54 protein-coding genes, 1 tRNA gene and 1 pseudogene (1 of these 56 only partly in view) are annotated in these 55,103 nt (G+C 71.5%); 31 read left to right on the top strand and 25 right to left on the bottom strand.

Annotated features, from left to right (window positions below; genetic code table 11):
- Positions 1–35: 35 nt before the first annotated feature.
- A complete protein-coding gene (locus ACZ4YL_RS16405; RefSeq protein WP_468117073.1) occupies positions 36–677 on the bottom strand; it encodes an SIMPL domain-containing protein in 642 nt (213 codons plus the stop codon).
- Between the two features lie 434 nt (positions 678–1,111).
- On the opposite strand from ACZ4YL_RS16405, the gene ACZ4YL_RS16400 reads away from it, so the two are divergent.
- Positions 1,112–1,315: a cold-shock protein gene (locus ACZ4YL_RS16400; protein WP_030010141.1), complete on the top strand. Its 204-nt coding sequence runs from the start codon at positions 1,112–1,114 to the stop codon at positions 1,313–1,315.
- A 101-nt stretch (positions 1,316–1,416) separates the two neighbouring features.
- Positions 1,417–3,099, top strand: coding sequence for a DEAD/DEAH box helicase (locus ACZ4YL_RS16395; protein ID WP_468117071.1), 1,683 nt, complete (start codon positions 1,417–1,419; stop codon positions 3,097–3,099).
- Positions 3,100–3,178: 79 nt separating this feature from the next.
- Here ACZ4YL_RS16395 and ACZ4YL_RS16390 read toward each other — a convergent pair whose 3' ends face one another.
- From ACZ4YL_RS16390 to ACZ4YL_RS16370, 5 genes are read right to left on the bottom strand one after another with little or no spacing between them, the layout of a single operon-like run.
- Positions 3,179–4,111, bottom strand: coding sequence for a tyrosine-protein phosphatase (locus ACZ4YL_RS16390; RefSeq protein ID WP_468117070.1), 933 nt, complete (start codon positions 4,109–4,111; stop codon positions 3,179–3,181).
- A gap of 30 nt (positions 4,112–4,141) precedes the next feature.
- Positions 4,142–5,236, bottom strand: a complete 1,095-nt coding sequence (locus ACZ4YL_RS16385) for an NAD(P)H-dependent flavin oxidoreductase (RefSeq protein ID WP_468117068.1) — start codon at positions 5,234–5,236, stop codon at positions 4,142–4,144.
- Between the two features lie 22 nt (positions 5,237–5,258).
- Positions 5,259–6,017 carry a CoA-transferase subunit beta gene (locus ACZ4YL_RS16380; protein ID WP_468117066.1) on the bottom strand — a complete coding sequence of 253 codons (759 nt, stop codon included), beginning with the start codon at positions 6,015–6,017 and terminating at the stop codon, positions 5,259–5,261.
- Positions 6,014–6,865, bottom strand: a complete 852-nt coding sequence (locus tag ACZ4YL_RS16375; RefSeq protein ID WP_468117064.1) for a CoA transferase subunit A — start codon at positions 6,863–6,865, stop codon at positions 6,014–6,016. The genes ACZ4YL_RS16380 and ACZ4YL_RS16375 overlap by 4 nt, the downstream gene beginning before the upstream one ends.
- Positions 6,862–7,611, bottom strand: a complete 750-nt coding sequence (locus ACZ4YL_RS16370) for an enoyl-CoA hydratase family protein (RefSeq protein ID WP_468117063.1) — start codon at positions 7,609–7,611, stop codon at positions 6,862–6,864. The genes ACZ4YL_RS16375 and ACZ4YL_RS16370 overlap by 4 nt, the downstream gene beginning before the upstream one ends.
- 56 nt (positions 7,612–7,667) lie before the next feature.
- On the opposite strand from ACZ4YL_RS16370, the gene ACZ4YL_RS16365 reads away from it, so the two are divergent.
- From ACZ4YL_RS16365 to ACZ4YL_RS16355, 3 genes are all read left to right on the top strand, one after another.
- A complete protein-coding gene (locus tag ACZ4YL_RS16365) occupies positions 7,668–8,432 on the top strand; it encodes an SDR family oxidoreductase (RefSeq protein WP_468117061.1) in 765 nt (254 codons plus the stop codon).
- A 1-nt stretch (position 8,433) separates the two neighbouring features.
- Positions 8,434–9,345 carry an SDR family oxidoreductase gene (locus tag ACZ4YL_RS16360; protein WP_468117060.1) on the top strand — a complete coding sequence of 304 codons (912 nt, stop codon included), beginning with the start codon at positions 8,434–8,436 and terminating at the stop codon, positions 9,343–9,345.
- An 84-nt stretch (positions 9,346–9,429) separates the two neighbouring features.
- Entirely contained in the window at positions 9,430–9,873 is a 444-nt protein-coding gene (locus ACZ4YL_RS16355; RefSeq protein WP_468117059.1) for a VOC family protein, read from the top strand.
- 11 nt (positions 9,874–9,884) lie between these two features.
- On the opposite strand, the gene ACZ4YL_RS16350 is transcribed toward ACZ4YL_RS16355, so the two are convergent.
- Positions 9,885–10,175 (bottom strand): TetR-like C-terminal domain-containing protein, encoded by a 291-nt coding sequence (locus ACZ4YL_RS16350; protein ID WP_468117057.1) that lies wholly within the window; start codon positions 10,173–10,175, stop codon positions 9,885–9,887.
- Positions 10,176–10,413: 238 nt separating this feature from the next.
- On the opposite strand from ACZ4YL_RS16350, the gene ACZ4YL_RS16345 reads away from it, so the two are divergent.
- From ACZ4YL_RS16345 to ACZ4YL_RS16320, 6 genes and pseudogenes are all read left to right on the top strand, one after another.
- Positions 10,414–11,196: a 2-keto-4-pentenoate hydratase gene (locus ACZ4YL_RS16345; RefSeq protein ID WP_468117055.1), complete on the top strand. Its 783-nt coding sequence runs from the start codon at positions 10,414–10,416 to the stop codon at positions 11,194–11,196.
- A gap of 26 nt (positions 11,197–11,222) precedes the next feature.
- Positions 11,223–11,789 (top strand): annotated as a pseudogene (locus tag ACZ4YL_RS16340) (acetaldehyde dehydrogenase (acetylating)); the annotation flags it as partial.
- A 35-nt stretch (positions 11,790–11,824) separates the two neighbouring features.
- A complete protein-coding gene (locus tag ACZ4YL_RS16335) occupies positions 11,825–12,064 on the top strand; it encodes a hypothetical protein (protein ID WP_468117053.1) in 240 nt (79 codons plus the stop codon).
- Positions 12,057–13,007, top strand: a complete 951-nt coding sequence (locus tag ACZ4YL_RS16330; RefSeq protein ID WP_468117052.1) for a 2Fe-2S iron-sulfur cluster-binding protein — start codon at positions 12,057–12,059, stop codon at positions 13,005–13,007. The genes ACZ4YL_RS16335 and ACZ4YL_RS16330 overlap by 8 nt, the downstream gene beginning before the upstream one ends.
- Positions 12,997–13,101, top strand: coding sequence for a hypothetical protein (locus ACZ4YL_RS16325; RefSeq protein ID WP_468117050.1), 105 nt, complete (start codon positions 12,997–12,999; stop codon positions 13,099–13,101). Before ACZ4YL_RS16330 ends, ACZ4YL_RS16325 begins: the two co-directional genes overlap by 11 nt.
- 93 nt (positions 13,102–13,194) lie before the next feature.
- Complete coding sequence (locus ACZ4YL_RS16320; protein WP_468117049.1) at positions 13,195–14,466, top strand: Gfo/Idh/MocA family protein; 1,272 nt, start codon at positions 13,195–13,197, stop codon at positions 14,464–14,466.
- A gap of 74 nt (positions 14,467–14,540) precedes the next feature.
- Here the strand turns inward: ACZ4YL_RS16320 and ACZ4YL_RS16315 are convergent, their stop codons facing one another.
- Complete coding sequence (locus ACZ4YL_RS16315; protein WP_468117048.1) at positions 14,541–15,116, bottom strand: IclR family transcriptional regulator; 576 nt, start codon at positions 15,114–15,116, stop codon at positions 14,541–14,543.
- Between ACZ4YL_RS16315 and ACZ4YL_RS16310 the strand changes: the two genes are divergently transcribed.
- The 6 genes from ACZ4YL_RS16310 to ACZ4YL_RS16285 all read left to right on the top strand — a co-directional run bounded on the left by ACZ4YL_RS16310 (position 15,022) and on the right by ACZ4YL_RS16285 (position 19,635).
- A complete protein-coding gene (locus ACZ4YL_RS16310; RefSeq protein WP_468117046.1) occupies positions 15,022–15,567 on the top strand; it encodes an acyl-CoA dehydrogenase family protein in 546 nt (181 codons plus the stop codon). The two genes, ACZ4YL_RS16315 and ACZ4YL_RS16310, sit on opposite strands and share 95 nt — an antisense overlap.
- Entirely contained in the window at positions 15,567–16,427 is an 861-nt protein-coding gene (gene hsaD / locus ACZ4YL_RS16305) for a 4,5:9,10-diseco-3-hydroxy-5,9,17-trioxoandrosta-1(10),2-diene-4-oate hydrolase (protein WP_468117045.1), read from the top strand. Before ACZ4YL_RS16310 ends, hsaD begins: the two co-directional genes overlap by 1 nt.
- 67 nt (positions 16,428–16,494) lie before the next feature.
- Positions 16,495–17,409 carry a VOC family protein gene (locus ACZ4YL_RS16300; protein WP_468117043.1) on the top strand — a complete coding sequence of 305 codons (915 nt, stop codon included), beginning with the start codon at positions 16,495–16,497 and terminating at the stop codon, positions 17,407–17,409.
- On the top strand, positions 17,397–17,948 hold the full coding sequence (locus tag ACZ4YL_RS16295) for a flavin reductase family protein (protein ID WP_468117042.1): 552 nt from the start codon (positions 17,397–17,399) through the stop codon (positions 17,946–17,948). The genes ACZ4YL_RS16300 and ACZ4YL_RS16295 overlap by 13 nt, the downstream gene beginning before the upstream one ends.
- The gene (locus tag ACZ4YL_RS16290; protein ID WP_468117040.1) at positions 17,945–19,006 is read left to right on the top strand and encodes an FAD-dependent oxidoreductase; all 1,062 of its coding nucleotides are present in this window, start codon (positions 17,945–17,947) and stop codon (positions 19,004–19,006) included. Before ACZ4YL_RS16295 ends, ACZ4YL_RS16290 begins: the two co-directional genes overlap by 4 nt.
- Positions 19,003–19,635 (top strand): FAD-binding protein, encoded by a 633-nt coding sequence (locus tag ACZ4YL_RS16285; RefSeq protein ID WP_468117039.1) that lies wholly within the window; start codon positions 19,003–19,005, stop codon positions 19,633–19,635. Before ACZ4YL_RS16290 ends, ACZ4YL_RS16285 begins: the two co-directional genes overlap by 4 nt.
- Before the next feature lie 56 nt (positions 19,636–19,691).
- Here ACZ4YL_RS16285 and ACZ4YL_RS16280 read toward each other — a convergent pair whose 3' ends face one another.
- The gene (locus ACZ4YL_RS16280; protein WP_468117037.1) at positions 19,692–20,381 is read right to left on the bottom strand and encodes an HAD family acid phosphatase; all 690 of its coding nucleotides are present in this window, start codon (positions 20,379–20,381) and stop codon (positions 19,692–19,694) included.
- Positions 20,382–20,492: 111 nt separating this feature from the next.
- The gene (locus ACZ4YL_RS16275; RefSeq protein ID WP_468117036.1) at positions 20,493–21,389 is read right to left on the bottom strand and encodes a hypothetical protein; all 897 of its coding nucleotides are present in this window, start codon (positions 21,387–21,389) and stop codon (positions 20,493–20,495) included.
- A gap of 176 nt (positions 21,390–21,565) precedes the next feature.
- Between ACZ4YL_RS16275 and ACZ4YL_RS16270 the strand changes: the two genes are divergently transcribed.
- Both ACZ4YL_RS16270 and ACZ4YL_RS16265 read left to right on the top strand, forming a co-directional pair.
- The gene (locus tag ACZ4YL_RS16270) at positions 21,566–22,318 is read left to right on the top strand and encodes a serine protease (protein WP_468117279.1); all 753 of its coding nucleotides are present in this window, start codon (positions 21,566–21,568) and stop codon (positions 22,316–22,318) included.
- 154 nt (positions 22,319–22,472) lie between these two features.
- Positions 22,473–23,129 carry a response regulator gene (locus ACZ4YL_RS16265; RefSeq protein WP_468117034.1) on the top strand — a complete coding sequence of 219 codons (657 nt, stop codon included), beginning with the start codon at positions 22,473–22,475 and terminating at the stop codon, positions 23,127–23,129.
- Between the two features lie 605 nt (positions 23,130–23,734).
- Here the strand turns inward: ACZ4YL_RS16265 and ACZ4YL_RS16260 are convergent.
- Positions 23,735–24,073 carry a winged helix-turn-helix domain-containing protein gene (locus tag ACZ4YL_RS16260; protein WP_468117033.1) on the bottom strand — a complete coding sequence of 113 codons (339 nt, stop codon included), beginning with the start codon at positions 24,071–24,073 and terminating at the stop codon, positions 23,735–23,737.
- Positions 24,070–24,489, bottom strand: a complete 420-nt coding sequence (locus tag ACZ4YL_RS16255; protein ID WP_468117031.1) for a hypothetical protein — start codon at positions 24,487–24,489, stop codon at positions 24,070–24,072. The genes ACZ4YL_RS16260 and ACZ4YL_RS16255 overlap by 4 nt, the downstream gene beginning before the upstream one ends.
- 146 nt (positions 24,490–24,635) lie before the next feature.
- On the opposite strand from ACZ4YL_RS16255, the gene ACZ4YL_RS16250 reads away from it, so the two are divergent.
- The 5 genes from ACZ4YL_RS16250 (at position 24,636) to ACZ4YL_RS16230 (ending at position 32,341) form a co-directional block, all read left to right on the top strand.
- On the top strand, positions 24,636–24,992 hold the full coding sequence (locus ACZ4YL_RS16250; protein WP_468117030.1) for a chorismate mutase: 357 nt from the start codon (positions 24,636–24,638) through the stop codon (positions 24,990–24,992).
- Between the two features lie 41 nt (positions 24,993–25,033).
- Positions 25,034–27,571: an aminopeptidase N gene (pepN, locus tag ACZ4YL_RS16245; RefSeq protein ID WP_468117029.1), complete on the top strand. Its 2,538-nt coding sequence runs from the start codon at positions 25,034–25,036 to the stop codon at positions 27,569–27,571.
- Between the two features lie 385 nt (positions 27,572–27,956).
- The gene (locus ACZ4YL_RS16240) at positions 27,957–29,357 is read left to right on the top strand and encodes a pyridoxal phosphate-dependent decarboxylase family protein (RefSeq protein ID WP_468117028.1); all 1,401 of its coding nucleotides are present in this window, start codon (positions 27,957–27,959) and stop codon (positions 29,355–29,357) included.
- Entirely contained in the window at positions 29,354–30,763 is a 1,410-nt protein-coding gene (locus tag ACZ4YL_RS16235; protein ID WP_468117027.1) for a lysine N(6)-hydroxylase/L-ornithine N(5)-oxygenase family protein, read from the top strand. Before ACZ4YL_RS16240 ends, ACZ4YL_RS16235 begins: the two co-directional genes overlap by 4 nt.
- A gap of 108 nt (positions 30,764–30,871) precedes the next feature.
- Positions 30,872–32,341 carry a peptidase M16 family protein gene (locus tag ACZ4YL_RS16230; RefSeq protein ID WP_468117025.1) on the top strand — a complete coding sequence of 490 codons (1,470 nt, stop codon included), beginning with the start codon at positions 30,872–30,874 and terminating at the stop codon, positions 32,339–32,341.
- A 68-nt stretch (positions 32,342–32,409) separates the two neighbouring features.
- Here ACZ4YL_RS16230 and ACZ4YL_RS16225 read toward each other — a convergent pair whose 3' ends face one another.
- On the bottom strand, positions 32,410–34,218 hold the full coding sequence (locus tag ACZ4YL_RS16225; protein WP_468117277.1) for a bifunctional metallophosphatase/5'-nucleotidase: 1,809 nt from the start codon (positions 34,216–34,218) through the stop codon (positions 32,410–32,412).
- Positions 34,219–34,345: 127 nt separating this feature from the next.
- Here ACZ4YL_RS16225 and ACZ4YL_RS16220 point away from each other — a divergent pair, with 127 nt between their 5' ends.
- From ACZ4YL_RS16220 to ACZ4YL_RS16205, 4 genes are all read left to right on the top strand, one after another.
- Positions 34,346–35,047 (top strand): SIMPL domain-containing protein, encoded by a 702-nt coding sequence (locus tag ACZ4YL_RS16220; RefSeq protein ID WP_468117023.1) that lies wholly within the window; start codon positions 34,346–34,348, stop codon positions 35,045–35,047.
- A 146-nt stretch (positions 35,048–35,193) separates the two neighbouring features.
- A complete protein-coding gene (gene pyk / locus ACZ4YL_RS16215) occupies positions 35,194–36,621 on the top strand; it encodes a pyruvate kinase (RefSeq protein WP_468117022.1) in 1,428 nt (475 codons plus the stop codon).
- A gap of 143 nt (positions 36,622–36,764) precedes the next feature.
- Positions 36,765–37,220 carry a MarR family transcriptional regulator gene (locus ACZ4YL_RS16210; protein WP_468117020.1) on the top strand — a complete coding sequence of 152 codons (456 nt, stop codon included), beginning with the start codon at positions 36,765–36,767 and terminating at the stop codon, positions 37,218–37,220.
- A gap of 46 nt (positions 37,221–37,266) precedes the next feature.
- Positions 37,267–37,806 carry a hypothetical protein gene (locus tag ACZ4YL_RS16205; RefSeq protein ID WP_468117019.1) on the top strand — a complete coding sequence of 180 codons (540 nt, stop codon included), beginning with the start codon at positions 37,267–37,269 and terminating at the stop codon, positions 37,804–37,806.
- A gap of 2 nt (positions 37,807–37,808) precedes the next feature.
- Here ACZ4YL_RS16205 and ACZ4YL_RS16200 read toward each other — a convergent pair whose 3' ends face one another.
- A complete protein-coding gene (locus ACZ4YL_RS16200) occupies positions 37,809–38,519 on the bottom strand; it encodes a helix-turn-helix domain-containing protein (RefSeq protein WP_468117017.1) in 711 nt (236 codons plus the stop codon).
- A 166-nt stretch (positions 38,520–38,685) separates the two neighbouring features.
- Positions 38,686–38,758: transfer RNA gene (locus ACZ4YL_RS16195), tRNA-Leu, on the bottom strand.
- A 99-nt stretch (positions 38,759–38,857) separates the two neighbouring features.
- Between ACZ4YL_RS16195 and ACZ4YL_RS16190 the strand changes: the two genes are divergently transcribed.
- A complete protein-coding gene (locus ACZ4YL_RS16190) occupies positions 38,858–39,511 on the top strand; it encodes an ANTAR domain-containing response regulator (protein ID WP_468117016.1) in 654 nt (217 codons plus the stop codon).
- Between the two features lie 65 nt (positions 39,512–39,576).
- Here ACZ4YL_RS16190 and ACZ4YL_RS16185 read toward each other — a convergent pair whose 3' ends face one another.
- From ACZ4YL_RS16185 to ACZ4YL_RS16150, 8 genes are all read right to left on the bottom strand, one after another.
- On the bottom strand, positions 39,577–40,293 hold the full coding sequence (locus ACZ4YL_RS16185) for an ABC transporter ATP-binding protein (RefSeq protein ID WP_301371782.1): 717 nt from the start codon (positions 40,291–40,293) through the stop codon (positions 39,577–39,579).
- A complete protein-coding gene (locus ACZ4YL_RS16180) occupies positions 40,290–41,336 on the bottom strand; it encodes an ABC transporter ATP-binding protein (protein WP_468117275.1) in 1,047 nt (348 codons plus the stop codon). The genes ACZ4YL_RS16185 and ACZ4YL_RS16180 overlap by 4 nt, the downstream gene beginning before the upstream one ends.
- 5 nt (positions 41,337–41,341) lie before the next feature.
- Positions 41,342–43,066: a branched-chain amino acid ABC transporter permease gene (locus ACZ4YL_RS16175; protein ID WP_468117014.1), complete on the bottom strand. Its 1,725-nt coding sequence runs from the start codon at positions 43,064–43,066 to the stop codon at positions 41,342–41,344.
- A 5-nt stretch (positions 43,067–43,071) separates the two neighbouring features.
- Complete coding sequence (locus ACZ4YL_RS16170; protein ID WP_030008505.1) at positions 43,072–44,004, bottom strand: branched-chain amino acid ABC transporter permease; 933 nt, start codon at positions 44,002–44,004, stop codon at positions 43,072–43,074.
- A gap of 108 nt (positions 44,005–44,112) precedes the next feature.
- Positions 44,113–45,345 carry a branched-chain amino acid ABC transporter substrate-binding protein gene (locus ACZ4YL_RS16165; RefSeq protein WP_030008506.1) on the bottom strand — a complete coding sequence of 411 codons (1,233 nt, stop codon included), beginning with the start codon at positions 45,343–45,345 and terminating at the stop codon, positions 44,113–44,115.
- 542 nt (positions 45,346–45,887) lie between these two features.
- Positions 45,888–46,298: a hypothetical protein gene (locus ACZ4YL_RS16160; RefSeq protein ID WP_468117012.1), complete on the bottom strand. Its 411-nt coding sequence runs from the start codon at positions 46,296–46,298 to the stop codon at positions 45,888–45,890.
- 206 nt (positions 46,299–46,504) lie between these two features.
- Positions 46,505–46,978 carry a PaaI family thioesterase gene (locus ACZ4YL_RS16155; protein WP_468117010.1) on the bottom strand — a complete coding sequence of 158 codons (474 nt, stop codon included), beginning with the start codon at positions 46,976–46,978 and terminating at the stop codon, positions 46,505–46,507.
- A 54-nt stretch (positions 46,979–47,032) separates the two neighbouring features.
- Positions 47,033–49,318, bottom strand: coding sequence for an FdhF/YdeP family oxidoreductase (locus ACZ4YL_RS16150; protein ID WP_468117008.1), 2,286 nt, complete (start codon positions 49,316–49,318; stop codon positions 47,033–47,035).
- Positions 49,319–49,582: 264 nt separating this feature from the next.
- Between ACZ4YL_RS16150 and polA the strand changes: the two genes are divergently transcribed.
- The gene (gene polA, locus ACZ4YL_RS16145; protein ID WP_468117273.1) at positions 49,583–52,237 is read left to right on the top strand and encodes a DNA polymerase I; all 2,655 of its coding nucleotides are present in this window, start codon (positions 49,583–49,585) and stop codon (positions 52,235–52,237) included.
- A 36-nt stretch (positions 52,238–52,273) separates the two neighbouring features.
- On the opposite strand, the gene ACZ4YL_RS16140 is transcribed toward polA, so the two are convergent.
- On the bottom strand, positions 52,274–53,134 hold the full coding sequence (locus ACZ4YL_RS16140; protein ID WP_468117006.1) for a DUF4184 family protein: 861 nt from the start codon (positions 53,132–53,134) through the stop codon (positions 52,274–52,276).
- A 184-nt stretch (positions 53,135–53,318) separates the two neighbouring features.
- Here ACZ4YL_RS16140 and ACZ4YL_RS16135 point away from each other — a divergent pair, with 184 nt between their 5' ends.
- The gene (locus ACZ4YL_RS16135; RefSeq protein ID WP_468117004.1) at positions 53,319–54,593 is read left to right on the top strand and encodes a lytic transglycosylase domain-containing protein; all 1,275 of its coding nucleotides are present in this window, start codon (positions 53,319–53,321) and stop codon (positions 54,591–54,593) included.
- Between the two features lie 13 nt (positions 54,594–54,606).
- Here ACZ4YL_RS16135 and ACZ4YL_RS16130 read toward each other — a convergent pair whose 3' ends face one another.
- On the bottom strand, positions 54,607–55,103 hold the 3' portion of the coding sequence (locus tag ACZ4YL_RS16130) for a hypothetical protein (protein WP_468117002.1). It continues 490 nt past the right edge of the window; the window shows 497 of its 987 coding nt (coding positions 491–987); its start codon lies off the right edge, out of view — the gene reads right to left on this strand; the stop codon is at positions 54,607–54,609.

The following is a 55,103-nucleotide window of genomic DNA, read 5'->3' as shown; positions in this document are numbered from 1 at the left end:
CGAGCGGCTGTAGGCGCCCGGCTCGGCCCCGCCGGTCACTCCGGGAGCAGCGCGAAGCCGAGGAGGACGGCCGCCTCGACGCGTACCGAGCCCGGGGTGAGGGCGCCGTCGTCCTCGGGGTCCCCGCCTGTGCGGCGGCCGTGGCTGTGGCCGCCCACCGACTCCGGGTCGACGTCCTCGATGTGGATGACCGGCCCCAGCCGCACTCCGCACGCCTCCGCGTACACCTCGGCCTTGCGCCGGGCGGCCGCCACCGCCCGGCGCCGGGCCTCGTCCCGCATCGCGGGCTTGTCCTCCACCTCGAACCGCACGGCGTCGACGCGGTTCGCGCCGGCCGTCACCGCTTCCTCGATCAAAAGCTCCAGCCCGGCCAGCTCCTCCGTCCGCACGGTGTACGTGGCCTCGCAGCCGTAGCCGTGGAAGGTCCGGTCCGCGCCGTAGCCCTTGTACTGCGAGGAGAGCTGCACCCGTGAGCCGGACACGTCCGAGTCCGGTATGCCGTGCTCACGCAGGACGTCCCGCAGCCGGGTGACCGCCGCGCCCGCCTCGGCGAAGGCCGCCTTCGGGGTCGGGGCGAGGAGATCGACCGCCAGGTCCACGTGGGCGAGCCGGGGTTCGGCGGACACGCTGCCCGCGCCGAGCACACTGAGCCCCCAGGGCTCCTTGATCGCTGCCATTCCATGATCAAACCAGCTGGGGTGGGCGGCCGCCAGGGGCTTCCGCCGCCGGTACGGCCCGTACGGCCCGTACCGGCCGGCCCGGTCCGACCCGTAGGGATGAATCTTTTCGCCGTCGGCGGAGCCGGGCCGCCCGGGTCGGGTCGGGTGTCCGGAAGGCCCGGGACCGCCCACGACCCAAGGGGGACGGGGGCTCCGGCCCCCGGACCACCCCCACGGGCCGGCCGGCACACCGCAGGCCGGCGGGGCGGGGGGTGCAGGTCACACCCCTCGCCCCGGGACTCCCCGCAGCGAGGTGTGCTAGCTTAGAGCTCGTTGCAGTTGTGGTACCCATGAACTTTATGTGCGCCTGACGGGAATGCTCCGCAGGCGCTTTTATTGTTTTGCCGGAATCTCCGGATGGGGCCCTTTGCCGCCTATTCAGGAGATTTAAAATGGCACTTGGCACCGTGAAGTGGTTCAACTCGGAAAAGGGCTTCGGCTTCATCGAGCAGGACGGTGGCGGCCCGGACGTCTTCGCCCACTACTCGAACATCGCCACCCAGGGCTTCCGTGAGCTCCAGGAGGGCCAGCGCGTGTCCTTCGACGTCACCCAGGGCCAGAAGGGCCCCCAGGCGGAGAACATCATCCCCGCCTAAGTTCTTCAGCATGCCGGGGTCCGCACCGCGAGGTGCGGGCCCCGGCTTGTCTGCTGTTTCGACCTTTGTTTTACCTGCCGGTTTCAGGAGGGCTTTCTCGCATGACCAGCTCCAGCTCCGCACGACCCAGCCGCCGCCCCACCCGGGGTCGAGGTGCGGCCCAGGGGCGTCCGAAGTCTGGCGCGGGACGGCAGAAGTCCGCGCCCGTTGCCCGGCCCCAGGAATTCACCATGCCCGAGCCGATCGCCCCGGCGCTGCCGCCGGTCGAGTCGTTCGGGGACATGGACATGCCCGAGGCGCTGCTGAAGACCCTCGCCGCCCAGGGCGTCACCGAGCCGTTCCCGATCCAGGCCGCGACGCTGCCGAACTCCCTCGCCGGCCGTGACCTGCTCGGCCGCGGCCGTACCGGCTCCGGCAAGACGCTGGCCTTCGGCCTGGCGCTGCTGGCCCGTACCGCCGGCCGCCGCGCGCAGCCGAAGGCGCCGCTCGCGCTGGTCCTCGTACCGACCCGTGAGCTCGCGCAGCAGGTCACCGACGCCCTGGCCCCGTACGCCACGGCCGTCAACCTGCGCATCGCGACCGTCGTCGGCGGCATGTCGATCAACCGGCAGTCGGGCGCCCTGCGCCGCGGCGCCGAGGTGCTCGTCGCCACCCCCGGCCGCCTCAAGGACCTCATCGACCGTGGTGACGCCGACCTCTCGCAGGTCTCGATCACCGTCCTCGACGAGGCCGACCAGATGACCGACATGGGCTTCATGCCGCAGGTCACGGCGCTGCTCAAGCAGGTCGAGGCCGGCGGCCAGCGGATGCTGTTCTCGGCGACGCTGGACAAGAACATCGACAAGCTCGTCAAGATGTTCCTGACCGACCCGGTCGGCCACTCCGTCGACCCGTCGGCCGGTGCGGTCACCACCATGGAGCACCACGTCCTGTACGTCATGGACGAGACCGACAAGAAGGCCGTGGCGACGCGTATAGCCGCTCGCGACGGCCGGGTGATCATGTTCGTCGACACCAAGCGCGGGGTCGACCGCATGGTCAAGAAGCTGCTGGCGGACGGCGTGCGCGCCTCCGGCCTGCACGGCGGCCGTTCCCAGCCGCAGCGCAACCGCACCCTCGACTGGTTCAAGACGGGCGAGGTCACCGCGCTGGTCGCCACCAACGTCGCGGCCCGCGGCATCCACATCGACGACCTCGACCTGGTCGTCAACGTGGACCCGCCCACCGACCACAAGGACTACCTGCACCGCGGCGGCCGTACCGCCCGTGCCGGCGAGTCCGGCAGCGTGGTCACCCTGGTCCTCCCCGACCAGAAGCGGGACATGACCCGTCTGATGTCGGACGCCGGGATCTCCCCGCGCACCGCGCAGATCAAGTCCTCCGACGAGGAACTGGCCCGGCTGACCGGCGCCAAGCAGCCCTCGGGCATCCCGGTCGTGCTGGAGGTTCCGCAGCCGACCGCGCCCAAGCAGCGTTCCGGCTCCGGCGCGGGCTCCGGCTCGCGCCGCCGCTCGGGCGGCGGGCCGCGCACCGGTGCCGCCACGGGCGGTGCTCCGGCGGCCGGCGGTCGTAGCCGCCGTTCCGGTGGGGGCGCCTCCGGGCAGGCCCCGGCGGCCTCCGGTTCGGGCCAGGCCCGGCGCGGCGGCCAGGGCGGCGGCGCGGTGGCCGGTGGCTCCGGCGAGCGCGGCCGGCGCGGGACCGGCGGCGCAGGTGGCGGCGCGGCCGCGGCTTCCGCGCGCAGCCGGGTCGGCTCCGGGGGCCAGGGCCGCCGCCGGGCGGTCTGACCCCTCACCGCACACACACGACGACGCCGGGCAGCGCGGGAAGCGCTGCCCGGCGTCGTGCTGTCCGCAGCACCTGCCGCTAGCGGACCATCTTGGCCTGCAGCTTCGCCAGGGTCCGCAGATCCAGGCCGAGGCCCTGGGTCAGGTAGCCGTAGAAGCTGCCGTAGTCGGCCTCCAGCTGCGCCGTCGCCGAGTCCAGATAGTCCTGGCGGACCTCCTGGAGCGGGATCAGCAGGTCCGGGTTCTGCATCCGGCCCGACTGCTTGAGGCCCGCCCGCACCCGGGCGTCGTAGGCGGCGCGGAAGGTGTTCGACGCCAGGTAGTCGCGCTCCGCGGTGTCCTCGGGGACGGCGAGGGCGCGCAGCAGGACGTAACTCATCCAGCCGGTCCGGTCCTTGCCGGACGTGCAGTGGTACAGGACCGGGCCCTGCCGGCCGTCGGCGATCTCCCGCAGGGTCGCCGCGAACTGCGCCCGGTTCTCGGGGCTGCTCACGAAGGTGCGGTAGATGTCGCGCATGTAGGCCTCGGCGCGGCCGCCGCCGAGCATCTGCTCCTGGACGACGGGATCGCCGCTGCCGATCGCGCCGACGAGGGTTCCGTAGAGGCCGAGGTCACTGACGGCGCGCGAGGTGGGGGAGAGCCCGGCGGGCAGCCGGTCGGCGCCGTCGTACTGGAGCTCCATCGGAATGCGGAAATCGACGACCTTCGTGAGGCCGAGACCGGAGACGGTGGTGACGTCGGCGTCGGTCAGCTTGCTCAGTGCGTCGGAGCGGTAGACCAGCCCCTGGCGGACCTGGCCGCCGGTCCAGGTGCGGTAGCCGCCGATGTCCCGGAGGTTGACGGCGCCCTGGAGGGGGATCTGGCGAATCGTTTCGGCTTGCTGCTGCTGCTGGTGCCGGGCGCTGACCCCGGCTCCGGGCGCCGCTTCCGCGTACGCGGAAGCGGGCAGGGTCCCGACGGCGAGAGCGGCGGCGGCCGCCGCGGTCGCCAGGCGGATGCGGGCACGGCTCATAGGGGCGACTCCTGTGACGGAGAAGGGGGATCACCCTGGTGGTGGCAGGGTGCGGAGCGAGTGCAGTGCTTCGAGTGATTCCAGTGCCTGTTGTGCTTCGGCCATGACGCGGGAGACGAGCTCCGCACAGGACGGAAGATCGTCGATCACTCCTGCGACCTGGCCCGATGCCATGACGCCGAGGTCCGTACGGCCCTCGACCATGGACGCCTTGAGGAGCATCGGGGTGTTCGCGGCGAGCAGGACCTGGCTCCAGGACAGGTCCTTGCCGTGTTTCATCGCGAGGCCGTCGCGGACCATCTGCGGCCAGCTCAGCCCGGACAGCTTCCGGAAGCCGGCCGCGTGCCGGACCGCCCGGACCAGCGCCCGGGCGCGGCCCGCCCGCTCCAGGGAGTCGACCAGCTCCGTACGGAGCATGCGGTGCGGCAGCCCGTCGACGGCCGTGGTGACGGTGACGTCCTTGACCGTGGCCTTCAGGTACTCGGCCTTCACGGCGTCCGGGACGGTCGAGTCCGAGGTCAGCAGGAACCGGGTGCCCATGGCGATGCCCGCGGCCCCGTACGACAGCGCAGCGACCAGCCCGCGCCCGTCGCTGAAGCCGCCCGCCGCGATCACCGGGATGTCCACGGCGTCCACGACCTGCGGCAGCAGCACCGTCGTGGCCACGTCCCCCGTGTGACCGCCGCCCTCGCCCCCCTGCACGATCACCGCGTCGGCGCCCCACGCGGCCACCTTCTCGGCGTGCCGCCGGGCCCCGATCGACGGGATGACGACCACGCCCGCGTCCTTGAGCCGCCCGATCAGCTCCTTGGACGGCGCCAGCGCGAACGAGGCGACCCGCACCCCCTCGTCGATGATCAGCTGGGCGCGCTCGGCCGCGTCCCCGGCGTCCGCCCGCAGATTGACCCCGAAGGGGGTCCCGTCCGGCGTGCGGGACTTGACCTCGCGGACCGCCGAACGCAGCTGGTCCAGCGTCATCGTGGCCGAGGCCAGGATGCCCAGCGCCCCCGCGTTCGCCGCGCCCGACACCAGTCGGGGGCCGGCGACCCAGCCCATGCCCGTCTGCACGAGGGGGTGCTCGACCCCGACCAGCTTCGTGAGTGCCGTCTCCATCGCCATCGCCATCGCCATCGTCCTCGCCATCGCGTCAGACCCGCACTTCCCGGTCGCGCAGCCCCTTGGGGTCGATCACGTCGCGGATCAGCCGCAGCTCCTCGGCGGTCGGCTCGCGGGTGTACGGGACCTCGCCGGTGATCGCCGGCTCGAAGCCGCTCGCCGCCAGGACGTCCTCGACGGTGACGCCGGGGTGCAGGAAGGCCAGGCGCATCGAGTGACCGGGTCCGGCGAAGTCGAAGACGCCGAGATCGCTGACCACCCGGGGGAGCCGGTGGAAGCGGGTCACCCCGGCCGCCTCCGCACGGTCGTAGCCGACCCCGCTGACCATGTCGACGCGCTCGACGAACACCCGCTTCGAGTGCTTGGGCACCCAGTAACTCACCGGGTTGTTCAGGGTGTTCACGGGGGCGCCGCGCACCCCGAGGAGCTGGCGGGCCGGCCGCTCCCAGTCGCCGATGCACGAGATGTTCTGATTGCCGAACCGGTCGATCTGGCTGGCGCCCATCATCACGTGCCGCCGGCCGCCGGTGACCATCGTCAGGTGACGCCGGTACGGGAGCCAGCCCTCGGCCGTGCCGTCGAGCCCGACGAGCATCGCCTCGCCGTCGGTCAGCAGCAGGTCGGGGGAGAAGGTCCGCTTCGCGAGACGGGCCCCGAAGGAGGGGACCAGACCCATCGGGCTGGCGAGCACCTCGCCGTTGTCGCGCCAGGCCTCGGCGCAGGCGATCACGCAGTACTCGGCACGGGAGACGGCGCGGGGGGCGGTGGTGGTGGCGTCGGTGGTCGTCACTGCTGCTCCTCGTGCCAGGTCCGGACGGCCAGCTGGTAGTCGTGCTCGCCCGCCCCGGACAGGAAGCGGTCGGCGAACTCGTTCCAGGGGGTTGCCGCGTACAGCTTCTGGAAGGCCTCGTCGCGGTCGTAGTCGGGGACGCAGGAGGTGAAGTGCGCGCCGTTCGGTGTCTCCACGACCCCGGTCACGGAGTGCCGGCTGACGAGGAGGGACTGCGGGGGGCCGGACTTGGTGAGCTCGGCGGTCTCGACGAGCTGCTCGCAGGAGACGTAGGCGGCGTCGGCGGCCTCGCAGAAGAGGTCGTCGAAGTACGGGTCCGGGCCCAGGTACTGGGCGTTGCCGAGGCGGTCGGCGCGGTTGAGGTGGACCAGGGCGGCGTCCATGCGCAGGGCGGGGACGGCGACGAGCTCCTCGCCGTCGTCGTAGGGGGAGGTGACCGTACGCAGCTCCGGGTTGACCCGCATCACGTCGGAGCCGAGGCCCGCACGGACGGGGAGGAAGGGGAGCCGGTTGGCGGCGGCGTGCAGGCCCCACATGAACATGGCCTCGTCGAGCTCGGTGAGGGTGAACGCGGCGCGCTCGCGGGCGGCCCGGAAGTGCGGCTCCAGCGGGATGGAGTCGAGGGTGGCGAAGGGGGCGACCAGTCTGCGGATCCGGCCGGCGGCGGCCAGCAGGCCGACGTCGGGGCCGCCGTAGGAGATCACGGTGAGATCGGTGATCTCGGACCGGAGCAGTGCGCGCACCAGGGCCATGGGCTTGCGCCGGGATCCCCAGCCGCCGATGCCGACGGTCATCCCGCTGTGCAGCTGCCCGACCACCTCGTCGGGGGTCATGGACTTGTCGGTCATGCGCGCTCTCCCTTCCCGAAGGTGTCGCGGACCCGGTCGGCCACCCCGCTGAGGTTGGCCTCGAAGGTGAAGCCCTGCTCGAAGCGGTAGCTGCGGCGCACGTCCACGGGGTCGATCCCGTTGATGGCCGCCTTGGCGAGCCGGATCAGGTAGCCGTCCTTCTTCGCGATCTCGGCGGCCAGCTCCAGGGCGGCGGCGCGCAGCTGCGCGCGCGGGACCACCTTCCAGACCGAGCCGTGGGCGTGCAGTTCGGCGGCGGTCGCGGTGCGCGAGGTGTAGTACAGCGCGCGCATCAGGTGCTGCGGGACCAGCCGCGCCAGGTGGGTGGCGGCGCCGAGCGCGCCCCGGTCCAGCTCGGGCAGCCCGAAGGTGGCGTCCTCGGAGGCGACGATCGCGTCGGCGTTGCCGACGAGCCCGATGCCGCCGCCCAGGCAGAACCCGTTCACGGCCGCGACGACCGGCACCTCGCACTCGTACACGGCGGCGAAGGCCTCGTAGCAGCCCCGGTTGGCGCCGACCAGGGCGGCGTGGCCGGTGTCGCGCTGCATCTCCTTGATGTCGACGCCGGCATTGAAGCCGCGGCCCTCGGCGGCGAGGACGACGCACCGGATCTCGGGGTCGCGGCCGGCCGCCCGCAGGGCGTCGGCGAGGTCGTACCAGCCCTGCACCGGGAGTGCGTTGACGGGTGGGAAGTCGACTGTGACGAGTGCGATGCCCTTGTCGGGGCTTGAGGTGGAGACACCCATGAGCGGATCAGCTACCTTTCCACCAAACATTTGTTAGGTGAGGAAGGTAGCAGCCTATGGAGCTCGACGGGAGGGTCGTCGTCGTCACCGGAGGGACCCGGGGCGTCGGCGCCGGGATCGCCCGGTCGTTCCTCGCGGCTGGCGCGGACGTGGTCGTCTGCGCCCGGCGGCCACCGGACCAGGAGGTGACGGCGGACGGCCGGACGGCCGCCTTCACACCGGTCGACCTGCGCGATCCCGCCGCCGTGCACACGTTCTTCGGCGCGGTCGCGGGCCGGTACGGGCGACTCGACTGCCTGGTCAACAACGCGGGCGGCACCCCGTACCGGCTGCTGGGCGAGGGCGAGGCGCAGCGCCATGCGCGCGTCGTCGAGCTCAACCTGCTCGCGCCGATGACCGCCTCGCTCGCGGCGTACCCCTGGCTGCGCGAAGCGCGGGGCTCGGTGGTCATGATCGGCAGCGTCAGCGGGACCCGCCCCTCGCCGGGGACGGCCGCCTACGGCGCCGCCAAGGCGGGGCTGGAGAACCTGGCCCGGTCCATGGCCGTCGAATGGGCCCCCGACGTACGGGTCAACTCACTGCTCCTCGGCATGGTGCGGACCGAACTGGCCCACCTGCACTACGGCGACGAGGCCGGCATCGCGTCGGTCGGCGCCACCGTCCCGCTGGGGCGGCTGGCGGAACCCTCGGACGTGGGGGAGGCGGCGGTGTTCCTGGCCTCGGACCGGGCGGCGTACGTGAGCGGGGCGAGCCTGCTGGTGCACGGGGGCGGGGAGCGCCCGGCGTTCCTGGATGCGGCAACTGTCAACAAGGAGAGCTGAGATGGCGGGACTGTGTGAAGGCCGGGTCGTGATCGTGACGGGCGCGGGGCGGGGGCTGGGGCGTGCCCATGCGCTGGCCTTCGCGGCGGAGGGGGCGAAGGTCGTCGTGAACGACCTCGGGGTCGGGCTCGACGGACTGCCGGGGCCGGACGGCCCGGCGGCCCAGGTGGTCGCCGAGATCGAGGCGCTGGGCGGTGAGGCGCTCGCGCACGGCGGCGACATCGCCACGTCCAAGGGCGCGGCCTCACTGGTGACGGCGGCCGTGGACACCTTCGGGCGCCTGGACACCCTCGTCAACAACGCGGGCTTCCTGCGGGACCGGATGCTGGTCAACCTGGACGAGGACGACTGGGACGCGGTCATGCGGGTCCACCTGAAGGGCCACTTCCTGCCGCTGCGGTCGGCGGCCGCGTGGTGGCGGGCGGAGGCGAAGGCGGGCCGGCCCGTGGCCGCCCGCGTGGTCAACACCTCCTCCGGGGCCGGACTGCTGGGCTCGGTCGGCCAGGGCAACTACAGCGCGGCCAAGGCCGGGATCCTCGGCCTGACGATGGTCGCGGCGGAGGAGATGGGCCGCTACGGGGTCCAGGTCAACGCGATCGCCCCGGCGGCGCGGACCCGGATGACGGAGCGGACCTTCGCCGAGACCATGGCCGCCCCCGAGGCGGGCGGCTTCGACGCGATGGCCCCGGAGAACGTCTCCCCGCTGGTGGTGTGGCTGGGGGCGGACGCCTCGGCGGGGGTCACGGGCCGGGTCTTCGAGACGGAGGGCGGCCGGATCACGGTGATGGAGGGCTGGCGGCCGGGCCCCACGGCGGACCGGGGCGCACGCTGGACCCCGGCGGAGGCGGGGGCGGCCACCGTGGAACTCCTCGCGGCGGCGCAGGCTCCGCTACCGGTGTACGGCGCGCGGTAGCCGCCCCCGGTCCGGTCCCGGCGACGGGGGCGGAGGCTAAGGTTCCTGGTCCTGGACAAGAAGCCGAAGGGACACGAACCGACGATGGCCGTCACGCCGACCCCGCAGAAGATCACCACGTTTCTGATGTTCGAGGGGCGGGCCGAGGAAGCCATGGGCTTCTACGTCTCGCTGTTCGACGACGCCGAGGTGCTCGCCGTCAGCCGCTACGGCCCCGACGAGACCGGACCCGGGGCCGGGCCCGCGGGAACCGTGCGCCACGCGACCTTCTCCCTGGCCGGACAGCAGTTCATGTGCATCGACAGCCCGGCCCAGCACGCGTTCGGCTTCACGCCCGCGGTGTCGCTGTACGTCCAGTGCGAGGACGACGCCGAGATCGACCGCCTCTACCGCGCGCTCGCCGAGCAGGGCCAGGAGCTGATGCCCCTGGGCTCGTACGGATTCAGCCACCGGTTCGGCTGGGTGAACGACCGCTTCGGCGTCTCCTGGCAGCTGAACGTCGCAGCCCCGCCCAGCACGGGCGGGTGACGGGGCAGGGCTCAGGATCCGGCGCCGCCCGGCCCGGTCTGCTCCAGGCCGAGCATCTCCAGGGCCGAGTCCATCTCCGGCTGGAACAGCACGCGGGGGTTGGCCTCGGGGCCGAACTGGCGGTAGACCTCCAGCGCGACGGGGCCGTACATGCGGCCCCACACGCGCAGCGAGGCCAGCAGCGCCTGCGGCGGCAGGTGGGGGAAGCACTCGCGGGCGAGGGCCGCGAGGGAGGGGACGAAGTCGCTCCACTGCGCCTCGGCCCGCTTGAGCTGCTCGGGAGCGGTGGGAGGGTGGTCCACGACCAGGCCGAAGTCGCGGAGAGGAGGCCGTATCCGCCGCCGCTGATGTGGCCGCCGGCGCCGACGGAGTGCTACTGCCGCGCCCGCTGCACCAGAGCCATGGAGTTAACGGAGCATGGCGGCTCCCGCCCGGAGCGCCGACGGGCTTTCCCGCTCAGCGGGAACACGGCCTCCCGCCCGCGCCCGCACCCCGCCTACCGTCTGCGGCACCACACACCACCGCAGCCGGAAGGACCCCATGCTGAACGACCAGTACCGGCGCGAGGCCGCCGAGATCCTGCACGCGGCACAGCATCGGAGGGCCCCGGTAAGGCCGCTGACCGAGCGGTACGAAGCCATCGACGCGCAGGACGCCTACGAGATCCAGCTCCTGGGCATCCGCCGCCGCTGCGCCGAGGGCGCCGTCGTCACCGGGCACAAGGTCGGGCTGTCGTCCCCCGTGATGCAGGCCATGATGGGCGTTGACGAGCCCGACTACGGACACCTCCTCGACACCATGGAACTACGCGAGGACACCCCCGTCCCCGTCGCCGCGTACTGCGCGCCCCGTATCGAGGTCGAGGTCGGCTTCGTCCTCGGCGCCGACCTGCCCGGCGAGGGCTGCACCGAGGCCGACGTCCTGGCCGCCACCGAACGGGTCGTCCCCGCCGTGGAACTGATCGACAGTCGCATCGCCGACTGGCGGATCTCCCTCGCGGACACCATCGCCGACAACGCCTCCTCCGCCGGCTACGTCGTCGGCGAGGGCCGCGACCCGCGCGAGCTGGACCTGGGGTCCGTCGAAGCGCGCCTCGCGAGCGGCGGCGAGACCCTCGCCACCGGCCGCAGCGACGCCGTCCTCGGCGATCCCGCCACCGCCGTCGCCTGGCTGGCCCGGACCGTCGCCCGCTTCGGCGTCCCGCTGCGCAAGGGCCACCTCGTCCTGCCCGGTTCCTGCACCCGCGCCGTGGACGTGACCGCCGGGCGCACCTACACCGCCGACTTCACCGGACTCGGCCCGGTGTCCCTCACCTTCTCCTGAGTGACCGACGCCCCAGGGGGCACAGCATGAAGAAAGCGACCGCCGCCATCGTCGGCTCCGGCAACATCGGCACCGACCTGCTCCACAAGCTCCTGCGCTCCCCGTACATCGAGCCCCGCTGGATGATCGGCGTCGACCCCGGCAGCGAGGGCCTCGCCCGGGCCCGCCGCGCCGGACTCGACGCCTCCCACCGGGGCGTCGACCACCTGCTCGGCCGGGCCGAACTGCCCGACCTGGTCTTCGAGGCCACCTCGGCGCACGTGCACCGCGCCCACGCCCCGCGCTACGCCGAACTCGGCATCAAGGCCGTCGACCTGACCCCGGCCGCCGTCGGCCCCGCCGTCGTACCGCCCGCAAACCTCACGGCCCACCTCGACCGGGCCAACGTCAACATGATCACCTGCGGCGGGCAGGCCACCATCCCCATGGTGTACGCCGTCTCCCGCGTGGTCCCCGTCGCCTACGCCGAGATCGTCGCCTCGGTGGCCTCCGTCTCGGCCGGCCCCGGCACCCGCGCCAACATCGACGAGTTCACCCGCACCACCGCCCGCGGCATCGAGGAGATCGGCGGCGCCGACCGCGGCAAGGCGCTGCGCGCAGGCGAACGCCGCCTCGTCGGCGGCCCCTGATGGGCGCCGGATCGCCCGTCACCTGCCAGGAGTGCGGGAACCGGGTGCTCTGCGAGAAGTTCAGCCCCGCCCACACCCAGATCCAGTGGACCGGCGATGCCGCCGTACGCTGCCCGCGCATCGCCGCCCGGGTCGCGGCCGGGGAACTCGGCGCCCGCGTCCGCTCCTGCCAGGAGCTGCGGGCGAGCATCGAGGAGGCCGTCCGGGAGGGCGCCCTGGAGGTGCCCGCCGATGCCTGACAGCCGGCTCCGGGAACAGGACACAGCGGCCCGCGCGCTGCGGGTCCGCGTCAGGGAACGCGTCCAGGAGACCCCCGAGGCGGTCTCCCTCGTCCTGGACGCGGAACTCCCGTACGCACCGGGCCAGTTCCTCACCGTCCGGATCCCGGGCGGTGCGGCCCGCTGCTACTCGCTGGCGAGCTCCCCGCGCACCGGGGAGCCGATGCGGATCACCGCCAAGCGGGTGCCCGGCGGGCTCGGCTCCGGCTGGCTCTGCGAGGAGGTGGCGGCGGGGGACGAGCTGGAGGTCCTGCCGCCCGCGGGTACCTTCACCCCGGGCCCCGGCGGCCTCGACCGCGACCTCCTGCTGGCGGCGGGCGGCAGCGGGATCACCCCGGTGCTCTCCCTCGCCAAGTCGGCGCTGGCCGCGGGCCGGGGCCGGGTCGCCCTGGTGTACGCCAACCGGGACGCCGAGTCGGTGATCTTCCGGGACGAGCTGTGGGGGCTTGCCGAGGCGTACCCGGGGCGGCTGGCCGTCGTGCACTGGCTGGAGAGCCTCCAGGGGCTGCCGACCGCCGCGCTGCTCGGGCCGCTGATGGCCCCGTACGCCGGCCGCGAGGCCTACCTGTGCGGGCCCGGCCCGTTCATGGACGCCGCCGAGGCGGCGCTGCGCCGGGCCGGGGCCGCGCCCCGCGCGATCCACCGCGAGCGGTACTTCTCGCTGGGCACGGACGTCTTCGCGGCCGCCCCGCCGCCTGTCGAGCCGTCGGCCGGGGCGCAGGCCCGGGCCACCGCCGAGGTGGAACTCGACGGGACCCGGCACACCGTGCCCTGGCCCGAGGGGACACCGCTGCTCGACGCGCTGCTCGCTGCCGGGATCCCCGCTCCGTACTCCTGCCGGGAGGGGCGCCTGCAGCGCCTGCTGCTGCCGGGTCGTCGAGGGCGAGGTGGAGATGACCCGTAACGAGGTCCTCGACGAGACGGACCTGGCCGAGGGCTACGTCCTGGCCTGCCAGGCCCTCCCGCTCGGCCCCACCGTGCGGATCACGTACGGGTGAAGGGGGGTGTCCGGCAGTACGCGCGGCCGCTAGCTTCTCCGGGGAAAGCGCTTGCTGCGCACGGCAATCGGTTCGGGAAGCGGGGCTGGGCCCATGTCCGACACCATCACGCTCGCCGTCGTCGGGGCGGGGGACCGGGGGAGCGGCCACGCCGGATGGGCCCTGGCCCATCCGGACCGGGCCCGGGTGGTCGCGGTCGCCGAACCGCGCGCGCCCCGGCGGGAGCGGCTCGCCGCCGCCCACCGCATCGACCCCCACCACGTGCTCGGCGACTGGCGGGAGCTGGCCGCCCTCGGCCGGATCGCGGACGCGGTGCTCGTCTGCACCCTGGACCGCGACCACCTGGAGCCGGTCCTCGCGTTCGCCGCGCTCGGCTACCACATCATGCTGGAGAAGCCGATGGCCCTCACGGAGGACGAGTGCCGGCGCATCGTCGACGCCGTCGAGCGGGCCGGCGTCATCCTCTCCGTCGGGCACGTCCTGCGCTACACGCCCTACACGCGGACCCTCAAGGACGTCGTCGACTCCGGCCGCATCGGCGACATCGTGAGCGTCCAGCACCTGGAGCCGGTCGGCTTCTGGCACCAGGCCCACTCGTTCGTACGGGGCAACTGGCGGCGCGCCGACGAGGCGACGACCATGCTGATGGCCAAGTCCTGCCACGACCTGGACTGGCTCCAGTACGTGCTGGGGCGCCCGCCCGTACGGGTCTCCAGCTTCGGCCGCCTCTCGCACTTCCGGCCCGAGAACAGGCCGCCGGGTGCGGCGGACCGCTGCCTGGACTGCGCGGTCGAGCCGGACTGCCCGTACTCCGCCGTACGCGAGTACGGCGACAGGCTGGCCGACGGCCGCCACCGCTGGCCGCTGAGCGTGCTGATCGACGAGTTCACCCCGCGGGCCCTGGAGGCCGCGCTGCGGGAGGGGCCGTACGGGCGGTGCGTGTACGCCTGCGACAACGACGTCGTCGACCACCAGGTGGTGGCCATGGAGTTCGACTCGGGGGCGACGGCCACCTTCACCATGACCGCCTTCACCGAGCAGGCGGACCGCCACACCCGGATCTTCGGAACCCGCGGCGAACTGCGGGGCGACGGCCGCACCATCACGGTCTACGACTTCCTGACCCGCACCGAGGAGCAGGTGGCCATCGGCGCGGGCGGGCCGATGGACGCCGCGGGCGGCCACGGCGGCGGCGACCCCGGCCTCATGGACGCCTTCGTCGCCGCCATCGCCACCGGCGACCCCGGCCTGGTCAGGTCCGGCCCGCGGGAGTCGCTCACCAGCCACCTGACGGTCCTGGCCGCCGAACGGGCCCGCTGCTCCGGCACGGTGGAGCCGGTGGGGCCGCCCGTCCAGGACCCGTAAACGAAGCGGGCCCGGCCCCCTGGCGAGGGGTCGGGACCGGGTCTTCGTTTCTTGCGGTGGGATATGACTACCCGCTACATCCACTCGCTGAACCGCAACCAGCCCATCATGTTGTCCATTTCCTGCTCCGAGACCGCCGGCCGCGGGTCCTGAGGCCGCGCGACCGCAGCCCGGCCGGCCCGTCCCGGCCCGTACAGCTCGCGCCACACGGCCCGCGCGCAGGCCAGAACGGCCGGTCCCAGCCGGGCCAGTTCGCGCTCTCCCCGGCACGAGGACACCGAGACCGCGGCCACGGCCCGGCCCGCGCCGCGCAGGGGCGCCGCCACGCAGCAGATGCCGCGGAAGCTCTCCTCCCGGTCGTGGGACACCCCGCGCTCGCGGACGGCCGCCAGCTCCGCGCGCTGGGCGAGCGGCCTGATCAGCGTCCGGGCCGTGCGCGGCCGCAGCCCCTGCGCGAGGACGTGATCCACCGCCCCCGGGTCGCCGAAGGCGAGGATCGCCTTGCCGGCGGCCGTGCTGTAGGCGGGCATCCGGCCGCCGACCCGGGAGGGCACGGTGGTGGCCTCCGAGCCACCGATCCGCTCCAGGCAGACCACCTCGGCCCCGTCCAGCACCGACAGGTGCACCAGTTGCCCGGTCTCGACCCCCATCGTCGGGATCGCCGAGGGCGCCTACGAGGGCTACGTCGAAGCGACCCGGAACCGGCTGCGCGTCTCCTACGGCCAGCAGGTCGCCGAGGACCCCTTCGCCCAGGTCCGCATCGCCCGCGCCGCGAGCGACATCGACGCCTCCTGGCTCCAGCTCCGGCGCAACATCGACGAGCTCTACGCGCTGGCCGAACGCGGCGCCGAACTCCCGACGGCCCTGCGCACCCGGGTCCGCCGCGACCAGGTCCTCGCCACCGAACGCTGCGTCGCGGCCGTCGACCTCCTCATGGAGAACGCCGGCGGCAGCGCCATGCGGACCGGCCCCGACCGCGTCCAGCGGGCCTGGCGCGACGTACACACCGGCCGCGGCCACGCCGCCAACGACCCCGAGCGGGCCCTGGTCCTTTTCGGCCAGGGTGCGCTCGGCCTCGACATCCAGGACACGATGTTGTGATGATCACTTACGAGAGCACCTCGCGCACGGTCAAGGCCGGAAACCTCAACCTCCACTTCCACGAGGCGGGTCCGGAGCACACCGGCGCCCCCGTCCTCATCCTGCTCCACGGCGGCGGACCCGGCGCCTCCGCCTGGTCCAACTTCGGCCCCAACCTGCCCTTCTTCGCCGAGCGGTTCCGCACCCTGCTCATCGACCAGCCCTGCTACGGCCGCTCCGACAAGCCCGAACCCGACCGCGACTACTTCAGCTTCAGCGCCGCCGCGACCGCCGCCCTCATGGACGAACTCGGCATCGCGAAAGCCCACTTCATCGGCAACTCCCTCGGCGGCGGCACCGCCGTCCGGATGTCCCTGAACCACCCGGACAAGGTGGACAAGCTGCTGCTCATGGGCCCCGGCGGAATTTCGGTCAATCTCTTCTCGGCCGACCCCACCGAAGGCATCCGGCGCCTCTTCGAGTTCGCCGCGGCCGCCGACCCCACCCGCGAGCAGATGCGCGCCTTCCTCACGACGCTCGTCCACGACCCCTCGCTCGTCACCGACGAACTCGTCGAGGAGCGCTACACCCAGGCCATGGACCCGGACGCCCGGATCGGCAACGCCCGCATGGGCGCCTCCTTCGCCAACCCCGCCTGGCAGCAGGACACCCTGCTCTGGCGCGAGGCCCACCGCATCAGCCACCCCACCCTGCTCACCTGGGGCCGCGAGGACCGGGTCAACCCCCTCGACGGCGCGCTGCTCGCCCTCAAGGCCATCCCCGACGCCCGCCTGCACGTCTTCCCGCGCTGCGGCCACTGGGCGCAGACCGAGGCCTTCGACGACTTCAACCGCCTCGCCGCGGACTTCTTCGCACACTGAACCCCGCCCCGCCTCCGGAGAGCTCTCCCCAGAGCTCTCCGGAGCTCCTCCAGAACTGAGGACACCCATGGCACCGGCCATCCGGGCACTCGGCTACCTCCGCATCGAGACCGCCGACCTCCCCGCCTGGCGCACGTACGTCCTGGACATCCTCGGCATGACCGTGGCCGAGGGCAGCACGGACACCTGCCTGAACGTCCGGATCGACGACCGCATCCACCGCTTCCAGTTCGTCTCCGGCCGCCAGGACCGGCTGCTCGCCGCCGGCTTCGAGGTCGCCGGCGCCCAGGCCCTGCGGGAGGCGGCCGCCGTCCTGGAAGCCGCCGGACACCCCGTCAAGCCCGGCGACGCCGCCACCCTCGCCGACCGGCGCGTCCAGGGCCTGATCCACTGCGAGGATCCCGGCGGCAACCCGCTGGAGATCTACTGGGGCCAGGCCCAGGACCACAGCCCGCTCGCCGCCCCCTACGGGAACCGGTTCGTGACCGGCACCCCCTCGGGCGAGGGCCTCGGCCTCGGCCACGTCGTCCTGCCCGCCCCCGACACCGAGGCCAGCCTCGACTTCTACGAGAACCTCCTCGGCTTCCAGCTGCGCGACTCGATGCGACTGCCCCCGGCGGCCGTCCCCACCGGCAGGCCCGGCCAGGACTTCCACTGGATGCACTTCCTCAGCCCCAACCACCGCCACCACAGCCTCGGCCTCTACCCCGGCGCACTGCCGCCCGGCATCGTCCACTTCATGGTCGAACTGGAGACCCTCGACGACGTCGGCCACTGCCTGGACCGGATGAACCGGGCGGGCATCCCCATCGCCTCCACCCTCGGCCGGCACTCCAACGACCGCATGGTCTCCTTCTACGCGCAGGCCCCCGGCGGCTTCCAGGTCGAGTACGGCTGGGACGGGCTCGTCGTCGACCCCGCCACCTGGACCGCGAAGGAGATCACCGCGGACAGCTTCTGGGGCCACCAGTGGAACGGCTGACCGCAGCCGCAGCCGCAGCCGCAGCCGGCGGCCCGATCGGGACACCCGTCGACCCGGCCGCCTTCCGGGAGGTCCTCGGCACCTTCGCCTCCGGCATCACCGTCATCGCCGCCGCCGGGGCCGACGGCCGCCCGGCGGGCCTGGCCTGCCAGTCCTTCGCCTCCCTCTCCCTGGACCCGCCGCTGGTCCTGCTGTGCATCGGCCGGTCCTCCTCCAGCTGGCCCGCCGTACGCGAGGCCGGCGGCCGGTTCGGGGTCAGCATCCTCGCCGAGGAGCAGCGCGCGGTGTGCGAGGCCCTCGGGCGGCGCGGCCCGCGCCAGGGCGCGGAGAAGTTCGACGGGGTGCCGTGGGAGCCGTCGCCGAGCGGCGCCGTCCACATCAGCGGGGCGCTCGCCACCCTCGACTGCGCCGTCGACACCGTCCACGAGGCCGGGGACCACTACCTGGTCACCGCCCGGGTCCTCGCCCTGGCCGCCCGCGACGGCGGATCGCCCCTGCTGTACTTCCGCAGCGATTACGCCACCGGAGCCTTCGAGTGACCGACACCGACACCGACACCGACACCGAGCCCGTGACCGGTGACCACACGTACGACGTGGTGGTCGTCGGCTCCGGCGCCGCCGGACTCGCCGCGGCCGTCACCGCCCGCCTGCGCGGCCTGACCGTCCTCGTGGTCGAGAAGACCGACAAGTACGGCGGCTCCACCGCCCTGTCCGGCGGCGCGATATGGGTCCCCGGCAACGTCCACCTCGACCGGGCCGGCCTCGCCGACACCTACGACAAGGCCCGCGCCTACCTCGACGCCACCGTCGGCGACCGGGTCCCGGCCGCCCGCAAGGACGCGTACCTCGCCCACGGGCCGCGCATGGTCCAGGAGTTCCACGAACGCACCGAGATCCGCTTCATGTACACCCCCGGCTACCCGGACTACTTCCCCGAGGCCCGGGGCGGCATGGCGCAGGGCCGTTCGATCGAACCGCGCATCGTGGACTTCAAGCGGCTGGGCCGGGCGCGCCACGACATGCGCCGGGCGGGCCTGCCCACGTACGGACTGACCATGACCTCCTACGACTTCCGCTTCCTGAACATGGTCGGCCGGACCTGGGCGGGCCGGAAGGCGTCCCTCAAGGTCGGGGCACGGGCCGTGGGCGCGCTGGTCACCGGCCGCACGCTGCTCTCCCTCGGCGAGGCGCTGATCGCCCGGATGCGGCTCTCGCTGGACCGGCTCGGCGGGGACCTGTGGCTGTCGGCGACGCTGACCGGGCTGGTCACGGACGCCGCGGGCCGGGTCACGGGCGTACGGGTCACCCGGGCCGGCCGCGAGGTGACCGTGGCGGCCCGGGGCGGGGTGGTGCTGGCCTCGGGCGGGTTCTCGCACGACCAGGCCCTGCGCGAGAAGCACCTGCCGCACCCGACGTCCACGGCCTGGACGCACGCCTCGGAGGGGCAGACCGGCGACGCCCTGCGGTGCGGCGAGGAACTGGGCGCCGCCACCGACCTGCTGGACCGCGTGTGGGGCGCGCCCTCGGTGTGCCCGCCTGGGGAGAAGCCGTTCTTCCTGGTCGCCGACCGGGGCATCCCGGGGTGGTCATCGTGAACGGGGCGGGGGAGCGGTACGCCAACGAGGCGTTGCCGTACCACGCGTTTGTGGACCGGATGTACGCCGCCGACCGGCCCGAGGCGCGGACCGTGCCGTCCTGGCTGATCCTCGACGCCCGCTCCAAGGCCTGGTACCTCTTCGCCGGGCTCTTCCCCGGACAGCCCTTCCCGAAGCGGTGGCTGGAGAGCGGCTTCCTGAAGAAGGCGGACACGGTGGAGGAACTGGCCCGCGCGATCGCGGCGCCCGGCCTGCCCGCCGCGATCCGCCGGTTCAACGGGCACGCCGAGCGGGGCGTGGACGAGGACTTCGGGCGCGGGAACAGCGTCTACGACCGCTACTACGGCGACCCGACCCTGGCGAACCCGAACCTCGCGCCGATCGACAAGGGCCCCTTCTACGCGGTCCCCGTGCACCCGGGCGACATCGGCACCAAGGGCGGCCTGGTCACGGACGGGGACGGCCGGGTGCTCCGCGAGGACGGCGGGCCGATCGCCGGGCTCTACGCCTCCGGCAACTGCTCGGCGGCGGTGATGGGGGAGACCTACCCCGGACCGGGCGCGACGATCGGCCCGGCCATGGCCTTCAGCTGGGCGGCCGTCAACGCCATCGCCGCCGGACTCGGCTGACGGCGCCGGGGCGGCGGGCCCGCACGGCCCGCCGCCCCGCTCTCACCGTGCCCGGGTCAGGAGAGCTTGCCGTTGTAGTCCGGCAGCTTGACGGTGCGCTCCGCATGGCCGCCGACGAGGTCGGTCGGGCTGTTGCCGATGTTGGCGATGATCGTGTAGCCGCGCGCCTCGATCTCCGCCCGCTTGCCCGTCTTGTAGGCGCTGACCTCATCGAACAGGTCGGGCAGGTCACGGACGTAGAGCCCCGAGACCGGGTAGCCCACGGCCTTGAGGTTGCGCTCGGTGAGGGAGTGGATGATCCCGGGGCGGGCGGTGACGAAGAAGATCGCGACGCCGCGCGCGTGCGCGTACTGGGTCAGCGCGCGGACCTTGGTGATCGCGGGGGTCGGGAAGGTCCAGAACCAGTGGAAGTCCGTCTCCAGCGAGGTGTTGTCGATGTCGAGGACGAGGGCGGGCTTCTCACCGGCGGGCGAGGCGGCGATGCGCGCCTCGATGGCGGGCCGGGCCGCGTCGATCACGGCGGCGACGTCCCGCTGCCAGGTGGCGTAGTCGATGCCGAGGATCGCGGCGTTGCCGCCGGGCGCCGAGGCGGCCGCAGGCGCGGACGCGGGTGCGGACACGGGCGCCGGCGCCGGGACGGGCGCGGCCTGGGCGGCGGTGGCCGGAATCAGCGTCAGGACGGCGGCGGCTGCGGCCACGCCGGCGGCGGCGGTACGGGGCATACGGGTGCGGCGGGTGCTGCGCATGGGGGGCGCTCCCTCGGTCACGAGTTGGCATGTACGTGACCAGAGTTGGCGAGAATCGAACCCATGTCTACTGGCCGGTAGGAAACTTTTCGTGGCCGCGCGATGAATGATCTACGTGGTGCAGTCGAGGATGGTGTGGCACAGCCCGCACCGGGCCCGCAGTCGCCCGCGCACCGGCACCCGCAGCCGCTGCGCGCACACCGGACACGGGAAGCTGACCCGCAACCCGGCGCCGGCCCCCTGCTGTTCGAAGCGGTACGACGAGCCGTCGGTGGGGTCGGCCCCGGCGCGCCGCGCCTTCGCGTACCGCCGCCGCGCCAGCGGCCCGGCGGCCGTCAGCGGTGCCCGGCGGTGGTCGCGCCCGGCCAGCGCGCGCCCGCGCACGTAGGCCTCGTACGCCTGGGGGCTGGTGAACCAGGGGGCGGGGTCCTCGCCGAACAGGGCGGCGCGCTTGGCGAGGACGTAGCCGAACTCCTCCGGCGTGAGGTAGCCGAACCTCTGGTGGGTCAGCGCGTCCTCGCGGTAGGCGTCCAGGAGCAGCCAGCCCGCCCCCAGGTACGCGGCGGCGGTGTCGGTGAGGATCTCGTTGTCGGCGGTGGCGGGGAAGCGCAGGTCCAGCCGGTGCAGCAGGACGTGCGTGACCTCGTGGGCCAGGGCGGCGGCCAGATCGCGGCGGTGGGTGCGGAAGCGGTCGTTGACCTCGATGAAGTACTCGCGGCCCGCGGCCAGTTCCACGGTGGCCGCCTGCTCCATCGCCCGGAAGGAGACCACCATGCGCGCGTCGGGCAGCCGTAGCGCGCGCACGGTCGCGGCGGCCACCCGCTGCGCGCCCAGGTGGAGGTCGTCGGTGGCGTCGAAGGCGGCGTCGGCGGGGGCGAAGCTCGTGTCGTAGGCGCGGATCCCGTCGGCCGACAGCCGGCGGAAGAGCGCGGTGATCGAGGCGCGCGCGGTCGCCAGATGCGGAAATCCGTGCTCGATGGGGCTGTCGGGCCCCCTGTTCTCCGTCACCGGGCCCTCCTTACCGCAATCCCTGGCGCCAGGGAGGGAGTTGGCCGAAATTGCCTTCTTGATGTCCACCACACGCCTGTTGTGTCATGGACCCGTCATTCACCCGATGACGCGCACGCACGGCCCAACCCCCCACGAAAGGCAGTGTGTTGACTGTGACCACCCTTGTGCAGTTGATGAAGCGCACCCTCGCCGTCGGCGCGGTCGCCCTCGCCGCCGTCAGCCTCCAGCCCGGCACCGCCACCGCCGGCCCGGCACCCGTCGTCGGCGGCACCCGCGCCGCCCAGGGCGAGTTCCCCTTCATGGTGCGCCTCTCCATGGGCTGCGGCGGCGCCCTCTACACCCAGCAGATCGTCCTCACCGCCGCCCACTGTGTGAGCGGCTCCGGCAACAACACCTCCATCACCGCCACCGCCGGAGTCGTCGACCTCAACAGCTCCAGCGCCATCAAGGTCAAGTCCACCAAGGTCCTCCAGGCCCCCGGCTACAACGGCAAGGGCAAGGACTGGGCCCTCATCAAGCTCGCCAAGCCCATCAACCTGCCCACCCTCAAGATCGCGGACACCAAGGCCTACGACAGCGGCACCTTCACCGTCGCCGGCTGGGGCGCCACCCGCGAGGGCGGCGGCCAGCAGCGCTACCTGATGAAGGCCACCGTCCCCTTCGTCTCCGACGCCAGCTGTCAGAGCTCGTACGGCAGCGACCTCGTCCCCAGCGAGGAGATCTGCGCCGGCCTGCCCCAGGGCGGCGTCGACACCTGCCAGGGCGACTCCGGCGGCCCCATGTTCCGCCGCGACAACAACAACGCCTGGATCCAGGTCGGCATCGTCAGCTGGGGCGAAGGCTGCGCCCGGCCGAACTACCCCGGCGTCTACACCGAGGTGTCCACCTTCGCCGCCGCGATCAAGAGCGCCGCGGCAGGCATGTAGCTCCTCCCGCACGTCCCGCCCGCCCTTCCGGCCGGTCACGCACCGGCCGGAAGGGCCAGGTCGTCTCTTGCCGTGCGGTTGAGGGCCGACCCGCACCCCGGTCCCATGGGAAACGACCGGTGGCGGCAGCCGACGACAGCGGGGCAGGTGGCGCATGGCGATCCGAGTGGCCATCGCGGACGACCAGGAGATGGTCAGAACCGGATTCCGGATGATCCTCGCGAGCCAACCGGACATCGAGGTCGTCGCCGACGTCGTCGACGGCGAAGCGGCCCTCGCCGCCGTCGCCGGACACCGGCCGGACGTCCTGCTCCTCGACATCCGTATGCCGGGGCTCGACGGCCTCGAAGTCACCCGCCGCCTGTCCGGCCGCCCCGGCTCACCGCACATCGTCATCGTCACCGCCTTCGACCTCGACGAGTACGTTCACGCGGCGCTCCACGGCGGAGCGTCCGGCTTCCTCCTGAAGGACGCCGGCCCGGCCATGCTGGTTGAAGCGGTCCGGGCGGCAGCCGTCGGCGACTCCCTCGTCTCCCCCGCCATCACGGTCCGCCTCCTGCGCGAAATGGCCCCGCGCACCCCGGCCTCCCAGGCCCGCCGCCCCACGGAGCCGCTGACCGAGCGGGAACACGACGTCGTACGCTGCCTCGCGCGCGGGCTGACCAACGCGGAGATCGCCGGGGAGCTCTTCGTCTCCCTGTCCACGGTCAAGACCCACCTGGCCAACGTCCAGGCCAAACTCGACGCCCGCAACCGCGTCGAGATCGCCGCCTGGGCCTGGGAAAGCGGCCTGGCCGCCACCTCGGCGTGACCCCACCGATCCGCCCCCGATGCCGCCCCCGATTCCAGCCCCACCGGCGCCCGAGGCCCGGGCCCTTCCAGCCCCGATCCCAGCCCCGCCGGCGCCCGAGGCCCGGGCCCTTCCAGCCCCGATTCCAGCCCCGCCGGCGCCCGAGGCCCGGGCCCTTCCAGCCCCGATTCCAGCCCCGCCGGCGTTTGAGGCGCGGGGTCCGGGGCGGAGCCCCGGGAGGCTCCGGCGCAGCCGGCCCGCGCCTGTGCACCCGTACCCGCCTGTGCCCCCGTACCGCCGCCGCAGGAAGCCGCGGCAGCCACCCGCACCGGGGCCCGCGGTCGCCCGGGGCCACCCGGTGAGCCCCCTGTCCGGCTGCACGCCGCCACCGCCACCGCCGTACGCGTCACCCTGGCACCGTCCCGGCCGGCCCGGAGGTCCGCATCTCCGACGGCGGCGGCCGCCCCGCCGCACTCTCCGGGAAAGCCCGCGGCGGCGGCTACGGCCTCGCCGGCATGGCCGAACGCGCCGAGGCCCTCGGCGGCTCCCTCACCGCCGGCCCCACCCCCGAGGGCGGCTGGCTCGTCACCGCCACCCTGCCGCTCTGAACGGCCTGGACGGACGGCCTAACCCAGCGCGATGGCCCGCAGCGCGGCCAGATGCCGCCGGTAGACCTCCCGGCCCTCGGCGGTCAGCGAGAGCCAGGTACGCGGACGCCGCCCGACCCGGCCCTTGCGGACCTCCACCCAGCCCGCCTCCTCCAGCGCCGCGACCTGCTTGGACAGCACCGAGTCCGAGACCTCGACCAGATCCCGTACGAAACCGAACTCGGCCTTGTCCAGCGGAGCGAGCGCCGCCACCACCGACAGCCGTACGGGCGCGTTGAGCAGCGGCGCGAGGTCGTGCCGCGGATGCCCGCCCCGCTTCGCGTCCGCTCCGGTGCCCACGGTCGGTTCGCCCGTCATACCGTGCCCCGCATCTCGGTCCAGGCCCCCACGGCGAGCGGCAGCGCACACGCCAGCGCGGCTCCCACCGCGAACGGCACGCTGCGGCCGAACACCGTGAAGCCGAGTACGACCATCAGGGCGAAGACCACCGCCCAGGACCCCACCAGCACCCCGTGCTTCACACCGAACCCCCGCCGCACCACCCGCTGCCGCGCCGCGTACACGCTCAGCCCGGTCACCAGCAGCACATTGGCCACCCCCAGCACCACCACCGCGACCGGACCACGCCCCAGCACGGCCATCGGTACGAGCACCAGCTGCCCGGCCGCGAACGCCCACAGGTAGCGCGCGTACCAGCCACTGCGCCGCCGCGCCGCCTGCTCCAGACCGGCCGCCCGGCCCAACGCCCCGACCGCCTTCGCCGACTCCTGCATGGGTCCCCCTCGCTCGCACACGGACGACCGTCCCTAGCTGATTTCCACTATGGCGAGTACTTTCCATTCTGGCAAGTATCGGGTTGCCGTCTCACAGGCCGACTGCCCGAGGAACAGACGGCCGCCGCCACGTATTCTCGGGAACCATGAACATCAGCGACCTCGACAACGGCACCGGCACGGGCGCGGCCGGCGACGCCGCGGGCATCGACGAGAGCGTCACCGCCGAACTCGCGCGCCTGCGCGACAGCATCGACAACATCGACGCCGCCGTCGTCCACATGCTCGCCGAACGCTTCAAGTGCACCCAGCAGGTCGGCCACCTCAAGGCCAGGCACCAGCTGCCCCCCGCCGACCCGGGCCGCGAAGCCAGCCAGATCGCCCGCCTGCGCCAGCTCGCCGAGAACGCCAAACTCGACCCCGCCTTCGCCGAGAAGCTCCTCAACTTCATCATCGCCGAGGTCATCCGCCACCACGAGACGATCGCTGCGGGCGAAGAGTAGAAGACCGGGGTCCGGCCGCCCACTGGGGCAGCATGGGCCCCATGTCCGCACTGACGCGCAACGAAGCGCAGCTCCGAGCCCAGCTCCTCGACGTCCAGCACTACGCCGTCACCCTCGACCTCACCGGCGACGACGAGACCTTCGACTCCACCACCGTCGTCAGGTTCACCGCCCGCACCGCCGCAGACACCTTCATCGAGCTGAAGCCCGTCGAGCTGCGCTCGGCCACCCTCGACGGCAACCCCCTCGACCCGGCCACCCTCGCCGACGACCGCCTCCCCCTCGAAGGCCTCACCGAAGGCCCCCACGAGCTGCACCTCGACACCCGCATGCGCTACTCCCGCACCGGCGAGGGCCTGCACCGCTTCACCGACCCCGCCGACGGCCACACCTACGTCTACAGCCAGATGTTCCTGGACGACGTCCAGCGGGTCTTCCCCGCCTTCGACCAGCCCGACCTCAAGGCCGTCTTCGAATTCACCGTCACCGCCCCCGCCCACTGGACCGTCCTCGCCAACGGCATCACCACCCGCACCGCCGCCGCCCCCGACGGCAGCGGCGCAGCCATCTGGCAGTCCGCCCCCACCCCCCTCATCTCCACCTACCTCGCCGCCGTCGCCGCCGGCCCCTGGCACAGCATCCGCACCGAACACGCCGGACTGCCCTTCGGCATCCACTGCCGCCAGTCCCTCGCACCCCACATGGACGTCGACGCCGAAGAAATCCTCTCCATCACCAAGGCCTGCTTCGACCGGTACCAGGAGAAGTTCACCGAGCCCTACCCCTTCGACTCCTACGACCAGGCCTTCGTACCCGAGTTCAACGCCGGCGCCATGGAGAACCCCGGACTCGTCACCTTCCGCGACGAGTTCATCTTCCGCTCCGCCGTCACCGACACCGAACGCCAGTCCCGCGCCATGGTCATCGCCCACGAGATGGCCCACATGTGGTTCGGCGACCTCGTCACCCTCGCCTGGTTCGACGACATCTGGCTCAACGAATCCTTCGCCGAATACATGGGCTACCAGACCCTCACCGAAGCCACCCGCTTCACCGACACCTGGACCGACTTCGGCGTCACCCGCAAGCCCTGGGGCTACGACGCCGACCAGCGCCCCTCCACCCACCCCGTCGCCCCCACCCCCGAAGACGTCCCCGACACCGCCTCCGCCCTCCTCAACTTCGACGGCATCTCCTACGCCAAGGGCGCCTCCGCCCTGCGCCAACTCGTCGCCTGGCTTGGCGAGAAGGACTTCCTGGCCGGCATCAACACCCACTTCGCCCGCCACAAGTTCGCCAACGCCTCCCTCGCCGACTTCATCGACTCCCTCGCCGCCCACACCGAACGCGACGTCCGCGCCTGGGCCGACATCTGGCTGCGCACCACCGGCATCGACACCCTCACCCCCCGCATCGAGGAGTCCGAGGGCCGCCCCGACACCCCCGCCGGCTGGACCCTCACCGTCGACCGCCGCGGCAGCCGCCCCCACCACATCGCCGTCGGCGTCTACGACCGCGACCCCGTCGACGACCGCTTCCTCGAACTGCGCGAACTCCTCGACCTCGACATCCCCTCCGACGAGATCATCTCGGTGACCGGAGCCCGCCCCGCCCTCCTCGTCCTCAACGACGTCGACCTCACCTACGCCAAGGTCCGACTCGACGAAACCTCCGTCGAAACGGTCCTGCGCGGCCTCTCCGGCATCCCCGACGCCCTCACCCGCGCCGTCGTCTGGAACGCCCTGCGCGACATGGTCCGCGACGGCGAACTCGGCCCCCACGACTACCTGGCCACCGCCTCCGCGCACCTGCCCGAAGAGGACGACCTGGCCATCGTCCAGGGCGTCCTCGCCTTCGCCCGCACCCAGGTCGCCGTACGCTACCTCGCCCCCGAAGAACAGGCCGCCGCGCTCGCCACCCTCACCACCATCGCCCGCGACCTCCTCCGCCGCACCGAGGACGGCTCCGAACCCGGCATGCGGCTGACCGCCGTACGCACCCTCGTCGACAGCGCCACCCAGCCCGACACCATCGCCGCCTGGCTCACCGACGACACCGTCCCCGGCGGCCCCGCACTCGACCCCGAACTGCGCTGGCGCATCCTCGGCCGCCTCGCCGTCCTCGGCGCCGTCGGGGAGACCGAGATCGACGCCGCCCTCGCCGCCGACACCAGCGCCACCGGCCAGGAAGGCGCCGCCCGCTGCCGCGCCGCCCTCCCCACCGCCGAGGCCAAGGCCGCCGCCTGGGACCGCCTCTTCCACGACGACAGCCTGTCCAACTACCTCTTCAGCGCCACCGCCCAGGGCTTCTGGCAGCCCGAACAGGCCGAACTGCTCACGCCGTACGTCACCCGCTACTACCCGGAGGCCGTCGCCCTCGGCGCCCGCCGCGGCCCGGCCATCGGCGAGGCCGCCGGCCGCTGGGCGTTCCCCGCGTACGCCATCGACGAGTCCAACCTCCAGGCCGGCCACACCTGCCTCACGAACCCGGACATCCTCCCCCTCCTGCGCCGCAAACTGGTCGACCAACTCGACGACCTCGCCCGCGCCCTCAAGGTCCGGCCCTCTGACGAGAACTAGCCGAAGGCCGAAAGCGCGGAGCCGAGGCCAGGGCCGGGGACGGGGACGGGGTGGGGTGTTGTCCGGGACGTAGAACGTGATGTGTTGGCGCGGCAGCGGCCCGTACGCCTCACTCCGCCCAGGGCGCCATAAATCATGCAGTCCCGGACGGCACCCCGCCCCGGCCGCGGCACCGGCCCCCACCCCGCCCCGGCACGGGCAAGCCCCACCGGCAGACCGGCACCAGCCCCACCCGCCCCCGCCCAGCCCCGCCCAGCCCCGGCAGGGACCGGCAGGGACCGGCCCCCCGACTCCGGACAAACCCTGGCGGTTACCCCATTCGGGTCTGATCGTTGTACTGGCCGGGTGCCTCCCACCGCACCCGGCCAGCCCCGGAGGGACCCCGATGACCGCGCAGCCCGGCACACGCACACCGCCCCCGCTCGCCGGCGGCCCCCACGGCCCCGACGCCCTGCGCCCCCTCCTCGCCACCGTCCTCGACGCCCTCACCACCGGCGCCCACGACCGCGGCGGCCCCCTCCCCGCCGGCGGCCCCGACACCGTCACCGCCCGCGTCCGCACCGCCCTCGGCGACGCCGGCGTGCTCCCCGCCCACGGCACCGGCGCCCACGAAGCCCTCCGCACCCTCGTACACACCCTCGTTGCCGGCGCCGCCGACCCCGCCGACCCCCTGTGCGCCGCCCACCTGCACTGCCCCCCGCTCGCCGTCGCAGCAGCCGCCGACCTCGCCGCCAGCGCCCTGAACCCCTCCCTCGACTCCTGGGACCAGGCCCCCGCCGCCTCCGCCCTCGAAGCCCTCCTCACCCGCACCCTCGCCGCCGAGTTCTACGACACCCCCCACGCCGACGCCCTCGTCACCACCGGCGGCACCGAAGCCAACCAACTCGCCGTCCTCCTCGCCCGCGAACGCCACGGCCCCGCCCTCACCGTCCTCCACGGAGCCAACGCCCACCACTCCGTCCCCCGCGCCGCCTGGCTCCTCGGCCTGCCCCCGGCCACCGAACTCCCCACCCCCGCCGGCACCCTCGACCCCGACCGCCTCGCCGAAGCCCTCGTCACCACCCCCGGCCCCACCCTCGTCACCGCCACCGCCGGCACCACCGACGCCGGACTCATCGACCCCCTCCACCGCATCGCCGACCTCTGCGACCACCACGGCGCCGACCTCCACATCGACGCCGCCTACGGCGGCCTCCTCGCCCTCAGCCCCCGCCACCGCGACAAACTCGCCGGACTCGGCCGCGCCCACTCCCTCACCATCGACCTGCACAAACTCGGCTGGCAGCCCGTCGCCGCAGGCCTCCTCGCCGTCCCCGACACCACCCTCCTGGCCCCCCTCGCCCACCAGGCCGACTACCTCAACGCCACCGACGACACCGAAGCCGGCCTGCCCGACCTCCTCGGCCGCTCCCTGCGCACCACCCGCCGCCCCGACGCCCTCAAGATCGCCACCACCCTCCGCGCCCTCGGCCGCGACGGCCTCGCCGCACTCATCGACCGCACCATCGACACCGCACACCACCTCGCCCGGCTCCTCGACGCCCACCCCGGCTTCGAACTCCACGCACCCCCCACCCTCACCACCGTCCTCTTCCGGCCCACCCACGCCGACGACGACCACCTCGCCACCCTGCGCCGCACCCTCCTGAACCAAGGCCGCGCCGTCCTCGGCCGCACCCACGCCGACGGCCGCCTGTGGCTCAAAGCCACCCTGCTCAACCCGCACACCACAGCGGGGGACCTGGACCAGCTCATCTCCCTCCTGGAAGGCAGCACCCACCGATGACCGCCCAGCTCGACGCCCCCCACGACCTCGTCGGAATCGGGATCGGCCCCTCCAACCTGTCCCTCGCAGCCCTCGCCCACGGCCTGCCCCGGCAAGGAGCCGGCGAACTCGCCACCGCCTTCTACGACCAGCGCCGCGACTTCCGCTGGCACCCCGGACTCCTCATCGAAGGCGCCACCCTCCAGGTCCCCTTCCTCGCCGACCTCGTCACCCTCGCCGACCCGGCCAGTCCCTGGAGCTTTCTCAGCTACCTCAAACACAAGGAACGGCTCTTCCCCTTCTACTTCGCCGAGCAGTTCCACATCCACCGCGCCGAATACGACGCCTACTGCCGCTGGGTCGCCGACCGCGTCCCCGGACTCCACTTCGGCCACCAGGTCGACGCCGTCCGCTGGAACCCCGAACGCGACCTCTTCGAAGTCGACTTCACCCAACTCGACGCTACCGGCGAAGCCGAAGCCCTCGGCCGCACCTACACCCGCAACCTCGCCCTCGGCATCGGCACCGCCCCCTACGTCCCCGAACCCCTGCGCCCCCTCGCCGACGCCCCCACCGTCCCCGTCATCCACTCCGCCGACTACCTCGACAACCGCCCACGCATCCTCGGCGCGGACCACGTCACCGTCATCGGATCGGGCCAGTCCGGCGCCGAAGTCTTCCTCGACCTCCTCCGCGCCCGCCCCGCCGGCCGCGAACGCCTCACCTGGCTCGCCCGCACCCCCTCCTTCGCCCCCATGGAGTACTCCAAGCTCGGCCTCGAACACTTCACCCCCGACTACACCCGCTACTTCCACTCCCTCCCCGAACCCGTACGCAACCAGCTCGTCCCCGCCCAATGGCAACTCCACAAGGGCATCGACGCCGACACCATCGCCGCCATCCACGCCGAGCTCTACCGCCGCACCCTCCACGGAGGCTGGCCCGACACCCTCCTCACCCCCGGAGTCAGCGTCCGCACCGCCGGCCGCGTCGCCACCACCAAGGTCGAACTCCACCTCGAACACATCGAGCAGGGCACCCGCTCCCGCCTCACCACCGACGCCGTCATCCTCGCCACCGGCTACCAGGAGCGACCGCTCGGCAGCCTCCTCGCAGGCCTCGACCCGTACCTGCGCAAGGACTCCTCCGGCCGCCCCCGCATCGACGACCGCTACCGGATGATCCTCGACCCCACCGTCACCGGCAGCATCTTCGTCCAGAACGGCGAACGCCACACCCACGGCGTCGGCGCCCCCGACCTCGGCCTCGCCGCCTGGCGCAGCGCCGCCATCCTCAACACCCTCACCGGCAAAGAGCCCTACCCCCAGCCGGCCCGCACCGCCTTCACCACCTTCGGCCTCGACCAGCGCGAACACACCCGCCCCCGCCCCGCCGGCGAACTCCTCCCCCTCGTCGAGCACCCGTAGGGGGCGTCTTGCCGGTCAGGCCGCGCTCGCGGCGTCCGGCACGATCGACAAGACACCCCCTAGGGGGCACCCGAAACCCGCCCCCACCACCGGCATTAGGGTCGCCGCATGCAGCGAACCAGTGCCGACGGGGTCACCGTCCTGTGGACGTCCGCGCCCACCCCCGGCCCCCTCACCGCCCAGCTCTCCTTCGGGACCGGGGTCCGCGACGAAACCGCCCCCACCATGGGCGTCACCCGCGTCATCGAAGCCCTCGTGATGTCCACCACCGGCAACCGCCTCCACGAGTTCACCAGCGCGGTCGACACCGAGACGACGTCCTTCCACGCCAAGGGCACCCCCCAGGACATCACCGACTTCCTGCACACCGTCTGCGTGGTCCTCTCCGAACTCCCGCTGCACCGCACCGAACACACCGCCCGCCTCCTCGGCATCCACGGCGCCCGAATACCGCAGCACCAGGCAGCAGAACCCCTCAGCGCCCGCTACGGCGCCCACGCCACCGGCCTGGTCATGCACCACCACCCCGCCATGTACGACCACGTCACCCCCGACACCGTCGCCGCCCACGCCGCCACCCACTTCACCCGCGGCAACGCCGTCCTCGCTCTCGACGGCCCCCCACCCCCGGGACTCACCCTCCCCCTGCCCGACGGACCCCCACCCCGGCGCACCGCACCCCCCAACCGCACCCCCGCCTCCTGGCAGCACCGCCCCGTCGCCACCGCCTCCCTCCTCCTCACCTCCGGAACCGGCGACCCCACCGCCGACGCCGCCCACCACATCCTGCGCCGCCGCGTCGAACACACCGCCCGCGACCTCAGAGGCATCAGCGACCACGTCACCACCCACCGCTTCGTCCGCGACCGCCTCACCTTCGACCGCGTCCTCCTCCTCGACCTCCGCGACGACAGCGCAGCGACAGCGGCCGAGATCCTCTGGCACGAAACCCTCCGCCTCACCCGCGAAGGACCCGCACAGGACGAACTCGACGCCTTCACCGCACACCACCGCGCCACCCTCAACCGCACGAACGGCCACTGGCACTCACTCGAACGGGCCATCACCACCGAACACTTCGGCATCCCCCACCTCGACGACCGCACCCTCCTGGAGCGCTACGCCGCCATCACCCACCAGGACGTCAGCACCCACCTCGAACGCGCCCTCACCGACGCCGTGCTCGTCGTGCCCCACCAGGTCTTCCTCCAGCCCAGAACCCTCCAGCGCACCCCCCTGCCCAACTCCGACTGCTGGCGCCTGGCCGACCAGCACCCCCCGACCCCCGGCACCCGCTTCCGCATGAGCCGCCTCCGCCGGGCCAGGACCCCCCGCCACGAACAGGGCAGCTACGTCCTCACCCCCTGGGGCCTGGTCACCCGCGACGCCAACGGCGACGAACACGACATCCGCTTCGACGAGGTCGCCCTCCTCACCCACGACGGCCCCGGCCGCATCGTCCTCACCGGCTGCGGCTGCGACATGCACGTCCACCCCCACCAGGTCGCCCGCGGCAATCGACTCGTCGCCGCCCTCGACGCCGCCGTCCCCGCCCACCTCGCCCGCACCACCCCCTGAACGCACACGGGGGCCGGGACCCGCCGCCGCGGACCCCGGCCCCCTGAGGTGCCTCTTGCGACCAGCGCCTAGAACACCGGCACGCCCGCCCGCGTCAGACGCCAGTCCACCGACGCGAACTGCGCCGGGTCGACCGTCCCCTTCGCCTTCACCCACTGGATGATCGTGTTCCGGATCTCGTCCGAGTTCGACCACAGCTGCTTGGCCTGCGGCACGTGCGGGAAGTTCCCGCCGCCCGAAGCCCGGTAGTTGTTCACCGCCAGCACGAACTGCGCCGCCGGATCCACCGCCTTCCCCTGGAAGGCCAGCCCCGTGATCCGCGAACCCGCCGGCTGCGCGATGTCGATGTCGTACGCCAGCCCGTACACGGCGTCGTAGTTGTAGTCCGGGATGCTCTCGGCGTTCGTCAGCTTCGCCGGATCCACTGGAGCACCCGGCGCCGTCTGCACGTAATACCGCGCCGAGTACTCCAGATAGTCCTTCACCTGCGCACCCGTCAGCAGCCGCGCCTCCATCGTGTTCTCGAACGGGTACAGCCCCGCGGCGTCCTTGATCGTCACCTGACCGGCCGGGATCGCCGCCGTCCGCGAGAAGCACGAGGCCTGCGACAGCACCGGAAGCGCCGCCCACTCCGTACCCGCCAGCGCCGCCTTCACCGTCTCCGCCTGCACGTGGTTGATCAGATCGATGATCGCCACGTCCTTGACCGGCCCCTCCGCCGAGGACATCGCCTGCGTCGACGTACCGATCACCTGGTTCACGTACGCCACGACCTTGCGGTGCTCGTCCGACAGCAGCCCCGTGATCTTCGGGTCCTCCGCCACCGTGTTCGAGTTCAGCACCCTCGCCGCGACCTTCGCCACCGACCAGCGGCCCTTCGCCCACGTCAGCTCGAAGTCGAACAGCGTCAGCCGCTGCCCCCACTTCAGCGGCTCCGACAGCACCACGTCCTTGCCGGTCGCCTTGTTCTTCACCCGGTACTCGGGAATCTCCGTGTGCGCATGCCCCACCAGGATCGCGTCGATCCCCGGCACCTGCTCCGCCACCAACGCAGCCGCGTTCTCGATGTGCGGCAGCTGGTCCCCGTACGAGGACGTCCCGCTCGACCCCGAATGCGCCGACACGATCACCACATCGGCACCCATGGAACGGAGCTTCGGCACGTACTTCGCCGCCTGCTCCTCCAGCCCCGGGAACGTCATCTTCCCCTGCACATTGGCCTTGTCCCAGATCGCGATACCCGGGTTCGTCAGCCCCAGCACCGCCACCTTCACATCACGCCCGTGCGGAGTCCGCAGACAGTGCATGCTGTACGGCGCGAACGCCGGCCGCAGCGTCCGCGCATCCAGCGCGTTCGCCCCCAGCAGCGGAAAATCACACTGCTCCTCGAACTTCCGCAGCACCGGTATCCCGTAATTGAACTCGTGGTTCCCCAGCGCCGCCGCGTCATAACCGATCGCGTTCATCGCCTGCGCCATCGGGTGCACCGGACCCCGCCGCGCGGTGATCGGATCCACCTTCGCGTAGTAGTACGACAGCTGCGTGCCCTGGATCGTGTCACCCGCGTCGATCAGCAGCGTGTTACGCCGCCCCTTCTCCGCCCGCACCTGCTCCACCAACGTGGAAATCTTCGCCAGACCGACGTCGTTGTGCGCCTTGTCGTCGAACTCCTTGTCCGTGAAGTAGTCCCAGTTGAAGACATTCCCGTGCAAGTCGGTCGTACCCATCACCGTGAACGCGTACGTCCGCGCCGGGGACGCGGACCCCTCCACAGCCTGCGGAGCCGCCGCAGCCGGGGTGCTCGTGGCCCCCGCCAACGCCACAGCCGCACCCGTCGCCGCCGTACTACCCAGGAAAGTCCTACGGTCGAACGCCATACCATCTCCCTTTTGAGGCCTGAACAACGCGCGTAGATTCTGACCCAGCAGTAACAAGCCGCAACACCCCCACCAGGTTTCGATCCGGTGACCACACCCGAACGAGCGACAGTGCGACAGTGAAACCATGACCCAGGACGCACCGCACCAGCCCTACGGAACCCCCGAAGTACCCCGCGTAGCGGTCCGCGGCGAAGCCCGCATCGAAGTCGACCCCGAGATCGCCCGCATCGGAATCACCGTCAGCGCCCGCGGCACCGACCGCCGCACCGCACTCGAAGACCTCACCCGCCGCAACAACACCGCCCTCGACCTCATCAAGAGCTACGGCGACCCCGTCGAAAAACTCGAAACCGGCGCCTTCTCCATCACCCCCGAACTCACCCGCCACGGCCGCGCCGAACGCATCCGCGCCTACCACGGCCGCGTCCACATCACCGCCGAACTCAGCGACTTCACCACCCTCGGCGAACTCACCACCCGCCTCGCCGACCTCGAACTCACCCAGGTCGACGGCCCCTGGTGGGCCCTGCGCCCCACCTCACCCGCCCACGGCCAAGCCCGCCGCCAAGCCGTACTCGAAGCCGTCCAGCGCGCCCGCGAATACGCCGAAGCCCTCGGCGCGAACCTCGCCGCCCTCGTCGAACTCGCCGACCTCGGCGCCGAGAACGCCGCCCCCTTCGCCGCCGCCCCCGGCGCCGGCATGCGCACCATGGCCTTCAGCGCCGCCGAGGACGCCGGCCCCCCGCCCCTCGACCTCGAACCCCAGCGCCAGACCGTCTACGCACAGGTGAACGCCCGCTTCACCATGACCCCTCCACAACTCTGAAGAACCCACAAAAGACGCCCCCGGGGGTGCTCATCAGAGCACCCCCATGCACATTCAACACTTGTCAACAACCTTTTGCCCAACGGTTGTTGATTGGACACCCAGAAGCGATTACCTACCCGCAGGTAGGGGAATACGCTCGCCTCATGCGCCGAGCGAAAATCGTATGTACCCTGGGCCCCGCAACCGACTCATACGACCAGATCAAAGCACTGGTCGAAGCCGGAATGGACATCGCCCGCCTCAACCTCAGCCACGGCACCACAGCCGAACACGAGGAGCGCTACCAGCGCGTACGCAAGGCCTCCGACGAGACCGGCCACAGCGTCGGCATCCTCGCCGACCTTCAAGGCCCGAAGATCCGCCTCGGCCGCTTCCGCGAAGGACCCGTACTCCTTGAACGCGGTGACGAATTCACCATCACCGTCGAAGACCACCAAGGCGACCGCCACACCTGCGGCACCACCTACAAAGGCCTCGCCACCGACGTCACCACCGGCGAACTCATCCTCGTCGACGACGGCCGCGTCACCCTCGAAGTCACCGCCGTCGACGGCCCCCGCGTCCACACCCGCGTCATCGAAGGCGGCATGGTCTCCGACCACAAAGGCCTCAACCTCCCCGGCGTAGCCGTCTCCGTCCCCGCCCTCTCCGAAAAAGACATCGAAGACCTCCGCTGGGCACTGCGCACCGGCGCCGACGTCATCGCCCTCTCCTTCGTCCGCAGCGGCCGCGACATCGACGACGTCCACCGCATCATGGACGAAGAAGGCCGACGCCTCCCCGTCATCGCCAAGATCGAAAAGCCCCAAGCCGTCGAAAACATCGACGACATCGTCGCCGCCTTCGACGGCATCATGGTCGCCCGCGGCGACCTCGGCGTCGAAATGCCCCTCGAACAAGTCCCCATCGTCCAAAAGCGCGCCATCAAACTCGCCAAGCGCAACGCCAAACCCGTCATCGTCGCCACCCAAATGCTCGACTCGATGATCGACAACTCCCGCCCCACCCGCGCCGAAGCCAGCGACGTCGCCAACGCCATCATCGACGGCACCGACGCCGTCATGCTCTCCGGCGAAACCAGCGTCGGCAAATACCCCATCGAAACCGTCCGCACCATGTCCCGCATCGTCGAAGCTGCCGAAGAAGACATCCTCGCCAAGGGCCTCCCCCCACTCACCGACCGCAACAAACCCCGCACCCAAGGCGGAGCCGTCGCCCGCGCAGCCGCCGAAATGGGCGACTTCCTCGACGCCAAATTCCTCGTCGCCTTCACCCAGAGCGGCGACACCGTCCGCCGACTCTCCCGCTACCGCTCACCCATCCCCCTCCTCGCCTTCACCCCCGACCCCGCCACCCGCTCCCAGCTCAACCTCACCTGGGGCGTCGAAACCTTCCTCGGCCCCCACGTCGACTCCACCGACGCCATGGTCGCCCAGGTCGAAGAAGAACTCCTGCGCATCGGCCGCTGCGTACCCGGCGACACCGTCGTCATCACCGCCGGCTCACCCCCCGGCGTCACCGGCTCCACCAACCTCGTCCGCATCCACCACATCGGCGACCCGGTCCGCTGACGCACGACCCCGTACGAGACGCACCGCGTCGGGCGACGCGCCCGACGCGGCCCCCGCCACCCGCACCACCAGCCGCACCGCCGATCCACCACAGCCGGCCAATCCCTTGACCTCAACCAAACCTGAGGTCATACGTTCGCGACATGACGACGAACGAGTACTCCCAGCAGCAGCTCGCCGCCCAGCCCATCGGCTACTGGGCCCGCGAAGCCGCAAACCTGGTCATCGGCGGCCTCCGCACGGCCCTCGCCGAAGAGCACCTCACCCAGCCCCACTGGTGCACCCTGGGCCACATAGCCGGCGCCCCGGGCGAATGGACCCGCAAGGGCCTCACCGAGAAGCTGACCCCCTTCGACGACCAGAACATCGACTTCGAAGCCGTCTACGCCGACCTCACCACCCGCGGCTGGCTCACCGAGACCGACGACCGCCTCACCCTCACCGAAGCCGGCGAAGCAGGACGCCTCCGAGCCCACGACCGCAACGCGAAGGTCCACGCAGCCATGCGGCAGGGCATCGACGACACCGCCTACGCCGCCACGATCAACACCCTCCGCCACATGGTCGCCAACCTCGGCGGCAACGGCGACCTGCCGTAACGCCATACTGGGCCCTCACGACGCACGCACACGGGGGACCGACCGGATGACCACGCAGCCGCCACACGCGCCGGACGCCGGACCCGAGCACGCGTGCGAACCCCGCCCGGGCCCCTGCCGACTGCCCGACCCGTGGATGTGCGACGTGTTCTACGTCGACGGAAGCCTCCGCGACATCACCGTCGCAGACACCGACGACACGGACTGGAACCAGGTCCTGCACCACCTCGGCACCGCCGCCGACGAACTCACCTGGTACAGCGGCGCCGAGGGTGAGGACACCGACGGGAACGACGCCGCAGACCGGCTCGCCGCACTGGAGGACTGCTATACGGCAACCCTCGGCGTCCGATACGGCCACACCTGGTTCTCGGCCCATCTCCCCGTCGACGGGATCGAATTCTCCCTCTGGCCCGACGGCATCGAGGACGGGGCCCACGTCGCCGACGTGCTGCGCTTCCTGACCGAACTGGGCACGGCCTGCGGCCGCCCCGCCGTCCTCACCGCCGAGACCGTCACCGGCCACCACGAGCTGCCGCCCCTGATCACCTACGACCCGGCCACCGGAACCGCCACCCACCTCTGAACCTAGTACTTCGGCCCGATGTGGGCGTCCATGAGGGCGACGCAGTCCTTCCGCGCGACGGACACGTTGAACGGATCACTGCCCCGCGCCAGCACCGTCCACCGGACCCCGACCTTGGTCAGCGTGTCCGTGCACAGCTTCCGGATGTCGTCGGACTTGTTGGTGAAGAAGTACCGCGGGTACTCGTAGCGCTTGCCGTTGCGGACGGTCCAGTTGGTGACCCGACACCCGTCCGAATGGATCAGCCCCCGGAGGAACTCCCACGGATGCGCATCCACGATCTCCTGCTGCCACCCTTCGAGAACGATCCGCCGCTCGTGCTTCTTGCCGGGCCCGTGCTGAGGGAACAGGCATGTCCAGTGGGTCGAGTGGGACTGCACCTCGACGCATCCCTGTCGTTGGCGACGGCTCACGCGCGGGATCTGCATCACGAGATGCATGGCCTCCTCGGCGGCGTCTATGAGGCCCACCCAGGTGGCGTCGCAAAAGATGGACAGGTGGTGCTGCTTGTACTTCGAGATGATGTGGCCGTCGCCGAGATAGAGGCCGAGGAGATAGGCGTACGCCGGCCGGTCGACGTCGAGGCCGGTGCACCTCGGACAGTCGGTGGGTGGCTCGTAGGTCTCGCCGCGGCGCTTCCGGTCCTGGTGCCGCCACCAGCCGACAGTGCCGCGGGGCACGCCGAGGCTCTCGGCCACCACTCGATTGGTCACGCCTCGGCGTAACAGCAGAACTGCTTCTTCGCGGATCGCGGGATTGTGCTCCACGACGCAGGAGCCTCGCTGTTATTCGCCCGGTTGGTCGCAATTCGAAGTTTCGTTCACCGTGACGAGTGAAGATCGCAATATTCGCTTGGCGACCTTGAAATTGAAGGAGAAGTACCCCGGGTCGGATTCGAACCGACGCTGAATGGGTTTTGAATCCATCGCCTCTACCGCTGGGCTACCGGGGCCCCTTCGAAACGAAGGATACCTAAGACCCTCCGTGTCACAAACATACAGGAGCTAGGTAGGCTCGTGGGAGCTTAACCGCCTTGCACCGAGGAGCATCCGTGACCGCCGAGCACGAGTCGACGCCCACGCCCGACGCCGACCAGCCGCACGTTCCGCCGCTGACGACCCGCGTCGTCATCGCCGAGGACGAGGCGCTCATCCGTCTCGATCTCAAAGAGATGCTCGAAGAAGAGGGCTACTCCGTCGTCGGCGAGGCCGGCGACGGGCAGACGGCCGTCGAGCTCGCCCGTGAGCACCGTCCCGACCTGGTGATCCTCGACGTGAAGATGCCCGTCCTGGACGGGATCTCCGCGGCCGAGAAGATCGCGGAGGAGTCCATCGCGCCCGTGCTCATGCTCACCGCGTTCTCGCAGCGCGACCTCGTCGAGCGGGCCCGGGACGCCGGTGCGATGGCGTACCTCGTGAAGCCGTTCAGCAAGAGCGACGTGGTGCCCGCCATCGAGATGGCCGTGTCCCGCTTCGCGGAGCTGCGGGCGCTGGAGCAGGAGGTCGCGGACCTCTCGCAGCGGCTGGAGACGCGCAAGCTGGTGGACCGTGCGAAGAGCATCCTGCAGACGCAGTACGGGCTGACGGAGCCGGCCGCCTTCCGGTGGATCCAGAAGTCGTCGATGGACCGTCGGATGTCCATGCAGCAGGTCGCCGAGGTGGTCATCGAGGACGCCGAGGCGAAGAAGAAGGAGAGCGGCGCGTAGCAGCCGCCCCCGGACATGCGTGAGGCCCGCCTCCCCCCGAGGGGAGGCGGGCCTCACACGTTGTGTCAGTCCTCGCCGAGGTAGGCCTTGCGGACGTCCTCGTTGTGGAGGAGGTCGCGGCCGGTGCCGGAGAGAACGATCTTGCCGATCTCCATCACGTGCGCGCTGTCGGAGAGCGAGAGCGCCGCCTGGGCGTTCTGCTCGACGAGCAGGATGGTCATGCCGGTGGCCTTGAGGTCCTTGATGGTCGCCATGATCTTCTGCATCATCAGCGGGGACAGGCCCATGGAGGGCTCGTCCAGCATCAGGAGCTTGGGGCGGGACATGAGCGCGCGGCCCATGGCGAGCATCTGCTGCTCGCCGCCCGAGAGGGTGCCGGCGGCCTGCTTGCGACGCTCGCCCAGGATGGGGAACATCTCGTAGGCGCGCTGGACGTCCTTCTCGATGCCTTCCTTGTCGGTGCGGAGGAAGGCGCCGAGCTGGAGGTTTTCGGCGATCGTCAGCCGGGGGAAGATGTGGCGTCCCTCGGGGGAGTGGGCGAGGCCCAGGGAGACGATCTTGTGGGCGGGGACGGCGGCGAGGGGCTGGCCGTCGAAGGTGATGCTGCCGCTCTTGGGCTTGATGAGCCCGGAGAGGGTGCGCAGGGTGGTCGTCTTGCCGGCGCCGTTGGTGCCGACGAGGCAGACGATTTCGCCTTCGTTGACTTCGAAGGAGATTCCCTTGACGGCTTCGATCTTGCCGTAGGCGACCTTGAGGTCTTCGACCTTGAGCAGTGCGGTCACTTGGCCTCTCCTTCCGTGCTGGTGGTGCTGGTGGTGCTGTCCGAGTCGGCGTCGGCCGGGGCGTCGGTGTCGCCGTCGGTCTCCGCTTCGGGTTCGGCGTCGGTCTCGGTGGCCTCGGCGGTGGCGTCGGCCTCGGGCTCGGCCTCGGCGTCGGCCTCGGGCTCGGCCGCAGCCTCGGCTTCGGCCGGTGCTGCGGCTTCGGCGGCGGCTTCCGCTGCCTCGACGGCGGCGTCGTCGGCGGCGCCCGGGTCGCCCTCGAAGGGCTCGCCGAGGTAGGCGGCGATGACGCGCTCGTCGCCCTGGACCTCGGACGCGGTGCCTTCGATGAGCTTTTCGCCCTGGACGAGGCAGGCGACGCGGTCGCAGAGGTTGAAGATGAAGCGCATGTCGTGCTCGATGACGAGGACGGCGATGCCCATGTCGCGGATGGCGAAGATGAGTTCTTCGGCAGCGCGGGTTTCCTGCGGGTTCATGCCGGCGGTGGGCTCGTCCAGGAGGATGAGGCCGGGGTCGCTGGCGAGGGCGCGGGCGATTTCCAGCTTGCGCTGTTCGCCGTAGGGGAGGTTCTTGGCCAGGTGCTGGGCCTTGTTCTCCAGGCCGATGAACTCCAGGAGTTCCATGGCGCGCGCTTCGCTGGCGGCTTCGGCCTTCTTGAAGCCGGGGCCGCGGAGCAGGGCGGACCAGAGGCCTTCCTTGGTGCGGGTGTGGCGTCCGACGAGGACGTTCTCCAGCACGGTCATGTTGTGGAAGAGCCGGATGTTCTGGAAGGTGCGGGCGATGCCGGCCTCGGTGACCTTGTGGGGCTTGGGAGGCAGGACGGTGCCCTTGTAGCTGACGGATCCCTCGGTGGGGACGTACAGCCCGGTGAGGCAGTTGAAGAAGGTGGTCTTGCCGGCGCCGTTGGGGCCGATGAGTCCGACGATCTCGCCCGAGTTGACCTGGAGGTCGACGTTCTTGACGGCGGTGAGGCCGCCGAAGCGCATCGTGACGCCCTTGGCTTCGAGAACCGTGGTCTTGGTGGTGGTGTCCGTGGTGGTCGTCATGTTGTTCACGCCCCCGCCTTGGCGGTGGCCAGGTCCGTGGGGGCCTGGTCAGCGGTGTCGTCGTGGAACTCGAGCTGCGCGCGCTTGTTGGCGATGAGGCCTTCGGGGCGGAAGCGCATGAGCAGGATGAGGGCGATGCCGAAGGCGAGGAGCTGGTAGTCCTGGAGGAAGGCCAGCTTCGCCGGGATCAGGAAGAGCAGTGCGGCGCCGAGGATGGGGCCGCGGATGGTGCCCATGCCGCCGAGGATGACGGCGGCGAGGAGGAACGCGGAGTTCGGCGGGACGGGCCCGGCGAAGACGTAGTTCTCGGGGACGACCGTGCTGTTGACGTGTGCCTGGACGGTGCCGGCGAGGCCGGCGAGGGTGGCGCCGAGGGCGAAGGCGATGAGCTTGACCTTGAAGCCGTTGATGCCCATGGCTTCGGCGGCGGTCTCGTCTTCGCGGATGGCGACCCAGGCGCGGCCGATGCGGCTGCTGCCGGCGCGGGCGAAGACCACGACGACGAGGGCCATCACGAGCAGCATCAGGAAGTAGTAGTTGGCGTAGGCGCCGAGGGTGATGCCGCCGACCACGTGGGATTCCCCGAAGTTCCACCCGAAGATTTCGAGGTGGGGGATGTTGGGGATGCCGTTGGGGCCGTTGGTGATGTCCGGGCCGGAGGTGCCGTCGAGGTTGCCCATGGCGATGCGGAAGATTTCTCCGAAGCCGAGGGTGACGATGGCGAGGTAGTCGCCGCGCAGGCGCAGGGTCGGGGCTCCGATGACCACGCCGAAGATGAGCGAGGCGAGGGCGCCGACGATGACCGCTGCCCAGAAGGGCAGGTGGATGCCGAAGGCGGATGCGGTGCTTCCGGAGACCAGGGCGGCGGCGTAGGCGCCGACGCCGAGGAAGGCGACGTAGCCGAGGTCGAGGAGGCCGGCGAGGCCGACGACGACGTTGAGGCCGAGGGCGACGGTCGCGAAGATCAGGATGTTGACCGCGATGAGCGTGTAGGTGTCGCCGCTCTGCTGGATGAAGGGGAAGGCGATGGCGGCGGCCGCGGTGCCGATCAGGGTGACCTGGCGGTACTTGGCGGTGAGGCCGCCGAGGCGGGCGAAGAGGCCGGACTTGTTCAGCGCGAAGGCCGCGAGGCCGACGGTGATCAGGTAGGCGACGAAGAGCTGCGGTTCCTTGTCATCGGTGTCGATGCCGAAGGTGATGACGAAGAGGCCGATGGCGAAGACGCCGGTGATGATGAGGATCTCGGCCCAGGAGGGCAGCTGCTTGGCGGGGGCCGCCTTGCGGGTGTCGTCGGCGAGCTTGTTCACGGCGAGGACCGGGATGAACGTGCCGAGGAGGGCGACGTAGGAGCCGGGTTCCAGGTTGATGACGCCGCCGAGGACGACGGTGATGGAGATGACCGTGAACCAGGTGGCGGCGAGGTTGCCGAGGGTGAGGAAGAAGAGGGCCTTGCGGGTGCCGTTGGGGGCGAGCCAGCGGAAGCCCTTGACGCCGAGCGCGGAGAGCGCGAAGGCGAGGGTGAGGGCTGCGCCGGCGAGGGTGACGTACTGGATGGCGGCGGGGCTGCCGTAGTAGGTCAGGTCGCCGGGGAATTCGGAGGTCCAGGTCCACGCGAGGAAGGCGCTGACGATGGTGAGGAGGCTGCCGGCGATGACCGCGTAGAGGAGGGTGGTGGGCGCGGGGCCCTGCTTCACCGTGTCGGCGGTCTGCGGGGTGGTGTTGGTGGTCATGGTTCTCACGCCCGATCCGCGACGCGCTCACCGAGCAGGCCTTGTGGCCGCACGAGGAGGACGACGATGAGGAGTACGAAGGCCCAGACGTTGGACCAGGCGCCACCGCCGAGCTGCGACATGCCGGGGATGTCTTCGATGTAGGCGATCGAGAGGGCTTCGGCGAGTCCGAGGACGACGCCGCCGACCATGGCTCCGTAGATGTTGCCGATGCCGCCGAGGACGGCTGCGGTGAAGGCCTTGAGGCCGAGGATGAAGCCCATCTCGAAGTTGATCTGGCCCTTGTCGAGGCCGTAGGCGACGGCGGCGACGGCGGCGAACGCGGCACCGATGGCGAAGGCCATGACGATGATGCGGTCGGTGTTGATGCCCATCAGCTTCGCGGTGTCGGGGTCCTGCGCGGTGGCCTGCATGGCGCGGCCGCTGCGGCTCTTCTGGACGAAGACGCCGAGGGCGAGCATGCAGAGCGGGGCGAGGATGAGGACGAAGAGGTCCGCGCGCTGGATCGCCAGGCTGTCGGTGATCTTGAAGGCGGCGCCCTTGAATTCAGGGAAGCTGACGGCCTTCTTGGCGTCCGGGTAGAACTGCCAGACGAGCTGCTGGAGCGCGATCGAGAGGCCGATTGCGGTGATGAGGGGTGCGAGCCGGGGGGCGCTGCGCAGTGGGCGGTAGGCGAAGCGTTCGGCTGCGCAGGCCACGGCGACGGAGGTGGCGGCACCTCCGACGATCATGACGGGTATCGCGATCAGCAGGGAGGTGCCGGTCGGGAGGATGGCGTAGGCGCTGAGCGCGCCGAAGCCGCCGATCATGAAGATCTCGCCGTGGGCGAAGTTGATGAGCTGGACGATGCCGTAGACCATGGTGTACCCGATGGCGATGAGGCCATAGAGAGCACCGAGGGCCAGGCCGTTGGCCAGCTGTTGCGGCAGTTCGTGCACCGCAGGGCCTCCGATGAGCGTGTCGGATAAGACTCCGCGCGAGGGCGCTGTTTGCGCCCTCGCGCGGCGTGGTTTCAGGTGGTGCGGGTGGTGCTGGGGACTACGGGCTTACTGGTTGAAGGTGTCGCTCTTGACGTCGACCCACTTGCCGCCCTCGACCTTGTAGACGGTGAGCTGCTTGTTGGTGGTGTCGCCGTACTCGTCGAAGGCGACCTTGCCGGTCACGCCTTCGAAGGAGACCTTGCCGAGCGCCTCGACGACCTTGGCGCGGGCGTCGGTGGGCAGCTTGCCGCTGTTGGCGGCGGCGACGGCCTTGACGGCCTGGATGACGGCCCAGCCGGCGTCGTAGGAGTAGCCACCGTAGGCGGCGTACGGGTCCTTGTAACCCTCGGCCTTGTAGTCCTCGATGAACTTCTTGGCGGTGTCCAGCTTCTCGACCGGGTAGCCGATGGAGGTGGCGAGGTCGCCCTCGTTGGCCTCACCGGAGGCGCTGATGAAGGCCGGGTCCTGGATGCCGTCGCCGCCCATGAGGGGGACGTTGGCGCCGGTCTTCTTGATCTGGTCGGCGAGCAGGCCGCCCTCGGGGTACTGGCCGCCGAAGTAGACGGAGTCGGCGCCGGAGGTCTTGACCTTGTCGGCGGTGGAGGAGAAGTCGGTCTCCTTCACGGTGACGTGGTCGGTGCCGACGACCTCGCCGCCGAGCTTCTTGAACTCGTCGGCGAAGATCGCGGCGAGGCCGGCGCCGTAGGTCTGCTTGTCGTCGACGATGAAGACCTTCTTCTTGCCGGCGTCCTTGAAGAGGTACTGGGCGGCGAACTTGCCCTGGACCACGTCGGTGGCGGCGGTGCGGAAGTAGGTCTTGAAGCCGCGCTTGAACTCGCCCTTGCCCCAGTTGTCGCCCTGGCTGAGCGAGGGGTTGGTGTTGGCGGGGGAGACCTGCGCCAGGTTGGCGGAGCCGAAGACGCCCTGCATCTGCTGGGCGACGCCGGAGTTCAGCGGGCCGACGACGCCGAGGACGTCCTTGTTGCCGACGAGCTTGGTGGCGTTGGCCTGGCCGGAGGCGGGGACGGCCTGGTCGTCGAGGGCCTCGACCTTGAACTCGATGCCCGGGACCTCGTTGTTCTTGTTGGCCGTCTTGGCCGCGAGGTCGACGGAGTTCTTGATGCCCTGGCCGAGCGCGGAGAGCGAGCCGGTGAGCGGGGCGTCCACACCGATGACGACGGTGGTCTTCTTGCCGCCGCCGTTGTCCTTGGAGTCTCCGTCGCGCGATCCGCAAGCGGTGAGGGTCAGTGCTCCCGTGGTGATCACGGTGGTGAGGACGAGCAAAGAACGGTGTCGCACGATTCTTCCTTTCCCTGGCGCGGCTCTCTCGTGGAGAGGTGCCGTTAGGTCGCCGGGCCGCACTGGGAGGTCCACGGCCGTGCTGATTGCGCCCTGCGGCGCGGTGACTGGCCGTGACTCTAGGCCCGAGGTGGCGAGCACGGGGAGCAGGGAAAGGAGGATGTGACGCTCTTGTTATGCCAAGGCCAAGAATGTGTAGCGGGAGTGTGGACAAATCGGACGTTTTCTTACCTTGGGGGGTGTCCGCATCCTGAGAATTGCCAGTTCTCCTAAGGGGCTTGAGGCCTTCATGCACCTGTCTTAGATCATTTTCGGCCGAATGTGGCTGCGCGTGTCCAAAGGAATCCTCCGAGTGGGCTTTCTTAAGGGAAAAGGCGGATTCCGACCCTCATGTGCATTACGCAGGGTGACGGTCAAGAGGGCACTTTCGAAACCGAATGGATCTTGTTCGAGTGGCGGTATGGCCCCTCACCTGCGGTTCGGTCCTGCGGGGGTATCTGCCCGGAAGCCGGACAGTGCGCTCGGGAATGCGGTGACCTCGGTCACGTCGGCGGGCGCCAGTTCTCCGAACTCCGCGTCGCGCCGCCCTCGGCGGCGCAGCGCTGTGCCACGAACCGGTCGATCAGCTCAAGTGCCTTATCCCGCCCGGCAGTTCGCTCCTCGGCGCGTCCTGCGGCCACCGCGTCCTCGTGGATCGCGTACTGGTCGTTGGACAGGCCCTTCTGCTCCCAGTCGAGACCGGACCATTTGGTGCCCAGGAGGGTCTCCTTCGCCCAGTAGGACACGAGGCTCGTGCACACCTGTACGGGCGAGGGGGGAGCGGAGGTGGAGGCGGCGGAAGGGCTCGCGGAACCCGCCGCGGGGGTTGGCGCGGAGGATGAGCATCCGGTCAGGGCGAGCGCCGCGAGGAGGGTGTGGGCGGCGTACCGGGCCGTGCGTGGCATGGTCCCCATGGGGGGACGGTAGGCGGTGACCATCGGTGACACAACAGATGTCACCGTGAAGCGTGCGGACTGGCGGATTCCGGGCGGTTGGCGGGTGCGGTGCCGTCCGGGAACGCACGCAGGCCCGGATCCGCCGCCGTGCGGGCGGGGTCCGGGCCTGTCGGGGGGTGCGGGGTGCCGGGGCGCCGTGTGGCCGACGGGCCGGCGGCCGGGGGTCAGGCTCCCGCGGCGGCCTGGTCGGCGTCACGCAGCAGGCAGGTCAGGCGGGCGGTGCAGATCCGCTTGTCCTGCTCGTCGGTGATGACGATCTCGAAGGTGGTGGTCGAGCGGCCGCGGTGCACCGGGGTGGCGACGCCGGTGACGATGCCGGAGCGGGCGCCCCGGTGGTGGGTGCAGTTCAGGTCCACGCCGACGGCGATCTTGGTGATGCCGCCGTGCATCATGGCGCCGACCGAGCCGAGGGTCTCGGCCAGCACGGCCGAGGCCCCGCCGTGCAGCAGCCCGTACGGCTGGGTGTTGCCCTCGACGGGCATGGTGCCCACGACGCGGTCGGCCGAGGCCTCCAGGATGCGGATGTCCATCCGCTCGCCCAGGTGTCCCGCCGAGAACAGCGAGGGCAGGTCGATGCCCAGGGCCTCGTACTCGTCGAGCACCTCCTGCGGAAACTTCACTGCGTGCTGCTCGCCCATGGTCAGGCTCCGTTCGTCAACGATCGTTAACCATCTTGTCCTGAGGTCGTTCTATCAGGCTGGTTCGAAGCGCACGACGACGGACTTGCTGGCCGGGGTGTTGCTGGTGTCCGCGGTCGAGTCCAGCGGGACCAGCACATTGGTCTCCGGGTAGTACGCGGCCGCGCAGCCGCGGGCGGTCGGGTAGTGCACGACGCGGAAGCCGGGCGCGCGCCGCTCCACGCCGTCCTTCCACTCGCTCACCAGGTCCGTGTACGAACCGTCGGCCAGCCCCAGCTCGGCCGCGTCGGCCGGGTTCACCATGACCACGCGGCGGCCGCCGGTGATGCCGCGGTAGCGGTCGTCGAGGCCGTAGATCGTGGTGTTGTACTGGTCGTGGCTGCGCAGGGTCTGCAGGAGCAGCCGTCCCGCCGGGACGCGCGGGTACTCCACGGGCGCGGCGGTGAAATTGGCCTTGCCGGTCTTCGTCGGGAAGCGGCGCTCGTCGCGCGGGGCGTGCGGGAGCTGGAAGCCGGCGGGGCGGGCGACGCGGGCGTTGAAGTCCTCGAAGCCCGGGATCACGCGGGAGATGCGCTCGCGGATCGAGGCGTAGTCGCGCTCGAACTCCTCCCACGGGGTGGCGGAGGCCGCGCCGAGGACCGCGCGGGCCATGCGGGCCACGATCGCGGGCTCGGAGAGCAGGTGCGGGGAAGCGGGGGCGAGGTTGCCGCGGGAGGCGTGGACCATGCCCATGGAGTCCTCGACGGTCACGAACTGCTTGCCGCTCGCCTGTACGTCCTTGTCGGTACGGCCGAGGGTGGGCAGGATCAGGGCCCGCCGGCCGGTGACGGCGTGGGAGCGGTTGAGCTTGGTGGAGACGTGCACGGTCAGGGAGGCCTTGCGGATGGCGGCCTCGGTGACCTCGGTGTCGGGGGTGGCGCCGACGAAGTTGCCGCCCATCGCGAAGAGGACCTTGGCCTTGCCGTCGCGCAGGGCCTGGATGGAGCGGACCACGTCGTAGCCGTGCCCGCGCGGCGAGGTGATGCCGAATTCCTTGTCGAGGGCGTCGAGGAAGGCGGCTGCGGGGCGCTCGAAGATCCCCATGGTGCGGTCGCCCTGCACGTTGGAGTGGCCGCGGACGGGGCAGACGCCGGCGCCGGGGCGGCCGATGTTGCCGCGCAGCAGGAGGAGGTTGACGACCTCGCGGATGGTGGCGACGGCGTGCTTGTGCTGGGTGAGGCCCATGGCCCAGCAGACGATGGTGCGCTTCGAGGCCAGGACCATGGCCAGCGCCCGCTCGATCTCGGGGCGGGTCAGGCCGGTCGCGGTGAGGGTCTCGTCCCAGTCGGCTTCCTTCGCGACGGCCGCGAGCTCCTCGTAGCCGTGGGTGTGCTCGCGGATGAAGGCCGCGTCGGTGGCGCCCTCCGTCTCGATGACGAGCTTGTTGAGGAGGCGGAAGAGGGCCTGGTCGCCGCCGATGCGGATCTGCAGGAAGAGGTCGTTGAGGGCGGTGCCCCTCAGCATGCCGACGGGGGTCTGCGGGTTCTTGAACCGCTCCAGGCCGGCCTCGGGCAGCGGATTCACCGAGATGATCTTCGCGCCGGCGGACTTGGCCTTCTCCAGGGCGGAGAGCATGCGCGGGTGGTTGGTGCCCGGGTTCTGGCCGGCGACGATGATCAGGTCGGCCTGGTGGAGGTCTTCGAGGGAGACGCTGCCCTTGCCGATGCCTATGGTCTCGGTCAGTGCGGAGCCCGAGGACTCGTGGCACATGTTGGAGCAGTCGGGCAGGTTGTTGGTGCCGAACTCGCGGGCGAAGAGCTGGAAGAGGAACGCGGCCTCGTTGCTGGTGCGGCCCGAGGTGTAGAAGAGGGCCTCGTCGGGGGAGCCGAGGGCGGTCAGCTCCTCGGCGATGATCGCGAAGGCCCGCTCCCAGCTGACCGGCTCGTACCGGTCGTCGCCGCCGGGTGCGGCCCCGGTCTCCAGGAGCATGGGCTGCGTGATGCGGCCCTGCTGGCCCAGCCAGTAGCCGGAACGCGTGGCGAGGTCGGCCAGCGGGTGCGCGGCGAAGAACTCGGGGGTGACCCGGCGCAGCGTGGCCTCCTCCGCGACGGCCTTGGCGCCGTTCTCGCAGAACTCGGCCGTGTGCCGCTTGTCGCCCTCGGGCCAGGCGCAGCCCGGGCAGTCGAAGCCGTCCTTCTGGTTGACCTTGAGGAGCGTGCGGGCCGTGCGGGCCACGCCCATCTGCTGCTGGGCGATCCGCAGCGTGTGCCCGATCGCCCGAAGGCCCGCGGCCGCATTCTGGGGCGGTGTGACCCGCGGTGCGTCCTGTACCGGATCGCCTGTGGGCGGCTTGGTCGCCATCGCGCTCCCTTTCGAGCGTACGTACGTATGCAGCACGTGTGGCCGCGTCCGTCGATCCTTGCACGGACCACGGAACGAGGGGAGGGCGGTCCGGTGCTCACCGCGCTCCGGCCGGGTGCGCCGGGGCGTCCGGTGGGGAGGATGCGCCGGGGGAGGCGACGGGCCGGAATTGTCGGTGGGGGCGCCTAGGATCGGGGCGTGGCAGATTCATCAGCGAAGAAGACCGACCAGCCGCCCGCAGCGGACCGTCCCCGCCTGATGCTCATGGACGGGCACTCCCTGGCCTACCGGGCGTTCTTCGCGCTGCCCGCGGAGAATTTCACGACCGCGACGGGGCAGCCGACCAACGCAATCTACGGTTTCGCGTCGATGCTGGCGAACACGCTGCGCGACGAGGCCCCCACGCACTTCGCGGTGGCGTTCGACGTCTCCCGCAAGACGTGGCGCTCGACGGAGTTCCCCGAGTACAAGGCGAACCGCTCCAAGACCCCCGACGAGTTCAAGGGGCAGGTCGAGCTGATCGGCGAGCTGCTCGACACGATGCACGTGCCGCGGTTCGCGGTCGACGGCTTCGAGGCCGACGACGTGATCGCGACGCTGGCGACGCAGGCGGAGGCGGCCGGCTTCGACGTGCTGATCGTCACCGGCGACCGGGACTCCTTCCAGCTCGTCTCCGAGCACACCACCGTGCTCTACCCGACCAAGGGCGTCTCCGAGCTCACCCGGTTCACCCCGGAGAAGGTCGTGGAGAAGTACGGCCTCACCCCGCAGCAGTACCCGGACTTCGCGGCGCTGCGCGGCGACCCGTCCGACAACCTGCCGGGCATCCCGGGCGTCGGTGAGAAGACCGCGGCCAAGTGGATCACCCAGTTCGGGTCGTTCGCGGAGCTCGTGGAGCGCGCCGACGAGGTCAAGGGCAAGGCCGGGCAGAACTTCCGGGACCACCTGGAGGCCGTCAAGCTCAACCGGGTCCTGACCGAGATGGTCAAGGACGTGGAGCTGCCCAAGACCCCGGCCGACCTGGTCCGCGCCCCCTACGACCGGACCGCCATGCTCGGCGTGCTGGACGTGCTGGAGATCCGCAACGCCTCGCTGCGCGAGCGGCTGCTCGCCGTGGACCCGGGCGCGGCCGTCGAAGAGGCCCCGGCTCCGGCGGCCGGCGTGGAGCTGGACGCGTCCGTGCTGGGCACGGGCGAGCTGGCGCCGTGGCTGGCGAGCCACGCGGGCGGCCCGCTGGGCCTCGCGAGCGTCGACAGCTGGGCGCTGGGCCAGGGCAATGTCACCGAGATCGCGCTGGCCGCGGCCGGCGGCGCCGCCGCCTGGTTCACGCCCGCCGAGCTGGACGAGGCGGACGAGCGGGCCTTCGCTGCCTGGGCCGCCGACGCGGCGAAGCCCAAGGTCGTGCACAACGCCAAGGGCCTGATGCGGGTCTTCCCCGAGCACGGCTGGACCCTCGCCGGCGTCGCCATGGACACCGCGCTCGCCGCCTACCTGGTCAAGCCCGGCCGCCGGTCCTTCGCCCTGGACGCCCTGTCCATGGAGTACCTGCACCGTGAGCTGGCGCCCGCCGCCGCCGACGGGCAGCTGGCCTTCGGCGCCGACGAGACCGCCGAGGCCGAGGCCCTGATGGGACAGGCCCGCGCGGTCCTGGACCTGGGCGACGCCTTCACGGACAAGCTCGCCGAGGTCGGCGCAGCGGAGCTGCTCCACGACATGGAGCTGCCCACCTCCGAACTCCTCGCCCGGATGGAGCGCTCCGGCATCGCCGCCGACCGCGACCACCTGGAGGCCATGGAGCAGCAGTTCGCGGGAGCCGTGCAGCAGGCCGTCAAGGAGGCGCACGCCACCGTCGGCCACGAGTTCAACCTCGGCTCGCCCAAGCAGCTCCAGGAGGTCTTCTTCGGCGAGCTGGACCTGCCGAAGACGAAGAAGACCAAGACCGGTTACACCACGGACGCGGACGCGCTGGCCTGGCTGGCCACGCAGACCGACCACGAACTCCCCGTGATCATGCTGCGGCACCGGGAGCAGGCCAAGCTGCGCGTCACCGTCGAGGGCCTGGTCAAGACCGTCGCCGCCGACGGCCGGGTGCACACCAGCTTCAGCCAGACCGTCGCCGCGACCGGCCGGCTGTCCTCCACCGACCCCAACCTGCAGAACGTGCCGGTGCGCACCGACGAGGGCCGCGCCATCCGCCGCGGCTTCGTCGTCGGCGAGGGCTTCGAGTCCCTCATGACGGCCGACTACAGCCAGATCGAGCTGCGCGTCATGGCCCACCTCTCCGAGGACGAGGGCCTGATCGAGGCGTTCGCGACCGGCGAGGACCTGCACACCACCGTCGCCTCCCAGGTGTTCGCAGTGGAGCGGTCCGCGGTCGACGCCGAGATGCGCCGCAAGATCAAGGCCATGTCCTACGGACTCGCCTACGGGCTCTCCGCCTTCGGTCTCGCCCAGCAGCTGAACATCGAGCCCGCCGAGGCGCGCGGCCTGATGGAGACCTTCTTCGAGCGGTTCGGCGGGGTCCGCGACTACCTCGGCCGGGTCGTCGACGAGGCCCGCGCCACCGGATACACGGCGACGATCTTCGGCCGCCGCCGGTACCTGCCCGACCTCAACAGCGACAACCGCCAGCGCCGCGAGGCCGCCGAGCGGATGGCGCTCAACGCCCCCATCCAGGGCACCGCCGCCGACATCGTCAAGGTCGCGATGCTGCGCGTGGACAAGGCGATCGCCGAGGCCGGTCTGCGGTCGCGGATGCTGCTCCAGGTCCACGACGAAATCGTGCTGGAGATCGCCCCGGGCGAGCGCGAGCAGGTCGAGGAGCTGGTGCGGCGCGAGATGGGCGCCGCCGTCGAGCTCCGGGCCGCGCTGGACGTGTCGGTGGGCGTCGGCCCGGACTGGGAGTCCGCCGCGCACTGATCGCCGTACGGCCGGCCCGGCGCCCGTCCCCGCTGCTCAGGCGGTGGGGACGGGCGTCCGCGTTTCCTCGTCCGCGGGGCGCCCGGTCCGGTCGCGGTGGTGCCGCAGCCGCACGAGGACCCCGTAGATCAGCAGCGCCACGGTCAGTCCGCCGCCCGCGCCGAAGCAGACGGTCGGGATGATGTCGAGCGGCGTACGGATCCGGTCGAAAAAGTCGAAGAAGCGGAACACGCGCCGGGTGACCCCGGCCGCCACGCACACCACGAGCAGGGCGAGCGCACCCCAGAGCTCCGCGCGGGAGAGCACCGGCACCGACGTGGGCGCCGGGAGGGCGGGAATCCGGCGCAGGGCGGTCACCGTGAACCAGAGCAGGGCGCATGCGGCGACGGCCGAAGTGCCGTACTGGAGGAAGGAGTAGCCCGGCAGGCCGTAGGCGAGCGGCTCGGCGAGATCGGGCAGCGCGTTCGTGCCCCAGCGGTCGTTGTGCGTGAAGCTGTCCCACGCCACGTGGGTGAGGGACCCGAGGGCCGCCGAGACGTAGAACCAGCCGACGAGCGCGGCCGGCCGGGGACGCTCACGCCATGGCTCGCCCCGCACGAAGGCGTGCACCCTGCCCCGCCAGCCGTGCGGCAGGAGCGCGATCAGCGGCTCGCGCAGCAGAAGCCAGAAACCCACCAGAACGGCCGTCAGCACGGCGTCCAGCGTGAGGACGCCCGGCAGCGAGTGCGTGAAGGCCCCGTACGTCAGGACGCCCTCGACGACCGCGTCGGTGAAGTAGAAGGTGTCCGGCGCGAACGACCCGAGGACGAGCGCCGAGGCGACGAGGGGGCCCCGCGCACGCCCGGTCCGACGGATGGCCGGAAGTACGGCGGCCGCGTGGCTGAGAGTGAACGGCATGGCACCTCTCCTGGGACTTCCCGTGGACGTTCCTTACTTCGGGCCAATGCTCCCGAAGGGTCCAGACAGTATGCGTGACCTGCCTCGGGACGTGGGGATGTGGTGAATTCCCGGCCACCTTGCGTGCTGTGTGCAGGGAGTTGACGTAGGGTCACGCGGACGTCGAGGGGGAGGGGTCCGGCTCATGTCGGCTCGAATAATCGGACGCAGGCTGCGCAGGGGAACGACGGCCGCCCTGGTCTCCGCTCTGGTGGTGGCCGCGGTGACGGCCTCCCAGGGCCCGGCGGGCGGGAGCACCGACCGGCTCTCCGCCGCCGGGGAGTCCGCCGCGCCGCCGCAGCCACAGCCCGCCGCGGACACGGCCGGCGGCGACTCCGCCTACTTCACCGAACTCCCGCCGCTGGTGAGCCCGCAGCCACCGGACGTGCTGCCGCCGGACGAGGGGCCGACGCAGCCGCAGGCACCTGCGGTCCCTGAGACCACCGCCGCGGTGCCGGCCGCGACCGGGCCCGCGGAAGGCGCGCAGGGGATACCGGCGAGTGTGCTCGCCGCGTACCTGCGCGCGGAGAAGACGGTGGGACGGAGTGACCCGGGCTGCGGACTGCGCTGGCAACTCCTCGCGGCGATCGGCAAGGTGGAGTCCGGGCAGGCGCGCGGCGGGCAGGTCGACACGGCCGGGACCACACTGCGGCCGATCCTGGGCCCCGTGCTCGACGGCAACGGCTTCGCGAACATCTCGGACACGGATGGCGGGGCCTACGACGGCGACGCCCGGTACGACCGGGCGGTCGGGCCGATGCAGTTCATCCCCTCCACGTGGGCGGCATGGGGCCAGGACGGGGACGGCGACGGCCGGCGCAACCCGAACAACGTGCACGACGCGGCCCTCGCGGCCGGGCGGTACCTGTGCGCGGGCAGCCGCGACCTGCGGGCGGACGCGGACCTGGACCGGGCCGTGCTCTCCTACAACCACTCCACGGAGTACCTGCGAACGGTGCGGTCCTGGTTCACGTACTACCTGAAGGGGACGCACGAGATTCCGGACCGGCCGGGTACGGGACCGGGCACACCCACGACGCCGCCCCCGAGCCCCACCCCGAAGCCCAGCCCGACGCCGACCCCCACTCCGACGCCTACGCCGACCCCGGACCCGACGCCGGACCCGACGCCGACCCCGACGCCGGACCCGAAGCCGACCCCGGACCCGAAGCCCACTCCGACTCCGACGCCGGACCCGACGCCGACCCCGACGCCTACGCCCACGCCGGACCCGAAGCCCTCGCCGACTCCGACGCCGACTCCGACGCCCACACCCACGCCGACCCCGACGCCGACGCCCACACCCACGCCGCCCCCGACGTCCAGCCCGACGCCTAGCGCGTCACGCACGCCGAAGCCCACCGCGTCTGCGGCCTCCACTCCGGCGGTGCCCCGGCCGACCCCGGGGCAGCACACCTAGGCCGTGTCCGGGGTCAGTTCGTGCAGCCGGGAATCGACCCGACGGGCCGGCAGTTGTTGGGCGTGTTCTCGACGATCCGGCTCCTGACGAGGGTCAGGGATGTGCCGACGGAGGTTCCCTGCTGGACGCCGCCGCCGTTGAGCGCGATGTTGCGCCGCACCTTTGTGTCCGTCAGCGTGGTGGTGCCGTCATTGGCGATGCCGCCACCCGTTTGGCCCGCGCGGTTGTCCGCGATGGTCGTCGAGGAGATGTCCAGCGGAGAGCGGTCGTTGTAGATTCCGCCGCCCTGCTGGAAGGCGCGGTTGCCCTCGATGCGCGAGTTCTTGATGGTCAGGGAGACCCCGGCGGTGAAGATGCCGCCCCCCAGCTCCGTGGCCTGGTTCCGCACCACTTTGGTCTTCTGCAGCAGGGTGGTGCTTCCCGGCCCGTTGTAGATGGCACCACCCCGCTGGCCAGCACTGTCCCGCACGACGCTGTCGTACATCTCAAGGGTGCTGCTCTGGTTCACGA

Source organism: Streptomyces sp. NPDC030021 (assembly GCF_055574035.1).
This window is presented reverse-complemented; position numbering and strand designations above follow the sequence as displayed.

Bases quoted from the DNA above. Each gene is read 5' to 3' on its own strand.
- ACZ4YL_RS16405 (WP_468117073.1), bottom strand. From the start codon at position 677: ATGGCAGCGATCAAGGAGCCCTGGGGGCTCAGTGTGCTCGGCGCGGGC.
- ACZ4YL_RS16400 (WP_030010141.1), top strand. From the start codon at position 1,112: ATGGCACTTGGCACCGTGAAGTGGTTCAACTCGGAAAAGGGCTTCGGC.
- ACZ4YL_RS16395 (WP_468117071.1), top strand. From the start codon at position 1,417: ATGACCAGCTCCAGCTCCGCACGACCCAGCCGCCGCCCCACCCGGGGT.
- ACZ4YL_RS16390 (WP_468117070.1), bottom strand. From the start codon at position 4,111: ATGAGCCGTGCCCGCATCCGCCTGGCGACCGCGGCGGCCGCCGCCGCT.
- ACZ4YL_RS16385 (WP_468117068.1), bottom strand. From the start codon at position 5,236: ATGGCGATGGCGATGGAGACGGCACTCACGAAGCTGGTCGGGGTCGAG.
- ACZ4YL_RS16375 (WP_468117064.1), bottom strand. From the start codon at position 6,865: ATGACCGACAAGTCCATGACCCCCGACGAGGTGGTCGGGCAGCTGCAC.
- ACZ4YL_RS16370 (WP_468117063.1), bottom strand. From the start codon at position 7,611: ATGGGTGTCTCCACCTCAAGCCCCGACAAGGGCATCGCACTCGTCACA.
- ACZ4YL_RS16365 (WP_468117061.1), top strand. From the start codon at position 7,668: ATGGAGCTCGACGGGAGGGTCGTCGTCGTCACCGGAGGGACCCGGGGC.
- ACZ4YL_RS16360 (WP_468117060.1), top strand. From the start codon at position 8,434: ATGGCGGGACTGTGTGAAGGCCGGGTCGTGATCGTGACGGGCGCGGGG.
- ACZ4YL_RS16355 (WP_468117059.1), top strand. From the start codon at position 9,430: ATGGCCGTCACGCCGACCCCGCAGAAGATCACCACGTTTCTGATGTTC.
- ACZ4YL_RS16345 (WP_468117055.1), top strand. From the start codon at position 10,414: ATGCTGAACGACCAGTACCGGCGCGAGGCCGCCGAGATCCTGCACGCG.
- ACZ4YL_RS16335 (WP_468117053.1), top strand. From the start codon at position 11,825: ATGGGCGCCGGATCGCCCGTCACCTGCCAGGAGTGCGGGAACCGGGTG.
- ACZ4YL_RS16330 (WP_468117052.1), top strand. From the start codon at position 12,057: ATGCCTGACAGCCGGCTCCGGGAACAGGACACAGCGGCCCGCGCGCTG.
- ACZ4YL_RS16325 (WP_468117050.1), top strand. From the start codon at position 12,997: ATGACCCGTAACGAGGTCCTCGACGAGACGGACCTGGCCGAGGGCTAC.
- ACZ4YL_RS16320 (WP_468117049.1), top strand. From the start codon at position 13,195: ATGTCCGACACCATCACGCTCGCCGTCGTCGGGGCGGGGGACCGGGGG.
- ACZ4YL_RS16315 (WP_468117048.1), bottom strand. From the start codon at position 15,116: ATGGGGGTCGAGACCGGGCAACTGGTGCACCTGTCGGTGCTGGACGGG.
- hsaD (WP_468117045.1), top strand. From the start codon at position 15,567: ATGATCACTTACGAGAGCACCTCGCGCACGGTCAAGGCCGGAAACCTC.
- ACZ4YL_RS16300 (WP_468117043.1), top strand. From the start codon at position 16,495: ATGGCACCGGCCATCCGGGCACTCGGCTACCTCCGCATCGAGACCGCC.
- ACZ4YL_RS16280 (WP_468117037.1), bottom strand. From the start codon at position 20,381: ATGCGCAGCACCCGCCGCACCCGTATGCCCCGTACCGCCGCCGCCGGC.
- ACZ4YL_RS16270 (WP_468117279.1), top strand. From the start codon at position 21,566: ATGAAGCGCACCCTCGCCGTCGGCGCGGTCGCCCTCGCCGCCGTCAGC.
- ACZ4YL_RS16265 (WP_468117034.1), top strand. From the start codon at position 22,473: ATGGCGATCCGAGTGGCCATCGCGGACGACCAGGAGATGGTCAGAACC.
- ACZ4YL_RS16260 (WP_468117033.1), bottom strand. From the start codon at position 24,073: ATGACGGGCGAACCGACCGTGGGCACCGGAGCGGACGCGAAGCGGGGC.
- ACZ4YL_RS16255 (WP_468117031.1), bottom strand. From the start codon at position 24,489: ATGCAGGAGTCGGCGAAGGCGGTCGGGGCGTTGGGCCGGGCGGCCGGT.
- ACZ4YL_RS16250 (WP_468117030.1), top strand. From the start codon at position 24,636: ATGAACATCAGCGACCTCGACAACGGCACCGGCACGGGCGCGGCCGGC.
- pepN (WP_468117029.1), top strand. From the start codon at position 25,034: ATGTCCGCACTGACGCGCAACGAAGCGCAGCTCCGAGCCCAGCTCCTC.
- ACZ4YL_RS16240 (WP_468117028.1), top strand. From the start codon at position 27,957: ATGACCGCGCAGCCCGGCACACGCACACCGCCCCCGCTCGCCGGCGGC.
- ACZ4YL_RS16235 (WP_468117027.1), top strand. From the start codon at position 29,354: ATGACCGCCCAGCTCGACGCCCCCCACGACCTCGTCGGAATCGGGATC.
- ACZ4YL_RS16230 (WP_468117025.1), top strand. From the start codon at position 30,872: ATGCAGCGAACCAGTGCCGACGGGGTCACCGTCCTGTGGACGTCCGCG.
- ACZ4YL_RS16225 (WP_468117277.1), bottom strand. From the start codon at position 34,218: ATGGCGTTCGACCGTAGGACTTTCCTGGGTAGTACGGCGGCGACGGGT.
- ACZ4YL_RS16220 (WP_468117023.1), top strand. From the start codon at position 34,346: ATGACCCAGGACGCACCGCACCAGCCCTACGGAACCCCCGAAGTACCC.
- pyk (WP_468117022.1), top strand. From the start codon at position 35,194: ATGCGCCGAGCGAAAATCGTATGTACCCTGGGCCCCGCAACCGACTCA.
- ACZ4YL_RS16210 (WP_468117020.1), top strand. From the start codon at position 36,765: ATGACGACGAACGAGTACTCCCAGCAGCAGCTCGCCGCCCAGCCCATC.
- ACZ4YL_RS16205 (WP_468117019.1), top strand. From the start codon at position 37,267: ATGACCACGCAGCCGCCACACGCGCCGGACGCCGGACCCGAGCACGCG.
- ACZ4YL_RS16180 (WP_468117275.1), bottom strand. From the start codon at position 41,336: ATGACGACCACCACGGACACCACCACCAAGACCACGGTTCTCGAAGCC.
- ACZ4YL_RS16175 (WP_468117014.1), bottom strand. From the start codon at position 43,066: ATGACCACCAACACCACCCCGCAGACCGCCGACACGGTGAAGCAGGGC.
- ACZ4YL_RS16160 (WP_468117012.1), bottom strand. From the start codon at position 46,298: ATGGGGACCATGCCACGCACGGCCCGGTACGCCGCCCACACCCTCCTC.
- ACZ4YL_RS16155 (WP_468117010.1), bottom strand. From the start codon at position 46,978: ATGGGCGAGCAGCACGCAGTGAAGTTTCCGCAGGAGGTGCTCGACGAG.
- ACZ4YL_RS16150 (WP_468117008.1), bottom strand. From the start codon at position 49,318: ATGGCGACCAAGCCGCCCACAGGCGATCCGGTACAGGACGCACCGCGG.
- polA (WP_468117273.1), top strand. From the start codon at position 49,583: ATGGACGGGCACTCCCTGGCCTACCGGGCGTTCTTCGCGCTGCCCGCG.
- ACZ4YL_RS16140 (WP_468117006.1), bottom strand. From the start codon at position 53,134: ATGCCGTTCACTCTCAGCCACGCGGCCGCCGTACTTCCGGCCATCCGT.
- ACZ4YL_RS16135 (WP_468117004.1), top strand. From the start codon at position 53,319: ATGTCGGCTCGAATAATCGGACGCAGGCTGCGCAGGGGAACGACGGCC.